Source organism: Curtobacterium sp. MCSS17_006 (assembly GCF_003234215.1).
Taxonomy (GTDB): domain Bacteria; phylum Actinomycetota; class Actinomycetes; order Actinomycetales; family Microbacteriaceae; genus Curtobacterium; species Curtobacterium flaccumfaciens.
Genome location: NZ_QKSO01000003.1, coordinates 1 through 57,671, shown reverse-complemented (window position 1 = coordinate 57,671; position 57,671 = coordinate 1). Strand labels below are relative to the sequence as shown.

Annotated in this window: 48 protein-coding genes and 1 riboswitch (1 of these 49 running past the window's edge); of the genes, 33 read left to right on the top strand and 15 right to left on the bottom strand. The window is 71.5% G+C overall.

All coding sequences use genetic code 11. The features are described 5' to 3' along the window. The 6 genes from DEJ21_RS04130 to DEJ21_RS04105 form a co-directional block, all read left to right on the top strand. On the top strand, positions 1–2,301 hold the 3' portion of the coding sequence (locus DEJ21_RS04130; protein WP_111223802.1) for a transglycosylase domain-containing protein. The gene continues 45 nt to the left of window position 1, outside the view; the window shows 2,301 of its 2,346 coding nt (coding positions 46–2,346); its start codon lies beyond the left edge, outside the window; it ends in the stop codon at positions 2,299–2,301. Positions 2,302–2,438: 137 nt separating this feature from the next. Beyond that, the gene (gatC, locus tag DEJ21_RS04125) at positions 2,439–2,738 is read left to right on the top strand and encodes an Asp-tRNA(Asn)/Glu-tRNA(Gln) amidotransferase subunit GatC (RefSeq protein WP_017887005.1); all 300 of its coding nucleotides are present in this window, start codon (positions 2,439–2,441) and stop codon (positions 2,736–2,738) included. A gap of 11 nt (positions 2,739–2,749) precedes the next feature. After that, on the top strand, positions 2,750–4,297 hold the full coding sequence (gatA, locus tag DEJ21_RS04120; protein ID WP_111223801.1) for an Asp-tRNA(Asn)/Glu-tRNA(Gln) amidotransferase subunit GatA: 1,548 nt from the start codon (positions 2,750–2,752) through the stop codon (positions 4,295–4,297). Then, positions 4,297–5,802, top strand: coding sequence for an Asp-tRNA(Asn)/Glu-tRNA(Gln) amidotransferase subunit GatB (gene gatB, locus DEJ21_RS04115; protein ID WP_035807593.1), 1,506 nt, complete (start codon positions 4,297–4,299; stop codon positions 5,800–5,802). The genes gatA and gatB overlap by 1 nt, the downstream gene beginning before the upstream one ends. Before the next feature lie 123 nt (positions 5,803–5,925). Next, entirely contained in the window at positions 5,926–7,125 is a 1,200-nt protein-coding gene (locus tag DEJ21_RS04110; RefSeq protein WP_111223800.1) for a type III polyketide synthase, read from the top strand. Beyond that, positions 7,122–7,844 carry a methyltransferase domain-containing protein gene (locus tag DEJ21_RS04105; RefSeq protein ID WP_111038782.1) on the top strand — a complete coding sequence of 241 codons (723 nt, stop codon included), beginning with the start codon at positions 7,122–7,124 and terminating at the stop codon, positions 7,842–7,844. Before DEJ21_RS04110 ends, DEJ21_RS04105 begins: the two co-directional genes overlap by 4 nt. A gap of 322 nt (positions 7,845–8,166) precedes the next feature. On the opposite strand, the gene DEJ21_RS18705 is transcribed toward DEJ21_RS04105, so the two are convergent. Continuing rightward, a complete protein-coding gene (locus tag DEJ21_RS18705) occupies positions 8,167–8,337 on the bottom strand; it encodes a hypothetical protein (RefSeq protein WP_375342394.1) in 171 nt (56 codons plus the stop codon). A 146-nt stretch (positions 8,338–8,483) separates the two neighbouring features. On the opposite strand from DEJ21_RS18705, the gene DEJ21_RS04090 reads away from it, so the two are divergent. Genes DEJ21_RS04090 through DEJ21_RS04080 form a run of 3 tightly spaced genes read left to right on the top strand, consistent with a single transcriptional unit; the run spans position 8,484 to position 11,784 of the window. After that, positions 8,484–9,725 carry an isochorismate synthase MenF gene (locus DEJ21_RS04090; RefSeq protein WP_181435776.1) on the top strand — a complete coding sequence of 414 codons (1,242 nt, stop codon included), beginning with the start codon at positions 8,484–8,486 and terminating at the stop codon, positions 9,723–9,725. Further along, positions 9,713–11,209 (top strand): anthranilate synthase component I family protein, encoded by a 1,497-nt coding sequence (locus DEJ21_RS04085; RefSeq protein WP_111223797.1) that lies wholly within the window; start codon positions 9,713–9,715, stop codon positions 11,207–11,209. The genes DEJ21_RS04090 and DEJ21_RS04085 overlap by 13 nt, the downstream gene beginning before the upstream one ends. Continuing rightward, on the top strand, positions 11,206–11,784 hold the full coding sequence (locus tag DEJ21_RS04080) for an aminodeoxychorismate/anthranilate synthase component II (protein WP_111223796.1): 579 nt from the start codon (positions 11,206–11,208) through the stop codon (positions 11,782–11,784). The genes DEJ21_RS04085 and DEJ21_RS04080 overlap by 4 nt, the downstream gene beginning before the upstream one ends. A gap of 11 nt (positions 11,785–11,795) precedes the next feature. Here the strand turns inward: DEJ21_RS04080 and DEJ21_RS04075 are convergent, their stop codons facing one another. Beyond that, complete coding sequence (locus tag DEJ21_RS04075; protein ID WP_111223795.1) at positions 11,796–12,845, bottom strand: zinc-dependent alcohol dehydrogenase family protein; 1,050 nt, start codon at positions 12,843–12,845, stop codon at positions 11,796–11,798. 80 nt (positions 12,846–12,925) lie between these two features. Here DEJ21_RS04075 and DEJ21_RS04070 point away from each other — a divergent pair, with 80 nt between their 5' ends. Together DEJ21_RS04070 and DEJ21_RS04065 are read left to right on the top strand one after the other, a co-directional pair. Continuing rightward, positions 12,926–13,894, top strand: coding sequence for a DUF3097 domain-containing protein (locus DEJ21_RS04070; protein ID WP_111223794.1), 969 nt, complete (start codon positions 12,926–12,928; stop codon positions 13,892–13,894). A gap of 70 nt (positions 13,895–13,964) precedes the next feature. Next, a complete protein-coding gene (locus tag DEJ21_RS04065) occupies positions 13,965–14,618 on the top strand; it encodes a hypothetical protein (protein WP_017886998.1) in 654 nt (217 codons plus the stop codon). A gap of 134 nt (positions 14,619–14,752) precedes the next feature. On the opposite strand, the gene DEJ21_RS04060 is transcribed toward DEJ21_RS04065, so the two are convergent. After that, entirely contained in the window at positions 14,753–15,766 is a 1,014-nt protein-coding gene (locus DEJ21_RS04060) for a LacI family DNA-binding transcriptional regulator (RefSeq protein ID WP_111223793.1), read from the bottom strand. Next, complete coding sequence (locus tag DEJ21_RS04055) at positions 15,763–16,185, bottom strand: DUF3054 domain-containing protein (RefSeq protein WP_258374872.1); 423 nt, start codon at positions 16,183–16,185, stop codon at positions 15,763–15,765. The genes DEJ21_RS04060 and DEJ21_RS04055 overlap by 4 nt, the downstream gene beginning before the upstream one ends. 115 nt (positions 16,186–16,300) lie before the next feature. Here DEJ21_RS04055 and DEJ21_RS04050 point away from each other — a divergent pair, with 115 nt between their 5' ends. The 9 genes from DEJ21_RS04050 to DEJ21_RS04010 all read left to right on the top strand — a co-directional run bounded on the left by DEJ21_RS04050 (position 16,301) and on the right by DEJ21_RS04010 (position 26,436). Continuing rightward, positions 16,301–17,251, top strand: a complete 951-nt coding sequence (locus tag DEJ21_RS04050) for a hypothetical protein (RefSeq protein WP_111223791.1) — start codon at positions 16,301–16,303, stop codon at positions 17,249–17,251. Positions 17,252–17,549: 298 nt separating this feature from the next. Beyond that, positions 17,550–18,704, top strand: a complete 1,155-nt coding sequence (locus tag DEJ21_RS04045; RefSeq protein ID WP_111223790.1) for an extracellular solute-binding protein — start codon at positions 17,550–17,552, stop codon at positions 18,702–18,704. After that, positions 18,701–19,735, top strand: a complete 1,035-nt coding sequence (locus tag DEJ21_RS04040; RefSeq protein WP_111223789.1) for an ABC transporter permease — start codon at positions 18,701–18,703, stop codon at positions 19,733–19,735. Before DEJ21_RS04045 ends, DEJ21_RS04040 begins: the two co-directional genes overlap by 4 nt. Beyond that, positions 19,732–20,544 (top strand): ABC transporter permease, encoded by an 813-nt coding sequence (locus DEJ21_RS04035; protein WP_111223788.1) that lies wholly within the window; start codon positions 19,732–19,734, stop codon positions 20,542–20,544. The genes DEJ21_RS04040 and DEJ21_RS04035 overlap by 4 nt, the downstream gene beginning before the upstream one ends. A gap of 71 nt (positions 20,545–20,615) precedes the next feature. After that, positions 20,616–21,692, top strand: a complete 1,077-nt coding sequence (locus DEJ21_RS04030) for an ABC transporter ATP-binding protein (RefSeq protein ID WP_258374871.1) — start codon at positions 20,616–20,618, stop codon at positions 21,690–21,692. Beyond that, a complete protein-coding gene (locus DEJ21_RS04025) occupies positions 21,689–23,314 on the top strand; it encodes an inositol monophosphatase family protein (protein ID WP_111223786.1) in 1,626 nt (541 codons plus the stop codon). The genes DEJ21_RS04030 and DEJ21_RS04025 overlap by 4 nt, the downstream gene beginning before the upstream one ends. Positions 23,315–23,738: 424 nt before the next feature. Next, a complete protein-coding gene (locus DEJ21_RS04020; protein ID WP_111223785.1) occupies positions 23,739–24,530 on the top strand; it encodes a hypothetical protein in 792 nt (263 codons plus the stop codon). A gap of 59 nt (positions 24,531–24,589) precedes the next feature. Then, positions 24,590–25,591 carry an ATP-binding cassette domain-containing protein gene (locus DEJ21_RS04015; RefSeq protein ID WP_071405483.1) on the top strand — a complete coding sequence of 334 codons (1,002 nt, stop codon included), beginning with the start codon at positions 24,590–24,592 and terminating at the stop codon, positions 25,589–25,591. Further along, positions 25,588–26,436: an ABC transporter permease gene (locus tag DEJ21_RS04010; RefSeq protein WP_051596514.1), complete on the top strand. Its 849-nt coding sequence runs from the start codon at positions 25,588–25,590 to the stop codon at positions 26,434–26,436. The genes DEJ21_RS04015 and DEJ21_RS04010 overlap by 4 nt, the downstream gene beginning before the upstream one ends. A gap of 70 nt (positions 26,437–26,506) precedes the next feature. Here DEJ21_RS04010 and DEJ21_RS04005 read toward each other — a convergent pair whose 3' ends face one another. Together DEJ21_RS04005 and DEJ21_RS04000 are read right to left on the bottom strand one after the other, a co-directional pair. After that, positions 26,507–27,169: a response regulator transcription factor gene (locus tag DEJ21_RS04005; protein ID WP_110864486.1), complete on the bottom strand. Its 663-nt coding sequence runs from the start codon at positions 27,167–27,169 to the stop codon at positions 26,507–26,509. Continuing rightward, on the bottom strand, positions 27,166–28,401 hold the full coding sequence (locus tag DEJ21_RS04000) for an ATP-binding protein (RefSeq protein ID WP_111223784.1): 1,236 nt from the start codon (positions 28,399–28,401) through the stop codon (positions 27,166–27,168). Before DEJ21_RS04000 ends, DEJ21_RS04005 begins: the two co-directional genes overlap by 4 nt. A 114-nt stretch (positions 28,402–28,515) precedes the next feature. On the opposite strand from DEJ21_RS04000, the gene DEJ21_RS03995 reads away from it, so the two are divergent. From DEJ21_RS03995 to DEJ21_RS03980, 4 genes are all read left to right on the top strand, one after another. Next, complete coding sequence (locus DEJ21_RS03995) at positions 28,516–29,916, top strand: PspC domain-containing protein (RefSeq protein WP_181435775.1); 1,401 nt, start codon at positions 28,516–28,518, stop codon at positions 29,914–29,916. Positions 29,917–29,927: 11 nt separating this feature from the next. Next, entirely contained in the window at positions 29,928–30,206 is a 279-nt protein-coding gene (locus DEJ21_RS03990; protein WP_111223782.1) for a hypothetical protein, read from the top strand. 154 nt (positions 30,207–30,360) lie between these two features. Then, positions 30,361–32,262, top strand: coding sequence for an amino acid transporter (locus tag DEJ21_RS03985; protein WP_239001484.1), 1,902 nt, complete (start codon positions 30,361–30,363; stop codon positions 32,260–32,262). Then, positions 32,259–33,266 carry a DMT family transporter gene (locus tag DEJ21_RS03980; RefSeq protein ID WP_111223780.1) on the top strand — a complete coding sequence of 336 codons (1,008 nt, stop codon included), beginning with the start codon at positions 32,259–32,261 and terminating at the stop codon, positions 33,264–33,266. Before DEJ21_RS03985 ends, DEJ21_RS03980 begins: the two co-directional genes overlap by 4 nt. A 27-nt stretch (positions 33,267–33,293) precedes the next feature. Here the strand turns inward: DEJ21_RS03980 and DEJ21_RS03975 are convergent, their stop codons facing one another. After that, complete coding sequence (locus DEJ21_RS03975) at positions 33,294–34,976, bottom strand: long-chain-fatty-acid--CoA ligase (RefSeq protein WP_111223779.1); 1,683 nt, start codon at positions 34,974–34,976, stop codon at positions 33,294–33,296. A gap of 95 nt (positions 34,977–35,071) precedes the next feature. Here DEJ21_RS03975 and DEJ21_RS03970 point away from each other — a divergent pair, with 95 nt between their 5' ends. Further along, positions 35,072–35,998, top strand: coding sequence for an oxygenase MpaB family protein (locus DEJ21_RS03970; protein WP_111088182.1), 927 nt, complete (start codon positions 35,072–35,074; stop codon positions 35,996–35,998). 82 nt (positions 35,999–36,080) lie between these two features. On the opposite strand, the gene DEJ21_RS03965 is transcribed toward DEJ21_RS03970, so the two are convergent. From DEJ21_RS03965 to DEJ21_RS03950, 4 genes are all read right to left on the bottom strand, one after another. Further along, positions 36,081–37,070, bottom strand: coding sequence for an aldo/keto reductase (locus DEJ21_RS03965; protein ID WP_111223778.1), 990 nt, complete (start codon positions 37,068–37,070; stop codon positions 36,081–36,083). After that, positions 37,067–37,633, bottom strand: a complete 567-nt coding sequence (locus tag DEJ21_RS03960) for a TIGR03086 family metal-binding protein (RefSeq protein WP_111223777.1) — start codon at positions 37,631–37,633, stop codon at positions 37,067–37,069. The genes DEJ21_RS03965 and DEJ21_RS03960 overlap by 4 nt, the downstream gene beginning before the upstream one ends. Positions 37,634–38,329: 696 nt before the next feature. After that, entirely contained in the window at positions 38,330–38,890 is a 561-nt protein-coding gene (locus tag DEJ21_RS03955; protein WP_027464630.1) for a YceI family protein, read from the bottom strand. A gap of 109 nt (positions 38,891–38,999) precedes the next feature. After that, positions 39,000–39,557 (bottom strand): hypothetical protein, encoded by a 558-nt coding sequence (locus DEJ21_RS03950; protein WP_111223776.1) that lies wholly within the window; start codon positions 39,555–39,557, stop codon positions 39,000–39,002. Positions 39,558–40,315: 758 nt separating this feature from the next. Between DEJ21_RS03950 and DEJ21_RS03945 the strand changes: the two genes are divergently transcribed. Together DEJ21_RS03945 and DEJ21_RS03940 are read left to right on the top strand one after the other, a co-directional pair. Next, on the top strand, positions 40,316–41,320 hold the full coding sequence (locus DEJ21_RS03945; RefSeq protein WP_071405490.1) for an aldo/keto reductase family protein: 1,005 nt from the start codon (positions 40,316–40,318) through the stop codon (positions 41,318–41,320). 183 nt (positions 41,321–41,503) lie between these two features. Next, positions 41,504–42,298, top strand: a complete 795-nt coding sequence (locus DEJ21_RS03940) for a polyprenol monophosphomannose synthase (protein WP_071405494.1) — start codon at positions 41,504–41,506, stop codon at positions 42,296–42,298. Between the two features lie 105 nt (positions 42,299–42,403). On the opposite strand, the gene treZ is transcribed toward DEJ21_RS03940, so the two are convergent. The 3 genes from treZ to glgX are packed head-to-tail and all read right to left on the bottom strand — an operon-like array spanning position 42,404 to position 48,884. Then, positions 42,404–44,158, bottom strand: a complete 1,755-nt coding sequence (treZ, locus tag DEJ21_RS03935) for a malto-oligosyltrehalose trehalohydrolase (RefSeq protein ID WP_111223775.1) — start codon at positions 44,156–44,158, stop codon at positions 42,404–42,406. Beyond that, positions 44,155–46,656, bottom strand: a complete 2,502-nt coding sequence (gene treY, locus DEJ21_RS03930; protein ID WP_111223774.1) for a malto-oligosyltrehalose synthase — start codon at positions 46,654–46,656, stop codon at positions 44,155–44,157. Before treY ends, treZ begins: the two co-directional genes overlap by 4 nt. Then, positions 46,653–48,884: a glycogen debranching protein GlgX gene (glgX, locus tag DEJ21_RS03925; protein WP_111223773.1), complete on the bottom strand. Its 2,232-nt coding sequence runs from the start codon at positions 48,882–48,884 to the stop codon at positions 46,653–46,655. Before glgX ends, treY begins: the two co-directional genes overlap by 4 nt. 128 nt (positions 48,885–49,012) lie before the next feature. On the opposite strand from glgX, the gene DEJ21_RS03920 reads away from it, so the two are divergent. The 4 genes from DEJ21_RS03920 to DEJ21_RS03905 all read left to right on the top strand — a co-directional run bounded on the left by DEJ21_RS03920 (position 49,013) and on the right by DEJ21_RS03905 (position 53,444). Further along, entirely contained in the window at positions 49,013–49,333 is a 321-nt protein-coding gene (locus DEJ21_RS03920) for a hypothetical protein (RefSeq protein ID WP_027464636.1), read from the top strand. An 81-nt stretch (positions 49,334–49,414) separates the two neighbouring features. Then, positions 49,415–49,526: riboswitch (TPP riboswitch) on the top strand. After that, on the top strand, positions 49,521–50,159 hold the full coding sequence (locus DEJ21_RS03915; protein WP_111223923.1) for an ECF transporter S component: 639 nt from the start codon (positions 49,521–49,523) through the stop codon (positions 50,157–50,159). (Overlaps the previous riboswitch by 6 nt.) A gap of 2 nt (positions 50,160–50,161) precedes the next feature. Then, a complete protein-coding gene (locus DEJ21_RS03910; RefSeq protein ID WP_111223772.1) occupies positions 50,162–52,831 on the top strand; it encodes an ATP-binding cassette domain-containing protein in 2,670 nt (889 codons plus the stop codon). After that, the gene (locus DEJ21_RS03905) at positions 52,824–53,444 is read left to right on the top strand and encodes an ATP-binding protein (protein WP_258374870.1); all 621 of its coding nucleotides are present in this window, start codon (positions 52,824–52,826) and stop codon (positions 53,442–53,444) included. Before DEJ21_RS03910 ends, DEJ21_RS03905 begins: the two co-directional genes overlap by 8 nt. 129 nt (positions 53,445–53,573) lie before the next feature. Here the strand turns inward: DEJ21_RS03905 and DEJ21_RS03900 are convergent, their stop codons facing one another. Beyond that, positions 53,574–54,914 (bottom strand): MFS transporter, encoded by a 1,341-nt coding sequence (locus tag DEJ21_RS03900; protein WP_111223771.1) that lies wholly within the window; start codon positions 54,912–54,914, stop codon positions 53,574–53,576. Between the two features lie 102 nt (positions 54,915–55,016). Here DEJ21_RS03900 and DEJ21_RS03895 point away from each other — a divergent pair, with 102 nt between their 5' ends. Both DEJ21_RS03895 and DEJ21_RS03890 read left to right on the top strand, forming a co-directional pair. Further along, positions 55,017–56,450 carry an LLM class flavin-dependent oxidoreductase gene (locus DEJ21_RS03895; protein ID WP_111223770.1) on the top strand — a complete coding sequence of 478 codons (1,434 nt, stop codon included), beginning with the start codon at positions 55,017–55,019 and terminating at the stop codon, positions 56,448–56,450. After that, positions 56,447–57,671 (top strand): acyl-CoA dehydrogenase family protein (locus tag DEJ21_RS03890; protein ID WP_111223769.1); only part of this gene is annotated, 1,225 nt, incomplete at its 3' end. The genes DEJ21_RS03895 and DEJ21_RS03890, both read left to right, overlap by 4 nt.

Here is a 57,671-nt window from a genome sequence, read left to right as displayed (position 1 = left end):
ATGTCCGTGCTCGCCGGCATGCTCGTCGCCGTCGCGGTGACCCCGGCGGTCGCCGTCGCGGGCGAGGGGACCTCCGGAGCGGTCTCGTTCTTCGAGGACCTGCCGACCTACCTCGACGTGCAGACCCCGCAGCAGGTGTCGTCCGTGTACGCGGAGCAGGGCGGGAAGCAAGTCAAGATCGCCTCGTTCTACGCCGAGAACCGCACGAACGTGACGGCGGACCAGATGGCGGACTCGCTCAAGCAGGCGGCGATCGACACCGAGGACCCGCGCTACTACGACGAGGGCGGCATCGACGTGCTCGGGACGCTCCGCGGGGTCGCCGCGACCGTCGTCGGCGGGGACGTGCAGGGCGGCTCGAGCATCACGCAGCAGTACGTCAAGAACGTCCTGGTGCAGCAGTGCGAACAGCTCACCGGCAAGGACCAGGCCGCGACCAAGAAGAAGATCGACGCGTGCTACCTGGACGTCGCCGGCGTCACCCCGCAGCGCAAGCTGCAGGAGATGCGGTACGCCATCGCCGTCAACAAGAAGTACTCCAAGGACGAGATCCTGACCGGGTACCTGAACCTCGTCGGGCTCGGCGGCCGGGTCTACGGTGCCGAGGCGGGGGCCGAGTACTACTTCGGCGTGCACGCCAAGGACCTGTCGCTCGTGCAGTCCGCCACGCTCGTCGCGATCCTCAACAACCCGTCGAACCTGCGCATCGACGTACCGGGCGACAAGGAGAACGGCAAGGCGAACGGGTACGCGCTGACGAAGGAACGCCGCGACTACGTGCTCCGCCGGATGCAGGTGCACGGCTCCATCACGAAGGCCGAGATGACGAAGGCGATCGCGACGCCCGTGACGCCGAAGATCACCGAGACCGCCAACGGGTGCTCGGCGGCCGCGACGAACCACGACGCCGGGTACTTCTGCGACTACGTCCGCGACCAGGTGCTGCAGGACCCGGCGTTCGGCAAGACCGCCGCGGCACGCATCGCCACGCTCGACACCAAGGGCCTGCAGATCCACACCTCGCTCGACCTCGACCTGCAGGGCCAGGCGCAGAACGCCCTGTCGACCTACGTGCCGGCGACCATGGCCGGCGTCGACGTCGGTGGCTCGAACGTCACCGTCGAGCCGGGGACCGGGCGAATCATGTCGATGGTGCAGAACACCACGTACACGCAGGGGGACAACGCCGGCGCCGGTGCCACCGCGGTCAACTACAGCGCCGACTCCGGGTACGGCAACTCCGGCGGGTTCCAGACCGGGTCGACCTACAAGGTGTTCACCCTGGCCGAGTGGCTCGCCAGCGGGCACACCCTGTCCGACTCGGTCACCACCTCGGAGCACCAGTTCGAGAACGCCGAGTTCACCAACACCTGCCAGAACGTCGCGGGCGGCACCTGGAACGTCGCCAACGCCGAGAGCGTGCCGTCGTCGATGTCGGTCGAGGCGGCAACGGTCGAGTCGATCAACACCGCGTACGCCCAGATGGGGAAGCAGCTCGACCTGTGCAAGATCGCCCAGCTCGCGCAGTCGATGGGCATCCACCGCGCCGACGGCGGTGACCTGACGCAGACGCCGTCCTCGATCCTCGGCGTGAACGAGCTGTCGCCGATCGACCTGGCCGAGGCCTACGCGGGCTTCGCCAACGGCGGCATCGTGTGCACGCCCACCGCGATCGACTCGGTGACCGAGGCGGACGGCACGAAGATCACCCCGACGCCGTCGTCCTGCACGCAGGGCGTCTCGGCGGACGTCGCGGGCACGGTCGACTACGCGCTGCAGGGCGTGCTGTCCGGGTCGGGGACGGCCGCGAGCGCGAACCCCGGGGACAGCGTGGCGAAGTTCGCGAAGACCGGCACCACCGACGGTGACGTGCAGAACTGGCTGGTCGCGTCGTCGACGAAGTACACGAACGCCACCTGGGTCGGCAACGTGCAGGGGAGCGTGAGCCTGGCGAACTGGCCGTTCCTGCAGGGCACCACCGGGTACAGCGCGAAGTTCGGGGTCGGGAAGTCGATGATGGCCTACCTCGACCAGACCGTCGGCGGGGGAGCGCTGCCCGCGCCGAGCCAGGCGATGATCGGGCAGGCGAGCAAGTCGTCGTCATCGTCTTCTTCTTCGTCGTCGTCGGGCTCGTCGGGGTCCTCGTCCGGGCAGGGGACGGCGCAGGACGACCAGACGACGCCGACGGCTGCTCCGGCTGCTCCGGCTGCGCCTGCTGCACCCGCTGCTCCGGCTGCGCCAGCGCCCGCCGCGACGGTGGCCCCGGCGGCACCGGCTGCGAGGGGCCATAGCGGGAAGTGACCCTCGACCCCCTGGAGGCCCGGTGCCGGTCCGGCGGACCGGCACCGGGCCTCCGGGGGGTTGTCCACAGCCGCGCCTGCGCGCCCGACGCAGCCAATAGACTGTGGGGCATTCCACGAACCGATCGACGGAGCACCATGCCTGACATCACGAGCGAGCAGGTCGCACACCTGGCGAACCTCGCACGTATCGCACTCACGCCCGACGAGATCGAGAAGCTGACCGGGGAGCTGTCGCACATCGTCGAGAGCGTCGCCAAGGTCGCCGAGGTCGCGACCGACGACGTCCCGGCGACGAGCCACCCCGTGCCGCTCGGCAACGTCACCCGACCCGACGTGGTCGGCACGACGCTGACGCAGGAGCAGGCGCTCTCCGGGGCGCCCGACTCCGACGGCGAACGGTTCCGCGTGACCGCCATCCTCGGCGAAGAACAGTAGGGCGAAGAACAGTGACTGACGACATCACGAAGCTGAGCGCCGCGGCGCTCGCCGACGCCCTCGTGGCGCGCGACCTCTCGAGCGTCGAGGCCACCCAGGCCCACCTCGACCGGATCGCCGCCGTCGACGGCGACGTGCACGCGTTCCTGCACGTCAACCAGAACGCCCTGGCGGTGGCGAAGTCGATCGACTCCCGCCGTGCCGCGGGCGACGACCTCGGGCCGCTCGCCGGTGTGCCGATCGCCGTCAAGGACGTCCTGTGCACGCAGGACATGCCCACGACCGCCGGGTCCAGGATCCTCGAGGGCTGGGTGCCGCCGTACGACGCCACCCCCGTCGCGAAGCTCCGCGCCGCCGGCCTCGTGCCGCTCGGCAAGACCAACATGGACGAGTTCGCGATGGGCTCGACCACCGAGTTCTCGGCCTACGGGCCGACCCGCAACCCGTGGGACCTCGACCGGATCCCCGGCGGGTCCGGCGGTGGTTCGGCTGCTGCGGTCGCCGCGCACGAAGCCCCCTTCGCCCTCGGTTCGGACACGGGTGGCTCCATCCGTCAGCCGGGTGCCGTGACGGGCACGGTCGGTGTGAAGCCGACCTACGGCGGGGTGAGCCGCTACGGCGCCATCGCCCTGGCGTCCAGCCTCGACCAGATCGGCCCGGTGTCCCGCACCGTCCTCGACGCCGCGCTCCTGCACGACGTCATCGGCGGGCACGACCCGAAGGACTCCACGTCCATCCCGGACGCCTGGCCCTCGATGGCCGCCGCCGCACGCGAAGGGCTGCAGGCGGACACGCTCCGCGGCCTGCGCGTCGGCGTGGTGAAGGAACTCGCCGGGGGCGACGGGTTCCAGGCCGGGGTCACCCAGCGCTTCCAGGAGACGGTCGCGCTGCTCGAGTCGGCCGGTGCGGTCGTCGTCGAGATCGACGCCCCGTCGTTCGCGTACGCGATCAGCGCGTACTACCTGATCCTCCCGGCCGAGGCGTCGTCGAACCTCGCCAAGTTCGACTCGGTGCGCTTCGGCCTCCGGGTCACACCCGAGAACGGTGCCACCGTCGAGGATGTCATGGCCGCCACGCGTGAAGCCGGCTTCGGCCCCGAGGTCAAGCGGCGCATCATCCTCGGCACCTACGCCCTGAGCGCCGGCTACTACGACGCCTACTACGGCTCGGCGCAGAAGGTCCGCACGCTCGTGCAGCGGGACTTCCAGGCCGCCTTCGAGCAGGTCGACCTCCTCGTCAGCCCGTCGGCGCCGACGACCGCGTTCCCGATCGGTGAGCGCATCGACGATCCGCTGGCGATGTACCTCAACGACCTCACGACGATCCCGGCGAACCTCGCCGGTGTCCCCGGTATGAGCATCCCGAACGGCCTCGCGCCCGAGGACGGCCTGCCCGTCGGCGTGCAGCTGATGGCGCCCCAGCGTGAGGACGCCCGGCTGTACCGCTACGGTGCCGCCCTCGAGCGTCTGCTCGAACAGCAGTGGGGCGCGCCGCTCATCGCGTCCGTCCCGGACCTCGACCAGAGTCAGCAGTCCGCTGCGCAGGAAGGTGTGATCTGATGGCGCAGAAGGACGCGCTGATGGACTTCGACGAGGCGCTCGAGCGCTACGAGCCGGTGCTCGGCTTCGAGGTCCACGTCGAACTCGCGACGAAGACCAAGATGTTCTCGGACGCCCCGAACTTCTTCGGCGGCGAGCCCAACACGAACGTCACCCCGGTCGACCTCGGGCTGCCCGGGTCGCTGCCGGTCGTGAACGCACAGGCCGTGCGGTACTCGATCCAGCTCGGGCTCGCGCTCGGCTGCTCGATCGCCGAGTCCTCGCGGTTCGCCCGGAAGAACTACTTCTACCCGGACAACCCGAAGAACTACCAGGTCTCGCAGTACGACGAGCCCATCGCCTACGAGGGCGAGGTCGAGGTCGAGCTCGCCGACGGCACGATCTACAACATCCCGATCGAGCGCGCCCACATGGAAGAGGACGCCGGCAAGCTGACGCACGTCGGTGGTGCCACCGGTCGCATCCAGGGTGCCGAGTACTCGCTCGTCGACTACAACCGTGCCGGTGTGCCCCTGGTCGAGATCGTCACGAAGCCGATCTTCGGCGCCGAGCACCGTGCCCCCGAGCTCGGAGCCGCCTACGTGCAGGTCATCCGCGACCTCGTCCGGGCGCTCGGTGTCTCCGAGGCGCGCATGGAGCGCGGCAACCTGCGGTGCGACGCGAACATCTCGCTGCGCCCCCGCGGGCAGGAGAAGCTCGGCACCCGCACCGAGACGAAGAACGTCAACTCGTTCCGCGCCGTCGAGCGTGCGATCCGCTACGAGATCCAGCGCCAGGCCGCGATCCTCGCCGCCGGTGGCACGATCACGCAGGAGACCCGGCACTGGCACGAGGACACCGGCCGCACCTCGGCCGGTCGCCCGAAGTCGGACGCCGACGACTACCGGTACTTCCCGGAGCCCGACCTGCTGCCCGTCGTGCCGGACCCGGCCGTCATCGCGGAGCTCCGTGCCTCGCTGCCCGAGGCCCCCGTCGCACGTCGCCGTCGTCTGAAGGGTGACTGGGGCTTCGCCGACCTGGAGTTCCAGGACGTCGTGAACGGCGGGCTGCTCGACGAGGTCGAGGGCACCGTCGCCGCCGGCGCCGCACCGCAGGCCGCCCGCAAGTGGTGGACCGGTGAGATCAGCCGCGTCGCCAACGCACAGGACGCCGCCCCCGGTGACCTGGTGTCGCCGAAGCACGTCGCCGAGGTCATCGCGCTCGTCGAGTCCGGCGACCTGACCGACCGCCTGGCACGCCAGGTGCTCGAGGGCGTCATCGCGGGCGAGGGCTCGCCGGCGCAGGTCGTCGAGGCCCGTGGGCTCAAGGTCGTCTCGGACGACTCCGCCCTGACAGCCGCGGTCGACGAAGCACTCGCGGCGCAGCCCGACGTGCTGGCGAAGATCCAGGACGGCAAGGTCCAGGCGGCCGGCGCGATCATCGGCGCGGTCATGAAGGCCATGAAGGGCCAGGCCGACGCCGCACGCGTGCGGGAACTCGTGCTGGAGCGCGCGCAGCAGTCCTAAGCGGTCCCACCACTGAGGGCACGGCACTGATCGGTGCCGTGCCCTCCGTGCGTCCCGTCGCCGTGCGCCCCGTTGCCGTGCGCATCCTGGGGACGCGTCAGCGATCCGGTGACAGGATGAGTCGTGTCCGCAACGATCCGCGCCATCGGAACCGCCGTCCCCGAGACGACCCTCGACCAGCCCCGGGTGCGTGACCTGTTCTCCGCCCAACCCGACCTCGGGCGGCTCGGCAAACGGCTCGTCCCCGCCGCCTTCGACGGGTCGGCGGTCGACCAGCGGCACACCGTCCTCGAGGAACTCGACTCCGCGCGTGCCGGTGGGGCCTTCCGTGACGACGACGGCACCCTGCGCTCGCCGTCCACCGGCTCACGCAACGACCGGTACCGCGAACTCGCCCCGCCGCTGTTCGTCGCCGCCGCCCGCGACGCCGTCGAACGTGCCGGCATCGCACCGGAGGCCGTCACGCACCTGGTGACCGTGTCCTGCACCGGGTTCACCCAGCCTGGGCCAGACATCGACGTCGTCGAGCAGCTCGGGCTCCCCGGGGGCGTCTTCCGGCACCACATCGGCTTCATGGGCTGCTGCGCCGCGTTCCCCGCGCTGCGGATCGCCGCGGCGTTCGTCGACCAGGACCCGGACGCCGTCGTGCTCGTGGTCTGCGGCGAACTCTGCACCCTGCACGTCCGCGCCTCGAACGACCCCGACCAGATCGTCGCGAACAGCGTCTTCGGCGACGGTGCGGCCGCTGCGGTCGTTGCCCGCGACGGTGCCGGTCTGCGCTTCGACGACTTCACGACGGCCGTGGTGCCCGAGGGGGCGTCCGAGATGGCGTGGAACATCGGGGACGAGGGCTTCGAGATGGTCCTGTCCACCGCCGTGCCGAAGCTCGTCGGCCTGCACGTCCCGAGCGCCGTGCAACCGCTGCTCGACGGCGGGCCGGCGTCGGACGTGCCGGTGTGGGCGGTGCACCCGGGCGGCCGGGCCATCCTCGACCGCACCCAGGAGTCGCTCGGCCTGCCCGACAGCGCGATGGAGTCGAGCCGGCGGGTGCTGCGGGAACACGGCAACATGTCGAGCGCCACCGTGCTCTTCGTGCTGCGGGACGCCGTCGACGCCGGCCTCGAGGACGGCAGTGCCGTCGTCGCGCTCGCCTTCGGCCCCGGCCTCACCGTCGAGAGCGCGCGGCTCACCGCGGTGCGGACCGAGGCGTCGCCCGCGGCCGAACCCGCGAGGTCGCCCGCGGCGGAACCCGCGAAGTCGCCCGCGGCGGAACCCGCTGTCGCACCCGCCCGCGTGCCCGTCGCGACCACGGGCGCGGCGTGAGCCGTCAGGACGGCGGCACCACGGGCCTCCCGGCCGTCGACCTGCGCACCCGCGCGCTCGACCTGACCGAGCTGATGGACGACCCGGACTGCGACCCGCGCGCCCTCGCGCGCACGTTCCGGCGCTTCGCCGTCGTGAACGCGCTCGTGAGCGGCTGGCGTGCGGCCTGGCGGTCCCACGTCGTGCCGGCCCTGCCCGCCAGCGGCCGCGGCCGGGTGCTCGACCTGGGGTGCGGCGGCGGCGACCTGGCCCGCTCGCTGGTGCGGTGGGCGGCGAGCGACGGTTTCGACCTCGAGGTCGTCGGGGTCGATCCGGACGAACGAGCCATCGCCGCGGCACGGCGGTCGTCCCCGACCGGCGTGACGTTCCGGCAGCAGTCGAGCGGTGACCTGGTCGCGGCGGGTGAGCGGTTCGACGTCGTCGTGTCGAACCACGTGCTGCACCACCTGGGCGACGAGGAGCGTCGGGGGTTCCTCGCCGACTCCGAACTGCTCGCGAGCGGGCGCAGCCTGCACTCCGACATCCGGCGGTCGCCCGCGGCCTACCGGGCGTACGCGCTGGCGTCACCGCTCGTGGCGGCGGGGACCTTCATCCGCGTCGACGGCCTGCGGTCGATCCGCCGGAGCTTCACGGTGCCCGAACTCCGCGACGTGCTGCCCGGCGGGTGGCGGGCCGAGGCGGCTGCGCCGCACCGGGTGCTGGCGATCCGCGACGCCTGAGCGGGCGTCGGAGGTGCGAGCCGCGGGCCGCCGGGCCACGTTTCGGGCTCAGCGACAGATCACGGGCGTGCGAGTGCGTGAACCGTCGCTGAGCGCGAACGACCGGCCGGTGACCCGGAGCGCCGCCGCGGGCGCAGCAGCACCTTGATGGCCCTGCGCTCGTCCATCGCGCGGTAGGCCTCACTGCTCGCGAGCGGGCGCAGCCTGCACTCCGACACCCGGCGGTCGCCCGCGGCCTACCGGGCGTACGCGCTGGCGTCACCGCTCGTGGCGGCGGGGACGTTCATCCGCGTCGACGGCCTGCGGTCGATCCGTCGAAGCTTCACCGTGCCCGAACTCCGCGACGTGCTGCCCGGTGAGTGGCGGGCCGAGGCGGCTGCGCCGCACCGGGCTCGAGCGGCGCGCGGGTGAATATGCCGACCGGGTTCGTGAAGTCGACTATCCATGCGTGGGGCTTGGCGTGCTTCCGTATGAGTTCGACGTACTCGAGCACGACGGGCACGGTCGGGAGCACCTCGGCGAACCCACCAGGGCCGGTGGGCTGCTGCCCGGCGTTTGCCAATATGAAACACGCGTTCCGCGGCACGAAAGGCGTGCACGGGCACTGATACGTTAACGCTGATGTTTCAACGGACCAGCGTGGCCGACCGTCTCATTTCTCGTATGCGTAGTGCCGGGGTGGGTGAGGTCTTCGGCGTTCCTGGAGACTTGCTGACGCGGGTTTCGGGGCCGGTGTTCCGATGGGGTCGACGTCCCTCGCCGTTCGAGGTCGTCAATGGAGTGGCGATCCGGCCTGGTGCTTCAGCTCACGTCCAGATCGGCGCGGCGCGGGACATGCTCAGAGCTGCGCCAAGCGGATCGCTGATCGTCGGTGCGCTGCCGTTCGACCTCTCATCGCCGGGAAGATTGTGGATCGGCAGACCTCGCTCGATGTCGCTTCCCAACTTCCGATCTCTTCGGCATCGGACCGAACCATCGAGGACGGACGACTCCGAGCATCGATCTGCCTTCACGTCTTCGGTCCGAAGCGTCCTGCGTGGTATCTCTGACGGCACCCTTCAGAAGGTCGTCCTCGCCCGGACGGACGTGATCACGCGACCGGAGGACTTCGACGAGGCCGAAGTGTTCGCGCGGCTGAGTTCCGACCGGTCCTCCGTGGCGTTTCAGGTTCACGGTTCCGAGTCGCAAGGCGACTTCCTCGGGGCGAGTCCAGAAGTCCTCGTGCGGGTCAACGGTGCACGTCTGGTGTCGACACCGTTCGCCGGCTCGGTGCCGAGGGGCGGAGTGTCGCGCACTCGTGCTCGAAACGAACTCATCCGATCCGCGAAGGTCGGCACGGAACACGGCCTGGTGATCGACGACATCGTTGGTCGGCTTCGCGGAGTGGCGATGGCCGATGTCGATGTGGTTGGCCCAGAACTGCGGTCTACAGAACGCGTCTGGCATCTCGCATCCGCCATCACGACGACTGTCGATCGGGCGCACATCGACTCGCTTGCTGCGGTGGAGCTGTTGCATCCGACGCCTGCAGTCTGTGGCGTGCCGCGAACGGCTGCTCTTCGGGTCATCAGTGAGAGCGAGCCGTTCGAACGAGGACTGTTCGGCGGAGTGGTGGGCTGGCAGTCGCGCGATGGCGATGGCGATGGCGAGTGGCGGGTGTCGATCCGTTGCGGACTCGTCTCCGGGCCGTCCGCCCGCCTTTTCGCGGGCGCTGGCATCGTCCGGGGTTCCGACGCTGATGCCGAATATGACGAGACAACGGCGAAGATGCGGACGATGAACGATGCACTGGCTGCTGCCGGAAAAACGGGCGCAATGGCTCCGTTGATGCAAACAGACGAAACACGGACACAAGAAGGCGATGCCAGATGGACAACGTGAGCGCGGAGGATGTTCGGAACGACTGTGACATTGTGCGCCGACCCGTGCCGTTGATGCCGGCGATGGATGCGTATCGAGGGCTCCGGGCGACGTACGGACCGGATCGTGCGTTCCTACTCGAGTCGCAGGGCGGGCCGCAGGAAGACAACCGGGTCTCGATGTGTGGCCTTGCGGGGCGGACGTCGCTCATCATCCGGAACGGTTCCGTGGTGATCGACGGCGAACGAGAGACAGTTCGAGTCATCGCTGGGGTCCTCGTCGAAGCGGGAGCGATCATCCCCGACGGAAGCGCGTACCGCTTGGCGGCTGACGATTCGCTCTGGGCGATTCCACGGATCTTGGATGCGGCCATGCGGACGTCCGACGATCGCGACGATCTCGCGTTGTCCTTCCTGGTCTTCTTCGGGTACGACGCAGTGCACTACATCGAGCGGCTCCCACGTTTGATTCCCGATCAAGATGATGCCCCGCCTGACGCTGTCATCAGTTTCGTCGACGCCATCGTGACCTTCGAGGAGCACCGCGGTGAACTTGCCGTCGTTCGCTCCTCCGTTTGGGGTGGCGAAGACCCAGACCGCGTCGAGGGCTCGTTGACCGCGTGGTCGGAGGAGAACACTTCGCCGGAGGCCGTCAGCGGAATGCCGACGGTGCCCCGTCCGAGCCGGATCCGCGACGACGTGACGCGCGAGGAGTACCTGAGACGCGGCGAGGTCTGTCTCGAACACATCCGCCAAGGAGACGCCTACCAGGTGCAACTCGGACACTCCGTGACCATCGAGACAGAGGCCGATCCCTTGGCAGTCTACGAACGTCTCCGACGGCGAAACCCGTCGCCCTACATGGCCTTGTTCACCGTCGCGGGCCACGTCGTGGTCTGTGCGAGTCCGGAATTGTTCGTCCGGCTGGAGAAGGGCTCTGCGACGATGCGACCGATCGCTGGCACCATTGCGCGAGGTGCTGACGATGCAGCGCAGCGGGCCCAGCTCGTTGACGACCCGAAAGAGCGAGCCGAACACCTCATGCTCGTCGATCTCTGTCGGAACGATCTCGGACGTGTCGCAAGGCCCGGGACGCTCGACGTCGAGGTCATGATGGCTGTCGAGACGTACTCGCACGTACTGCACCTCGTGTCCCAGGTCGTCTGCGAGCTGGAGGCCGGGCACGACGTGTGGGACATCATCCGTGCGGGCTTCCCAGCCGGCACGATGTCCGGAGCCCCGAAGGTGCGCGCTATGGAGATCATCGAGTCCTTGGAATCGACTCGACGCGGTCTCTATGCGGGCGCCTTCGGATTGGTCGGCCTCGGGAGCAGGCCAGCTGTCCTCGGTCTCGCCATCCGCATGGCCGTCGTTCGCTGCGGGACGTACGTGCTCCGCGCCTCCGCGGGTTTCGTCGCGGACTCAACGGGAGACAGCGAATGGGAGGAGACCCTCCAGAAGATGGCTGCTCCCTACTGGGCGGTCTGCGGGGAGGAGATCCGATGAGTGTCGTCCTCATCGACGCGTTCGACAGTTTCGTGTACATCATCGAGCAGTACCTCGCCGATGTGGACGACGAGCGGACTGTGCTCCGGGCGGCTCCAGACGCGATCCAGACTGTCGAGTTGCTGCGACCAGACTTCATCGTCCTCGGTCCGGGCCCAGGCCACCCGGACGTGTCCGGCCACGTCGAGCTCGTCCGCCACTTTGCCGGAAGGATCCCCATCTTGGGTGTTTGTCTCGGCCATCAGGCGATCGGGGCAGCGTTCGGCGCCGCTGTCGTCCGTGCCGACCGCATCCGCCACGGGAAGACCAGCACCATCAAGCACGATGGTCGAGGGCTGTACGGGCTGGGTTCGCAGGGTCCGCGCAAAGTCACGCGGTACCACTCACTGGTCATCGACGAGTCCACATTGCCCGCCGATCTCGTCGTCACGGCACGTTCGGAAGACGACGGTCTTGTGATGGGGGTTCGCCATCGGACACTTCCCGTCGAAGGCGTCCAGTTTCATCCGGAGAGCATCGGCACGGTCGACGGGGCGGCCTACTTCCGCGGGTTCCACCAGGCGTACGTGGCGTGAGCGACCGGCGCCTACGGGCGCAGCAGCACCTTGATGGCCCGGCGCTCGTCCATCGCGCGGTAGGCCTCGGCGGCCTCGTCGAGCGGCAGCTCGAGGTCGAAGACGCGACCGGGGTCGATCGCGCCGGACAGCACGTCGTGGAGCAGCTCGGGAATGTACTTCCGGGCAGGGGCCATGCCGCCCGCGATGGCGATGTTCGTGTCGAACAGGTAGCGCGTGCCGATGGTCGGCACCCCGTGCGGGACCCCGACGAAGCCGACGTTGCCGCCGGGCCGGACGGAGTGCAGCGCCTGGTCCATGCTCTCCTCGGTGCCGACGGCCTCGACCGCGCAGTCGGCCAAGTCGCCGCCGAGCAGCGCGCGGACCGCCGCGACGCCCTCGTCGCCGCGCTCCGCCACGATGTCGGTGGCACCGAACTCGCGGGCGAGCGCCTGACGGTCGGCGTGCCGGCTCATCGCGATGATGCGGTCCGCACCGAGCCGCTTCGAGGCGAGCACGGCGGACAGGCCGACCGCGCCGTCGCCGACCACGACGACGGTCTTGCCGGGGCCGACCGCTGCCGACACGGCGGCGTGGTGCCCCGTCGAGAAGACGTCGGACAGGGTGAGCAGCGACGGCACCAGGGCTGGATCGATCGGGCCGGGGACGACGACGAGCGTGGCGTCGGCGTCCGGGATCCGCACGAAGTCGGCCTGTGCGCCACCGACGGGGTCGCCGTACGCGTCCGTGCTGCCGAAGCCGGACAGGTGGTCGCAGCCGGTGGTCATGCCGTTGCGGCAGGCCTGGCAGGTGCCGTCGTTCATGGTGAAGGGGGAGATGACGAAGTCGCCCTCGTGCAGGCCGGTGACGTCGTCACCGACCGCGACGACCTCGCCGACGAGCTCGTGCCCGATGGGCCGGGGCTGCTTCGTCTCGGTGACGCCGCGGTAGGGCCAGAGGTCCGATCCGCAGACACAGGCCGCGAGGACCTTGACGACGACGTCCTTGCCGGACAGGAGCCCGGGGCGGTCGCGCTCCTCGACGCGGATGTCGTTCGGGGCGTGGATGATCGCTGCGCGCACGGGCGGGCCTTCCGTCGAGATGATGGGGAACCGGCGCGGTCGACGTCGTCCGGGCCGTCGTCGACAGTACCCTCGTGCGGGTGGACGACGACCGGTACGGCGGCGATGTGCTCTCGGGGGACTGGCGCTCGCGCGGGGTGAAGAAGGTGCGGCAGGTGCCGCTCGAACGGGACATGGTGCTCGAGGACCCGGACTCCGGGTGGGCCGGTGCCGTGGTGGGACTCGAGGCGGGCAACATCGCGCTCGAGGACTGGAAGGGCCGCACGCGCTCCTTCCCCTTCACCGGGCAGTTCCTGCTCGAGGGTGAGCTGGTGACACTGGGGCGGCCGTCGGCGCCGGTCGGGCGGTCGGCCGGGGGTGCTGTTGGGGCTGGTTCCGCTGGCCGTGCGGGTGCCGCGGGTTCCGTCGGTTCCGTCCATGCGGACTGGAGGCCCGGGGGCGCGCCCGCCGTGCGGCAGGCGTCCAGCGGTGGTCGTCTCCGCACCGCGTCCGGATCGTTCGCCGTGGAGTCGCAGCGAGCTCGGGTGGCGCTCCCCAGCCGCATCATGGTCGAGGGCAAGCACGACGCGGAACTCGTCGAGAAGGTCTGGGGTGCCGACCTGCGCGTCGAGGGCGTCGTGGTCGAGGAGCTCTCCGGCGTCGACAACCTGGCCGCCGTGCTCGACGAGTTCCAGCCGACGCGGGAGCGCCGGGTCGGGGTCCTGGTCGACCACCTGGTGCCCGGGTCGAAGGAGTCCCGCTTCGCCGACGCCGTGATGCGTGGCAGGTGGGGCGCGCACGTGCTCGTCGTCGGGCACCCGTTCGTCGACGTCTGGCAGTCGGTCAAGCCGGCGCGGGTCGGGCTGCGGGCGTGGCCGACGATCCCGCGCTCGATCGAGTGGAAAGCGGGCATCTGCCAGGCACTCGGCTGGCCGCACGCCGAGCAGGCCGACATCGCCCGGGCATGGCAGCGGATCCTCGGGCAGGTGCGCACCTTCGCCGACCTCGAGCCGGAGCTGCTCGGCCGTGTCGAGGAGCTGATCGACTTCGTGACGGAACCACAGGCCTGAGAACCGGCGGATTGCCCGACCGGCGCGGTGTGCCGGGGGTGATCCGCGCCTCCAGGCCTACTGTTGAGGGATGGACGGCATCGACGGTCGCGTGCGGGGCGCGGTCGACCTGTGGCTGCGCTGGCTGCCGCGCTGGCAGATCGGTACCGCCCGCCCGCGCACGCGCATCTGCCGGAAGTGCACCGGGTCCCCGATCGCCGCGGCCGCGGGGTTCGGACCCGACGTGCCGCACGCCGTCCAGCACGCGCTGATCGGCCGGATCTCGACCATCGTCGAGGACGCCGTCGACGACTACACGGCGAAGAACCTGCCGCTGCTGCAGCGCGAACTCGAGCGGGCGGCGGCGCGGAAGCGGCATGCCGGGTACCAGCCGGCCGAGGGGTTGTCGCCGGAGTTCCAGGGCCTCGACGTGGACCCCGAGCCGTCGCCGGGGTCGCCGTTCCTGTTCACCCTCGGCGAGCTGGCCGGCACCGGTGCGGGGGAGCAGACGCCGCGCGAGCCGTTGTCCGACGAGGCCAAGGCTGCGCTCCGGCACGAGATCGCGCTGTCCGACGAGTGTGCGCGGTCGACCGGCACCGCGGTGTGCCTGGCGCTCATCGACCACCGGCCGCGGATCGCCGAGGCCGTCGAACGCCTGGTGGAGCCGCAGATCGAGGCGCTGGTGTCGGACATGTTCCGCGGGTTCGACGGGCCGGAGGACGGGCCGCGCAGCGGGTTGTTCTAGGCGCGGGTGCGGGTGCGTTCGGTGCGAGGTTCCGTACTCGGTGCGAGCGTCGTCCGTCCGCACCGAGCACGGAACCTCGCACCGTTCGCACGGCCCCTCGCACCGTGCGAGGTCAGCGGGCCAGCGGGCCGGCGTCAGCGGGGGAGCAGGGTGCGGCCGGGGATCACGGTGCCGCGCAGTGAGCGGTGCTCGACCGGGCGCGTGGGGTCGTCGATGCGGCCGATGACGAGGTCGATGGCCTCGCGGCCGATGCGTTCGATCGGTTGCTGGAGCGTCGTGAAGCCGATCCAGTCGCTCGCCAGCGGGTAGACGCCGTCGAACCCGGTGACGGAGAGGTCGCGCGGGACCTCGACACCGCGGCGGGCGAGCGCCTCGCACACGTCGAGCATCAGCCGGTCGGTCGGACACATCACGGCGGTCACGCCCGATTCCTGCACGGCGTCCACCAGGTCGGCAGCCAGGTCGTCCGGCGGCCGCACGAAGCTCGCGTCGATGTCGATCACCCGGACGCCACGTGCTCGGAGTCGCTCGAGCATCGCCGACGACCGCGCGTGCTGCGTGATCGCGTTGTCGAGCGGGACGGTGAACACCACGGCCGTGGTGTGGCCGGCATCGGCGACGGCGTCCGCGATGGAAGCCCCGCCGTCGGCCTCGTCGCAGTAGACGCTCGAGAGCGCCGGGTGCAGCTCCGGCCGACCCGCGACGACGGTGGCGATGCGGGGCGCGAACTCGGCGATGTCGGCGGACGGCATCAGCCCGCTGCACACGACCAGGCCGTCGACGCGCATCGACACGAGTGCGGCGAGGGCGGACTTCTCGTCCTCGACCCGACCGACGCCCGTCGTGGTGACGACCCGGTACCCGAGTTCCGATGCGCGGCGCTCCATCACGGCGTGCAGTGCGGTGTAGACCATCGACGAGGCGTCTCGGACGAGCATCCCGATCGTGTTCGTCCGCCCGCTGACCAGCCCGCGAGCCATCGCGTTCGCGACGTACCCGAGCTCGGCTGCCGCTCGTTCGACGCGCTCGCGGGTCTCGTCCGAGAACCGTCCGGTCCCGGAGAGCACGCGGCTCACCGCCGACTTCGAGACCCCCGCACGTGCGGCGACGTCGAGGATGGTCGGCTGGGAACCGCGGCTGCCGTTCACGCGTCGGACGCTGCGGTGTCCCGTCGCGACCGCGACGCGGTGAACCGGAGCACACCGCGGGCGATCGCGCGCCAGCCGAGCAGGAACACCCCGAGCACGATGGTCGCGACGATGACGAACGAGATCGGCAGCGGGTTGCCGTCGACGTCACCCTGGCCCGTGGCGACGCGGATGGCCAGGCCGACGAAGACCGTGAGGACCCAGACCACGACACCGGTCGGCCAGAAACGCAGCGGTCGAGCCCAGGCACCGCTGGTCACGTACCCGATCGCCCAACCGGCCAGGAACGGGTACGCGGTGGTCCAGAGCGCCAGTGCCGTGTTGGCCTCACCGTGCGACGAGCGCCCGATGAGTGCGAAGACGACGATGAGGACGACGTCGATGACGGCTGCGAGCCAACCCCAGGTGCGTGCGTTCACCCGCTCATTCTCGCAGCTGCTGATTCATCCGCTTGCGACTGTGGACGGATGCGGCTGTCCACAGTCTGATCCGGCTGCACTCGCACCGTGCGAGGTGTCCGCCAGCATCCGGTGCATGGCTGCTCATCCCCGTTTCCCCGCCGTCCCCGACTGCACGGTCCTCGTCGCGCACGAGTCACGGCCGGATGAGGCCGCGGCGATCCGGGTCCGGGCCCGCGCCGGGGAACTGGTCCGCATCGCGCACGGCCGGTACGCGGACGCCGAGCGGTGGAAGGGCCTCCGCCCCGAGCAGCGGCACCACGTGCTCGTGCGATCACTCGTCGACCGGATCAGACCCCGCTTCGTCGTGTCGCACCTGTCGGCGGCGGCGGTCATCGGTGTGCCGCACGTGGGTCGGTGGCCGGAACGAGTCCACCTGACCAGCCCCGGGCGCGATGCGCGGACGACCAACGCGACGTTCGTCGTGCACGCCGACTTCGACTCGTCAATGGCGGGCACGTGGCGGTTCCGCGCGGACGACCTGACCCTGACGGGGTTCGACCGGACGGCCGTGGACCTCGCCATGACCTTGCCGACGACGGAAGCGGTGGTGGCCCTCGACCGGCTCCTCGCCCTCGGCGCGGACCGCGACGCCGTTCTGGACGGGGTCGCGCGGCGGGGACGGAAGGGCCGGCGCCGTGCCCTGCGGTCCGTCGGTTTCGCGGACCCAGCCGCTGACTCGGTGGGGGAGTCGCTGGTCCGGGTCCGCCTGGACGAGTACGGCGCTCCCACCCCGGTGCTGCAACGACGCTTCACCACCCCGGGCGAGTCGGACATCGTCGTGGACTTCTGGCTCCCGGACCAGGGCGTGGTGATCGAGTTCGACGGTGAGGTGAAGTACCGCGATCCAGGGCTCCGCGGAGGGCGGTCGGCGGAGGACGTCGTCATCGCGGAGAAGTACCGCGAGGACCGCTTGCGCTCCTTCCCGGAGGTACGCGGTGTGATCCGGTACGGCTGGAAGGACGTGTGGGACGAGTCCGCGTTCCGCGCCAAGCTCCGGAATGCCCGGGTACCGATGTCGCGGTGACCTCGCACGGTGCGAGGGGCGGCGCGAACGGTGCGAGGTTCCGTACTCGGTGCAGGGCTCAAGGGCGGGCACGGAGTACGGAACCTCGCACCAGACGCGCACAGCACCGCGCCCGCGCCCGCCGCCCGCACCGCACCGCACCCGGAGTTCACCCGGCGGCGACGCCGGCGGCACCCGGAGTTCACCCGGCAGCGCCACACTCGACCCCGGCGCGGGAACGTTCCCACACGGCCCGCCCGCACGCCCGCACGCCCGTAAGCCCGCACACCCCACGCACCACGGAACAGGGAGAACCCACGTGAAGACCCGAGTCCTCGCCGGCCTCGCCATCGCGGCAGCCGCGACCGTCGCACTCTCCGGCTGCGTCCAGAGCGCCAACGCCTCGAACGCCTCCGACACCGACGGCACCACCGACCTCACCGTGTTCATCAGCGGCGACACCAACGTCCAGGACCTCTGGGACAAGTCGCTCATCCCCGCCTTCGAGAAGGCGAACCCGAAGATCCACGTCAGCACGAGCATCGACCTGCACGGCGAGCACGACGCCCAGACCCAGGCGAACCTCGCCACCGCGGTCAAGGCCGGCAAGTCCGTCGCGTACGACCTCGTCGACGCCGGCTTCGTCACCACCGCCGGCAAGGCCGGGCTGATGGCACCGGTCAGCGACAGCACGATCCCGAACCTGAAGGACGTCCCGGACGCCACGAAGCAGCAGGGCGGCGACAGTGCCATCCCGTACCGCGCCTCGAGCGTGCTGCTGGCGTACGACGCGAAGAAGGTCACGGACCCGCCGAAGACCCTCGACGACCTGCTCGCCTGGATCAAGGCCAACCCGGGCGAGTTCGCCTACAACTCCCCGTCGTCCGGCGGCTCGGGTGGCTCGTTCGTGGCCACGGTGCTCGCGAAGTACCTGACGCCCGCCGAGCAGGAGACGATGCAGACGAAGTACGACAAGTCGCTCGAGTCGAAGTGGGACAAGGGCTTCGCGGCCCTGAAGGACCTCGGCCCGTCGACGTACCAGAAGGGTGTCTACCCGAACGGCAACGACCAGGTCGTGCAGCTGCTCGGCAGTGGCCAGATCGCGATGGCCCCGGTCTGGAGCGACCAGTTCATCACCTCGCAGAAGACCGGCATCATCCCGAAGACCACCAAGGCCGTGCAGATCGACGACCCGTCGTTCACCGGCAGCGCGAGCTTCCTCGGCATCCCCAAGACCGAGCCGAAGGCCAAGAAGGCGGCAGCCGAGAAGCTCGCCGACTTCGTGCTCAGCGCGAAGGGGCAGCAGCTCGTCGCGAGCGCCGTCTCCGGCTACCCGGTGATCCCGCTCGACAGCCTGCCGGCGTCGGTCGCCGAGCAGTTCGCCGACGCGAACCCCTCGCAGCTCCGCCTCGGGTTCCAGAGCGACTTCGCCGCCGACATGAACGCGGCGTGGGACGCGAAGGTCCCGCAGTGACCCAGACCGTCCAGGACGGCCCGGCAACCGGCCGGGAGGCCCGTGGCGACTCCGCCACGGGCCTCCCGCCCGTCCCGCCCCACGCCCAGGGCCCGGCGCACCCCGCCAGCGGGCGCACGGCGCAGGAGCGGCTGGCCCGCCGCCGGCGCTGGCAGGGCCTCGCCCTCGTCGCCGCCCCGGTGCTGGTCGTCGTCCTGTTCGTCGGCGTCCCGGTGGTGAACGCCGCGCTGTTCAGCCTCGGGTTCACCGGCGGCCTGAACCAGGCGCTCGCCGACATCGGCGGCGACACCGTGCGCGGCTTCTCGTTCGGGGTCTACGCGACCCTGCTCGGCAACGCCACGTTCCTGCGTGACCTGGTCGCGACGCTCGGGGTCACCGCACTGTCGACCGGCCTGACCGTGGGGCTCGCCGTCGTCGTCGCGGTGATCCTGCGGCTCCGCGGCGGCTTCCTCGGCAAGACCCTCAGCGTCCTGGCCGTGGTGCCGATCTTCGTGCCGGTGGTCATCGCGAGCTGGTCGATCCTGACCTTCACCGACGCGCAGGGGTTCCTCCGCAGCCTCGGTGCGCAGTTCGGCCTGGACGTCCCGGTGTGGGGCTACACCCTCGTCGCCGTGGTGTTCGGCAGCGTCTGGACCAGCCTGCCGTTCGCGGTGCTCATGATCGCCGGGGCGCTGCAGGGCACCCCGGACGCCCTGGTCGAGGCCGCGAAGGACGCCGGGGCGAGCACCTGGCGCGTCGTCTGGCAGGTGCTCCTGCCGATGGCCGCGACCCCGCTCGTCATCGCGACGACGTTCACCGTGATCGGGGTGCTCGGTTCGTTCACCGTGCCGTACTTCACCGGTCCGAACGCGCCGACGATGCTCGGCGTCGACATCTCGAAGTACTTCCAGGCCTACAACCGTCCGCAGCAGTCGACGGCGATGGCGTTCATCGTGTTCGCGTTCGCCGCGGCCGCGAGCGTCTTCTACCTCCGCTCGACGGTCCGCTCGAACGCGGGCGAACTCGACAAGAAGCGTCAGGAGCAGCAGTGATCAAGCGTCTGACCGGCAACGCCCTCGTCTGGGCGACCGCGATCGTGCTGGCCGTGTTCATCCTCGGGCCGCTCGTCTGGCTGGCCGCCCGGGCCTTCGCCACGACGTGGACCTACCCGAACCTGCTGCCCGACGGCTGGACCCTGCAGTGGTGGGGCACCGTGTTCGAGGACCGCAGCCTGGCCGTCGCGGTGCAGAACTCGCTCGTCCTCGCCCCGCTCACGGTCCTCATCGCCGCCGTGGTCTGCCTGCCCGCCGCGTGGGCGATCAGCCGCATCGAGTTCCCGGGGCGGCGGCTCGTGCTCGTCGGACTGTTCGCCACGAACGCGTTCCCGAAGATGGGCCTCTTCGTCACGATGTCGGCGATGTTCACCGCGCTGAACCTCATGAACACGGTCACCGGGATCCTGATCGTGCACGTCCTGGGCTGCGTCGTCTTCATGACGTGGCTGCCCGCCGCGGCGTTCTCGGCCGTGCCGCGGTCCCTCGAGGAAGCCGCCCGCGACGCCGGGGCCAGCCGCTGGCGCACCTTCTGGAACGTGACGTTCCCGATCGCCTGGCCCGGGATCCTCGTCGCGATGGTGATGTCGTTCCTGGCGTCCTTCGACGAGGCGCAGGGCACGTACCTGGTCGGCGCCCCGACCTACATGACGATGCCGACGGCGATGTACTCGCTCGTCCTGAACTCCCCGCGCCAGGTCTCGGCGGTGTTCGCGATCGCGCTGAGCATCCCGTCCGTGGTCCTGCTGCTGCTCGCCCGGAAGCACATCATGGGCGGCCGCCTGGCGGACGGCTTCCAGATCCGATGACCCGGCCGCGACCGACCGGGCCGACACCCGGACCGACACCGATGACCCACACCAGCACGAAAGGCGACCAGATGACGGACGCAACGCTCGTCGCGGAACGCGCACCGGGCCTCCAGGCCGACGGCGGCACGACGGACCGGACCCGATCCGGCGGCCTCACCATCCGCGGACTGCGCAAGACGCTCGGCGGACGCGACGTCGTCGCCGGCATCGACCTCGACGTCGCGAAGGGCGAGCTCGTCTCGCTCCTCGGGCCGTCCGGCTGCGGCAAGACCACGACGCTCCGGATGGTGGCGGGGTTCCTGCCCGCCGACGGCGGCGTCGTGACCATGGGGGACCGCGACGTCACGTCACTCGGTCCGGAGCGCCGACCGAGCGCGATGGTGTTCCAGAACTACGCGCTCTGGCCGCACATGACGGTGACGCAGAACGTCGCGTTCCCGCTGCGGACCCGACGGGTGCCGAAGCAGCGGGTCGCCGAGCGGGTGCGCGACGCGCTCGAGCTCGTCGGCCTCAGCCACCACGCCGGCTCGAAGCCGACCGCGATCTCGGGCGGTGAGCAGCAGCGCGTGGCCCTGGCCCGCGCCATCGTGCAGGAGCCGGACGTCCTGCTCCTCGACGAGCCGCTGTCGAACCTCGACGCGAAGCTCCGCGTGAGCGTCCGCGACGAGATCCGCCGCATCCAGCAGCGGCTCGGCATCACGACCGTGATCGTGACCCACGACCAGGACGAAGCGCTCAGCATCTCCGACCGGATCGCCGTGATGCACGACGGCCGCATCGAGCAGATCGCGACCCCGACCGAGCTCTACGCCCGCCCCGCCACGAGCTTCGTCGCGTCGTTCATCGGGTCGACGAGCGTCGTCACCGGCCGGTTCCTCGCCGGCACGTCGGTCAGCCCGACGGCGGCCGACACGGTGCTGGTCCGCCCGGAGCAGGTCGTGCTCACCGACGACTCGCCGATCCGTGCGACGGTCGCGCGGGTGCTCATGCGGGGGCACTTCGCCGAGGTCGTGCTCAGCACCGATGGCGCGGAGCTCCGCGCCTACGTCACCGGGCCACCGCCGGCGGTCGGCACCGAGACCGGGGTGCGCCTGGGCGAGGTGCTCGTCCACCGCGACGGCGTGCTGCTCGAGGTCGCCCGATGAGCGCGGGGGTTCCGACGTCGACCGTCTCCGCTGCGGCTGCGGCTGCGGCTGCGGCTGCGGTCGACCGTGTGGTCGCCACCAGCCCGGACGGGAGGCCCGGCGTGCGTCCGCCACGCCTCGTCGCCCACCGCGGTGCGCCGCGCGTCCGGCGCGAGAACACCCTGCCCGCCATCGCGGTCGCCGAGGCGCTCGGCGCCGAGGTGATCGAGGTCGACGTCCGTCGCACCGCCGACGGCGTCGCCGTCCTGCTGCACGACGAGACCCTCGGCCGGATGTGGGGCGACGCCCGCCGGGTGTCCGACGTCGACTGGTGCGACGTCGCCCGGCTCGGCAACGGCCTCGACCGGATCCCGCGGCTCGACGGTGCGCTCGAACGGCTCGACGGCTGCCGGTCCACCCTGCTCGTCGACCTGACCGACGCCGAGGACGCCCTGGTCGCCGCCCGCACCGTCGCGGGCTTCACCGGCTCCACCGCGGTGGCCTGGTGCGGGGCGCCGGCGGCGATGGCGGCCGTCCGCTCCGTGCTGCCCGATGCCGACGTCTGGCTGGCGTGGGAGTCGCTCGAACCGCCCGTGTCGGCGGACCTCGAGGCGCTCGACCCCTCGACGCTCAACCTCGACGTCGCGTTCCTCACCCCGCGCACCGTCGAGGTCGCGCACGCCCTGGGCCTGCGCGTCGCCGTCTGGACCATCGACGACGTCGAGCCCGCGATCTGGGCAGCCCGGCTCGGTGTCGACTCGATCACCACCAACGACGTCGGGTCCATCGGAGCGGCCCTGTCGGCGGCCGAGCGGGACGGCTGGCCCGAGCGCGACCGGGAGCCCACCGAGACCGAGGTCGCCTCGCGCGCCCAGGCCCTGGCCCACCGCATCGCCCACGAGGTGATCGCCTACACGCGTGAGCACCCGGTCAGCGAGGTCCACACCAAGGCGAACGCCGCCGACCTGGTCACCGACGTCGACCGCCTGGTGGAGCAGCACGTCCGCTCCCGCGTGCGGATGGTGTTCCCGACGCACGGGTTCACCGGCGAGGAGTACGGCGAGGCCCCCGGCGACCGGCACCGCTGGTTCCTCGACCCTGTCGACGGCACCACCAACCTGGCCAACGGCGTGCCCTGGACGTCGATGTCGCTCTGCCTGACCCGTGGCGGCCGTCCGCTCGTCGGCGTCGTCGCGGACCCCTGGCGCGGCGAGGTGCTCGAGGCCCGACGCGGCCGCGGCGCCACCCTGCGCGACCGCCAGCTCCGACTCGACGACACACCCCGTCCGCTCGCCGGTGCCGTCGTCGGCACCGAGCTCGACGGGCACCGCCCGTGGCCGGGGTTCGGGGCGTTCCTCGACGCCCTGGCCGACCGGTCTTGCACGCTCCGGGTGCAGGGATCGGGGACCTTGACGATCGCCCAGGTCGCGGCCGGGCGGGGGATCGGCGGCTGCGTCTCGGCGTTCAACCCGGTCGACCACGGTGCCGCTGTGCTGCTCGTGCACGAGGCGGGGGGCGTCGTACTGACGCCGTCCGGCCCCGTCGAGGGCTTCCCGCCCGTGGGGGAGCCGTTCCTGGTGGCGCACCCGGGGGCCGCGGACGAACTGCACGCGGTGTGGACGGCGGCGCTCGCCGCGGGGTGAGCCACGCGGCGCACGGTGCGGGGTCTGCGATCCGGTGCGGGGTTGGCTGGCGGGTGCAGTGCTGCAAGTGCGCACGGGCCTGGGAACCGCGCACGGGGTGTGCAGGTGCGCACGGTGCGGACTGGAGGCACGGTGCCAGCCCGGCACGCGCCTCCCCGCCGGTGGGTGGTGCGCACGGTGCGGGGTCTGCGATCCGGTGCGGGGTCGGCTGCTGGGTGCGGTGCTGCAAGCGCGCACGGGGCTGGGAACCGCGCACGGGGTGCGGAAGTGCGCACGGTGCGGACTGGAGGCGCGGTGCCAGCCCGGCACGCGCCTCCCGGCCGACTCTGAGCGGGCGCTCAGTCAGCCGACGCCGGGGGTTCGTAGTGTTGCAGTCCACGACGGGTCCGACCGGGCCCACCGTGCACCCGAAGGAGCATCGACCATGGGATTCCTCGACCGCCTGCTCGGACGTCCGGAGCGTGACCGATCCGCTGACGCACAGCAGAACCAGTGGGGGCAGCCGCCGCAGCAGCAGGGCTACCGGTACGGCCAGCAGTCCTACCAGCAGCCGGCACCGGCCGCACCGCAGGGCGGCCAGTACGGCGTCCCGCAGTGGGGCGGTGCACCGACGCAGCAGCAGGGCGCGACGACCGACGACGAGCGTGCGGTCGAGCGTTACCGCTACCTGCTCCGCACGGCACCGCCGGAGCGCATCGAGGAGGTGCACGCCGAGGCCTTCGCCAAGCTGACCGACGAGCAGCGGCGCATGGTCTACGACGAGTTCACCCGGACCGCGCCTCCCGGTGAGGCGCCCCGCGGTGACGACCCCCGCTCGCTGGCCCAGTCGGCGACCCGCTCCGAGATCCGCCAGCCGGGCTTCATGGAGCGCTCGCTCGGCGGCGTCGGCGGTGGCGGCGGACGCTTCGGCGGCCAGCGAGGCGGTCCGTCGTTCGGCAGCATGATCGGCGCCTCGATCCTCGGGACCGTGGCCGGCTACGTCATCGGTTCGGCGATCATGAGCGCGTTCCTGCCCGACCCCGGTTCGTTCGATGGCGGTACCGACGCTGCGGGTGACGGTGGTTCGGAGGACACTGGTGCTGAATCCGGTGATGCCGGGGCGTCCGACGGCGGCGCATCCGACGGCGGCGGCTTCGACAATGCGGGCTGGGGCGACAGCGGATCCGACTTCGGCGGTGGCTTCAGCGACTTCGGTGGTGGTGACTTCGACGTCTGAGTGACGTCCGTCGCTCCACCGGACCCCCGGGTACCCACCGTGTCCGACGAAGGAGCGACATGGCCATCATCGAAGCCTCCGGGCTGACCAAGACCTACAAGTCGAAGTCCGGGCCGGTGCACGCGCTGGCCGGACTCGACCTGTCGGTGCCGCAGGGCACCGTGAAGGCGCTGCTCGGGCCGAACGGCGCCGGCAAGACCACGGTGGTGAAGGTGCTGACCACCCTCATCACGCCCGACTCGGGCACCGCGACGATCGACGGTATCGACGTGATCGCCGACCCGCAGGCCACCCGGCGGTCCATCGGGGTGTCCGGGCAGTACGCGGCGGTCGACGAGAACCTGACCGGGTTCGAGAACCTCGAGATGATCGGGCGGCTCTACCACCTGGGCCGCCGGACAGCGCGCGATCGTGCCCGGGAGCTCATCGACGTTTTCGACCTGTCCGAGGCGGGGGACCGTCCGGTGAAGGGCTTCTCCGGCGGCATGCGGCGACGCATCGACCTCGCCGGGGCGCTGGTGATGAACCCGCGCGTGCTGTTCCTCGACGAACCGACGACGGGCCTCGACCCCCGGAGCCGTCTGGCGCTCTGGGGGATCATCGAGGACCTCGTGGCCGAGGGTGCGACGGTGCTCCTCACCACCCAGTACCTGGAAGAAGCCGACCGGCTCGCCGACGACATCGCGGTCATCGACGACGGGGCCGTCATCGCGGAGGGCACCGCGGACCAGCTCAAGGCGCAGGTCGGCGGCCACCGCGTGGTCGTGACCCTGGTCGACGAGGCCGACGGCGACGCGGCGACGACGGTGCTGCGCCGGTACGGGGTCGGCGAGGTCGAGACCTCGGGCGACGGCCGAACCCGTGCCATCGCGGTGGAGGCCGGTCCGGCAGCCCTGCAGCGCGTGCTCGCCGACCTCGGCGAGGCCGGCATCGAACTCCACGACGCCGGCATGCGACGCCCGACCCTCGACGACGTCTTCCTCCGCCTGACCGGGCACGCCGCGACGGACGACGACGCCGGCGAACCCGCGGCCACCAAGCAGAAGGAGACGGCACGATGACCACCACGTCCCTCGCGCCGGGCCGCCAGCTGCCCGTCGTCGTCACCTCACCGCTCGCCGTCTGGGTCGAGGACGGCTGGACCGTCACCAAGCGGAACCTCATCAAGCTCAAGCGGTCGCCGGACATGCTCGTGTTCGCCGTGCTGCAGCCGATCATGTTCGTCCTGCTGTTCAGCCAGGTGTACGGCGGCGCCATCCAGGTGCAGGGGACCGACTACACGCAGTTCCTGATGGCGGGGATCTTCGCGCAGACCGTGGTGTTCGGTGCGACGTTCTCCGGGTCGGCGATGGCGCAGGACCTGAAGGAGGGGCTGATCGACCGGTTCCGGACGCTGCCGATGTCGGCGTCCGCGGTCCTTGTCGGGCGCACCAACTCCGACCTCGTGCTGAACTCGATCTCGATGGCGATCATGATGCTCACCGGGCTCGCGGTCGGGTGGCGGGTGAACTCGTCGCCGCTCGAGTTCCTGGCCGGCATCGCCCTGCTGCTGCTGTTCAGCTACGCGTTCAGCTGGGTCATGGCGCTGCTCGGCATGAGCGTCAAGACGCCCGAGGTCATCAACAACGCCTCGTTCATGATCCTGTTCCCGCTGACGTTCATCTCGAACGCGTTCGTGCCGAGCGACACCCTGCCGCTGGTGCTGCGGGTGTTCGCGGAGTGGAACCCGGTGTCGTCGCTCGTGCAGGCCGCGCGGGAGCTGTTCGGGAACGTCGGGTCCGCCCCGGTGCCGGACATCTGGACGATGCAGCACCCCGTGCTGACGGTGCTGATCGGGATCGCCGTGATGCTCGTGGTGTTCGTGCCGTGGGCGGTGAACAAGTACACCCGCATCAGCGCGAAGTGAGGCCATGGGCGGTCAACAAGGCTGCGCCATCCACCCCAGGATCAGCGCGAAGTGACGCCGGCGTGGGCGCTCAGAGCAGCTTGCGCTGCAGCGCCCACGCCGTCAGCTCGTGCCGGTTCGACAGCTGGAGCTTCCGCAGGACCTTGGACACGTGTGTCTCGACGGTCTTCACCGAGATGAACAGCTCCGTCGCGACCTCCTTGTAGGCGTACCCCCGCGCGATGAGCCGCATGACCTCCTGCTCGCGCGCGGACAGGCGGTCCAGCTCGGCGTCGTGCTGCGCCGTCTCGCCGCTGACCGCTCCGAACGCGTCGAGCACGAAGCCGGCCAGGCGCGGCGAGAACACCGCGTCCCCGTCCGCCACACGGGTCACAGCCTCGGCGACCTCGGCACTCGACGAGCTCTTCGTGATGTACCCGCGGGCGCCGGCGCGGATGACCCGCACCACGTCGTCGGCGGCGTCCGACACGCTCAGCGCGAGGAACCGGGTGTCCGGGTTCTCCGGCGCAGAGCGCGTGATGACCTCCGCACCGCCGCCGCCGGCGCCGCCCGGCAGGTGCACGTCGAGCAGGACGACGCGTGGGCGGGTGGCCGCGACGAGCGTCACGGCTTCGTCGACGGTCGCCGCCTCACCCACGACCTGGAGGCCCGGTGGCAGTCCGGCGCGCACGCCGGCTCGGAAGATGGAGTGGTCGTCGACGATCGCGACGGTCAACGGGGCGGGTTCGGTCATGCGTGCTCCTCGTCGTGGGCCGCGGGTGCGAGCGGCAGGGTCAGCCGCACCTCGGTGCCGGTGCGGCCGGGCCCCGGCACGATGGTCGCGTGGCCGCCGAGGCGCTGCATCCGGCCGACGATCGACTCGCGGACGCCGTACCGGCCCGCGGGCACCGCGTCGACGTCGAAGCCCGGGCCGCGGTCGCGGATGCTGAGCTCGACCCGGTCGCCGGCGGTCTCGGCGTACACGCTCACGGCCCCACCGGCGTGCCGGGCGGCGTTGAGCATCGCCTCGCGGGCGGCGGCGACGAGCCCGTCCGGCAGGTCGCTGCGGGCGGGTCCGACCGCGATGACGTCGATGCGGGCAGGGTACTCGGCCTCGATGTCCACGGCCGCGTCCCGCAGCTGCGCACCGAGGTCGCGTGCCGGTTCCGCCTGCTCGGTGAAGAGCCAGGACCGCAGCTCGCGTTCCTGCGCCCGGGCCAACCGCGCCGCGTCCGAACCCGGTTCGGCCTTCTGCTGGATGAGGGCGAGGGTCTGCAGCACCGAGTCGTGCAGGTGCGCCGCGAACTCGGCCCGCTCGAGGTCGCGGACGCGGGCGGCGCGTTCCTCGGCGAGGTCGCGGACGAGCCGGACCACCCACGGGGCGACCACGACGGCGACCCCGACCAGGACGGCCACCGCGGCGGTGAGCACGGTCCAGACGTTCGGGCGGCTGCTCGTCGTGAAGAACAGCAGGATGCCGAGCACGACGAGCACCAGGGCTCCGAGCGCCCGGACGACGAGGGCGGATGACCCGGCCGTGCGGACGTTGCGGAGCGCGTCGAACTGCCGCCAGGCGAGTGCGGCACCGGTGACGACCACGACGCCGGGGACGATGACCTCGAGGGGGACGGCCACCCCCATCCGCGCTGCGACCACCGCGCCAGCGGCGGCGAGCAGGGCCACGCCGAGCAGGATCTCGACGACCGGGGCATGCCGGGCGGACGCGGTGGTCTCGTCCTGGTCGACGACGGCGGCCGGGGTCAGCACGGACTTGAGTGGTGCGCTGCCGGCGGCTGCCCCGACGGCCGCGCTCGGCACGGTCGCCCAGAGCCAGGCGTAGAGCAGCAGCCCGGCGCCACCGCAGACCACCAGGACCGCGGTGGCGAGCCGGACGGCCCCGACCGGCAATCCGGTGTGCGCCGCGAACCCGCTGCAGACCCCGCCGACGACCCTGGGGGTCGGGCGCGTCATCGTCGCGGTGGCCATGGGGCAATCCTGGCACCCGGACGGCCCCCGCAACAGTGTTCGGGGCCGGGATCAGGGACCGGTCAGGGGGAACCCCGATGGTGTCGGCGCAGCACTGCCGGGATGCTGGTGGCCATGACCGATCACCAGCACGACTCCGCTCCCGGCACCGCCGCCGGCAGCGCCGACTCGACGACCCGGTTCTTCGACTGGGTCCGTGGCCTCGGCATCGCGCGCACCGACGACCGCTGGCTCGCCGGCGTGTGCGGTGCCGTCGCCCGCCGCACCGGGCTCGACCCGCTCGTGGTCCGCGGCGTGACGATCGTCGTCGCGCTGCTGGGCGGGCCGGTCTTCCTCGCCTACGCCGTTGGCTGGGCGCTGCTGCCCGACACCGCCGGACGTATCCACGTCGAACGGATGATCCGCGGGGTCCTCGACCCGGCACTCATCGCGATCGGCGCCTTCGTGGCACTCACCTTCGTGCCCGCCGCCCGCGGCCTCTGGTGGCAGGGGGTCCCGGACGCCTGGGGGATGCCCGGCTGGCTCGAGGCGACCCTGGCCACCGCGTGGAGCATCGTGCTCGTCGGCGGGATCGTCTGGCTCATCGTGGTCCTGGCCCGACGCGGGGTGGACGGCGAGCGGACCGCGAGCACGGGCACCGGCACCGGCACCGACCCGACCGCTGCCCCGCGGGGCGACTTCTGGACCAGCCCCGAGGAACCGCACCCGGCCCGGAACGCGTGGACCGCGGAGGCGACCGGCGCGACGGACGCGGGACGGGCCTCCTGGCAGTGGGGTGCACCCGCGAGCCCCGAGGACCGGCGACGGCAGCACGAGGAGCGGATGCGCGCCGAACGCGAGCGGGCGGCCGAACGGCGGGCCGAGCGGGTGGAGCGGCGACCCGGGGCGGCGTACGTCGCCGTGTCCCTCGGACTCGCGCTCGTCGCCGGAGCCGGGGTCGCGTTCTGGGCGCAGCAGGCCGGGTGGTCCGTCCCGGTCCTCGGGATCGCCGCGGCGCTCGCGGTGCTGGCGATCGCCACGATCGTCGCCGGGATCCGTGGCCGTGACGACGACGTGCTCGGACTGTTCTCGACGGTCGCCGCGGTGGCCCTCGTGGTCACCGGGGTCCTGCCCGCCGGCACCCAGGTCTCGCTCATCGGTGGCACCACGTGGCAGGTGGAACGGGCTGCGTCGGGGACCGAACGGAACTTCGCGATGCTGGCCGGCGGTCCGACGCTGGACCTCCGCGAGCTCGAACCGTCGGCGGTCGGGGGCGACGTGAGCCTCTGGCTGGGCGCCGGCGGAGCCGAGGTGCTGCTGCCGACCGACCTGCCGGTGCGGGTCGAGGTGAGCGGCGTCGGCTACGGGGTCGACACCGGCGGAGGCGACGACGACGGCACCGGTGGGGTGCTCCGGACCACCACGCTCGAGAACCGTGCGGCACGCACGGCCGATGCGGACGAGACGACGACGGTGCACCTGTGGATCCTCGGCGGCGGCGTCGAGGTGCCTCGGGCGATCACGGTCGGCGAGTGAGGAACGGGACGATGACGAACGACGGAACGACCAACGACGAGGCGACTGCACCGATGGCTCCACCGGCGGCTCCCGACGGGCCCGTCCGGCGGCCCGCACGCCGTGGCGCACGCTTCGGCACGATCCTGTGGGGCGTCCTGATGCTCGTGTTCGCCGGGGCGATGGCCGTGAGTGCGCTGCCGATGTTCTCAGTGGACACCACGACCCTGCTGCTCGCCGCCTGCATCGCCGCCGGCGTGCTGCTGGTCGTGGCCGGGATCGTGGCGACACTGTCCCGCACACGGCGGTAGTGGGAGCGCCCCGTCCACAGGACCGTCCGGGTGTGCACGGGGGTCACCCGGACGGCTTAGCATCATCCACGTGACCGCGACAGACGCCGAGCGGGCCGCCCAGCGCGACGCCACCGAGCAGCCCCTCGACCGCAGCACCCGCCTGCGCCGGTGGATGCTGCACGGGGCCGACCAGGGAGCCTCCCACCAGGGCCCGCACCAGGTCGAGGTCGAGAAGACCCACCCGTGGTGGCGGGTCATGTGCCTGACCGGCGTCGACTACTTCTCCACCCTCGGGTACCAGCCCGCCATCGCCGCGCTCGCCGCGGGGCTGCTGTCGCCGATCGCGACGATCGTCCTCGTGCTCGTCACGCTGTTCGGGGCGCTGCCGGTCTACCGCCGGATCGCGCACGACAGCTTCCGGGGCGCCGGGTCGATCATGATGCTCGAGAAGCTCCTGCCGTGGTGGGCGGGCAAGCTGCTCGTGCTGGTGCTGCTCGGGTTCGCCGTGACGGACTTCATGATCACGATGACCCTGTCGGCGGCCGACGCCACGGCGCACATCGCCGAGAACCCGTACACGCCCCACTGGTTCACCGAGATCCCGGTGCCGCTCACCCTGGCACTGCTGCTCCTGCTCGGCATCGTGTTCCTGCGCGGGTTCAAGGAGGCCATCGGCATCGCGGTCGGCCTCGTCGCGGTGTTCCTCGCCCTGAACGCCGTCGTCATCATCGTCGCCCTCTGGCACGTGTTCGAGAACCCGATGGTGGCGAGCGACTGGTGGTCCGGGCTGACGGCGCAGCACAGCAACCCGCTCGTGATGGTCGGCATCGCCCTGATCGTGTTCCCGAAGCTCGCGCTCGGGCTCTCCGGGTTCGAGACCGGTGTCGCGGTGATGCCGCAGGTCCGCGGCGACGCCACCGACGACACCAGCGACCGACCCGAGGGCCGGATCCGTGGCACCAAGCGCCTGCTGACCGTCGCGGCGCTCATCATGAGCTCGTTCCTCATCACGTCGTCGATCGTGACGACGTTCCTCATCCCGCAGCACGAGTTCCAGCCGGGCGGCGGTGCGAACGGGCGCGCCCTGGCGTACCTGGCGCACGAGTACATGGGCGGCGTGTTCGGGTCGATCTACGACTTCTCGACCGTCGCCATCCTGTGGTTCGCCGGCGCGAGTGCGATGGCGGGGCTCCTCAACCTGGTGCCGCGGTTCCTGCCGCGCTACGGCATGGCACCGCAGTGGGCGCGTGCGGTGCGTCCCCTCGTGATCATCTTCACGCTCATCGCGTTCGTCATCACGATCATCTTCCAGGCCGACGTTGACGCGCAGGGCGGCGCCTACGCCACCGGCGTGCTCGTGCTCATCACGAGCGCCGCGGTCGCCGTGACGCTGTCCGCGCGCCGCAAGCAGCAGCGCAAGCGCACCATCGCGTTCGGCGTCATCTCGGTCGTGTTCGTCTACACCACCGTCGCCAACGTCATCGAGCGGCCCGACGGCGTGCGGATCGCGGCGATCTTCATCATCGCGATCGTCGTGGTCTCGCTCATCTCGCGCGTGCGGCGTTCGTTCGAGCTCCGGGCGTCGTCGATCGAGCTCGACGCGACCGCCCGCCAGTTCGTCGAGGCCGACGCCGACCAGTTCAGCTCGGTCTGCATCATCGCGAACGAACCCGGTGCCGGCACGGCCGAGGCGTACCGGGCGAAGGGGCGCGAGGAACGCCGCGACTCCGGCATCCCCGCCCGCGTGCCGACGATGTTCCTCGAGGTCCTGCCCGCCGACTCCTCCGACTTCGAAGAGGACCTGGTGGTCGAAGGCCACGTCATCCACGGGTTCCGCGTGCTCAAGGTCCGCTCCGGCAACGTCCCGAACACCATCGCGTCGACGCTCCTCGCCATCCGCGACCTCGCCGGGGTGGTGCCGAGCATCTACTTCGAGTGGAACGAGGGCAGCCCGATCCGCAACGCCCTGCGCTTCGTGTTCACCGGTGCCGGCGACGTCGCCCCCGTCACGCGCGAGGTCCTGCGCGAAGCGGAACCCGAAGTGAACCGACGGCCGAGCGTCCACGTCTCGTGAGCCACGGACCGGGCGCGGGGCGTGCCTCCAGGCCCGTCGGCGGCCTGGCGGCGATCGCGGTCGCCGCAGCGGTCTGGGGCACCACCGGGACCGCGACGCACTTCGCGCCCGGTGTGCCGGCGTTCGTGTTCGGTGCGGTCACCTTCGGGCTCGGCGGCCTCGTGCTCGCCGCGACCGCGGGCCGGGGCACGCTGCGTGCCGTCGCCCAGCGCCGGACCCGCGGCTGGGCACTGCTCGGCGCCGCGTCGCTCGTGGTCTACGCGGTCGCGTTCTACGCGGCCCTCGCCGACGCCGGGGTCGCGCTCGGCACGACCCTGGCCATCGGCTCGTCGCCCGTCTTCGCCGGCCTGGTCGAGTGGGTCATCGACCGCAGAGGCGTCACCCGGCGGTGGGTCGTCGCCACCCTGGTGAGCGTGGTCGGCATGGTCGTCGTCACCCTCGCGCGCTCCGAGCACGACGGCGGCGGGCGGTCACTCGCGGTCGGCGTCGGCAGCGCCCTGGTCGCCGGTCTGACGTACGCGCTGTACTCGTGGGCGGTGGCGCGGGGGATGCACGCCGCGACGAGCCGCATGCCGATCGCCGTCGGTCGCGCGGAGTCCGACACCATGCCGGTCGGCGGGGACGTCGGGGTCGCGGCCGCACGGGCTGCCCGCGGGCCGAACGAACGCGGGCTCGTCGGCGCGGTGTTCGGGGTGGCCGCGGTGCCGCTCGTCGTGCTCGCCGTGGTGGCGGGCGGGCCGTCCCTGACCGACGCCGGCAACTGGCCGGTGTTCCTGTACCTGGCGCTGGTGCCGACGGTGATCGGGCACTCGCTGTACGCGCTCGGCCTCCGGACGGTGACCGCGTCGGTCGCGACGCTGCTGTCGCTGCTCGAGCCCGTCGTGGCCGCGGTGCTCGCGGTGCTCGTGGTGGGGGAGCGCCTGGGCGTCGGCGGATGGGCCGGCATCGTGCTGGTGGTCGCCGGGCTGTCCGTGCTGGCGCTGCCCGCGCGGCGCGCCCGCTGATCAGCGGCGGCGCCCGGCGCCCGCGCGTCAGCCGTCCAGGATCTGGTCCCGCACCTTCCGCCGCAGCACCTTGCCGATCATCGAGCGCGGCAGGTCCTCGACCACGACGACCCGGCGCGGCACCTTGTACGCCGCCAGGTGCTCGCGTGACCAGGCCCGGAGCGCGGCCGCGTCGAACGTCGAGGGGTCCTTCGGCACGACCGCCGCGACGACCTGCTCGTTGCCGCCCTGCGTGATGCCGACGACCGCGACCTCCTTGACGCTGGGGTGCTTGAGCAGGGTGTCCTCGACCTCGGACGGTGACACGTTGAAGCCGCCGGTGATGATGAGTTCCTTGAGGCGGTCGACGATCCGGACGTACCCGTCGGCGTCGATGGCCACGATGTCACCGGTGCGGAACCAGCCGTCGGGCGTGAAGACCTCGTCGGTGGCCTCGGCCTTGCCCCAGTAGCCGCGGAACACCTGCGGGCCACGGACCTGCAGCTCGCCGGGCTCGTCGATGCCGAGCACCTTCGTGTCGTCGTCGGGGTCGACCACGCGCGCCTCGGTGGAGGACAGCGGCAGGCCGATCGACCCGAGTCGACGCTCGGGGGAGACCGGGTTGGCCATCAGGACCGGGGAGCACTCGGACAGGCCGTAGCCCTCGACCAGGTAGCCGTCGGTCCGGGTCTCCCACGGTTCGACGATGTCCTGCGACAGCGGCATGGCGCCGGAGATGCCGATCTCGATGCCCTTGAGCGACACCTTCGCCGAGTCGGCCGCGTGCTGCAGCCGCGCGTAGATCGGCGGCACGGCCGGCAGGAACGTCGGCGGGTGGCGCTTGATCGCCGTCAGGACGAGGGCGGGGTCGAACGCGGGGAAGAGCACGAGCCGCGAGGCCATGCTCATCGCGAAGGTCAGGCAGAGCGTCAGGCCGTAGGCGTGGAACATCGGCAGCACCGCGTACACGACGTTGTCGCCGCGGCGGATCTGCGGCACCCACGCCCGGGCCTGCGCGGCGTTCGCCAGCAGGTTCCGGTGGCTCAGCACCGCGCCCTTCGGCGTCCCGGTGGTGCCGGACGTGTACTGGATCAGCGCGACGTCGTCGGTGGCCGGCCGCGGGTGCCGCTTCGACAGCTTGCGGGTGTCGGCGAGGTCGTCCCACTTGACCGTGCCGCGCACCTTCGCCGTCAGCTTCGCGCGGGACTCGCGGGCCTTCGCGACCGGCAGCGCCAGGGCGAGCCGGGTGCTCCGGGGCATGGCGCGGGTGATGTCGACCGAGACGATCGCGTCCAGGTGCACGTCGGCCGGGAAGTCCTGTAGCGTCGCGACGGACTTGTCCCACGCGATGGCGACCTTGGCGCCGTGGTCCTCGAACTGGTGGCGGAGCTCCCGCGGCGTGTACAGCGGGTTGTGCTCGACCACGATCGCACCGAGCCGCAGCACCGCGTAGAACGCCACGATGTGCTGCGGGCAGTTCGGCAGGACGATGGCGACGCGGTCACCCGCGCCCACGCCGAGCTTCCGCAGGCCGTTCGCCGCGCGGAGGATCTGCTCCTCGAGGTCGGCGTAGCTCGTGGTGCGCTTGAAGAACTCGAGGGCGACCTGCCTGGGGAACTTCCGGGCCGACTGCTCGACCAGGTCGTACAGGGAACCACTCTGTTCCTCGATGTCGTGCGGGACCCCCGGGGCGTACGAGGCAAGCCAGGGACGAGGCGTGTCGATGCTCACCCGACCCAACCTAGTGGGCCACCCCCGTGCACGCTGGGAGGGCCACTTTGCGCGATGCCACCCCCGCGCCCAGGTGACGGACGGAACATGACGACATGTCCACTGTCTCCGACGTCTTCCGGTCCCGCCTCAACCGGACGTTCACGGGTGGTTCGACCGGCACGGAAGCCTGGATGGACGACCTGGAACACGGCACCGACGCGGGCTTCTTCGGTCCGGGCTCGGCCACGTGGGCGGTGCACGGTGGGAGCCACGGCATCGTCGCCGGCGTGCGGGCACTGCTCGTCCAGGCGCTGCACCCCGGCGCGCTCGCCGGTGTCGCCGACCACTCCCGGTACCGCGAGGACCCGTTCGGTCGCCTGGCGGGCACCAGCCGGTGGATCGCCACCGTCACGTACGGCGACCGGCAGACCGCCCGCAGCGGCAGCGACTGGGTGCTCCGGCTGCACGAGCGGGTCCGCGGGCAGTACGTCGACGCGCACGGCACCGCCCGCCCCTACGCGGCGAACGACCCGGACCTGGCGCGGTGGGTGCACCTCGCCTTCACGGATGCGTTCCTCCGCGCCGCCCAGCGCTGGGGAGGCCCGATCCCCGGAGGCGCCGACGCCTACGTCCGCGAGTGGGCCGAGGCCGGGCGGCTCATGCGCATCGTCGACCCGCCCGAGTCCGAGGCGGAGCTCCGTGCCCAGATGAACGGATACCTCGACCGCGGTGAACTCCTGGTCGACTCGCGCACCCGCGACGTCGTCCGGTTCATCAAGGACCCGCCGCTCTCCCGCCTGCTGCGACCCGGCTACCGCGCGGTGTTCCAGGGCGCCGTGTCCACGCTCGACCCGCGGCACCGGTCGCTCCTCGGCCTCCGTGCGCCGATCGTCGGCCCGGTGGAGCTGCCGGTGGTCCGCACCACGAAGCTCGTGCTCGACGGGATCGGTGCGGTGCTCGACGACCAGACCGGTTCCGAACGGGCCGCGCGGCGGCGCATCGCGCGCCTGCAGCGCGCCGACGGCAGCGCGGTCGCCTGACCACGGCGGTCACCGCGACCACGTGACGGACGGGAGGCACGGTGCCAGCTGGCACCGTGCCTCCCGTCCGCTCGTGGGGGCGTCAGAAACCCGACGGCACCCGGGGCGTGTAGGCGGACTCGAGTCGCGTGACCTCGTCGTCGGTGAGCGTCAGCGAGGCGGCTGCGACCGCATCGTCGATGTGGTGCTCCTTCGTCGCGCCGACGATGGGCGCGGAGACCGCGGGCTTGCCGGCGACCCAGGCCAGGGCGACCTGCGCCATCGGGACGCCGCGCTCGGTGGCGACGGCCTCGACCGCGTCGACGATCGCACGGTTGGCGTCCTCGTCCTGCTTGTAGAGGGTCTTGCCGAACTCGTCGGTCTGCGCGCGCGAGCCCGACCCGGAGGCGTCCCAGGGGCGGGTGACGCGACCGCGGGCGAGGGGGCTCCACGGGATGACGCCGACGCCGGTGTGCTCGCAGAAGGGGAGCATCTCGCGCTCCTCCTCGCGTTCGAGCAGGTTGTACTGGTCCTGCATGCTCACGAACTTCGTCCAGCCGTGGCGCTCGGCGGTGTGCTGCATCTCGGCGAACTGCCACGTCCACATGCTGCTCGCGCCGATGTAGCGCGCCTTGCCGGCCTTGACGACGTCGTGGAGGGCCTCCATGGTCTCCTCGATCGGCGTCACCGGGTCGAAGCGGTGGATCTGGTACAGGTCGACGTAGTCCGTGCCGAGCCGGGTCAGGGAGGCGTCGATCTCGTGCATGATCGCCGCGCGGGACAGCCCGGCGCCGTTCCGGCCGGGACGCATCCGGTTGAAGACCTTCGTGAAGACCTGGACGTCCTCGCGCGGAGCCAGCTCGGCGAGGAGCGTGCCGGTGATCTCCTCGCTGCTGCCGTCCGAGTAGACGTTCGCGGTGTCGAAGGTCGTGATGCCGGCCTCGAACGCGCGACGGACGAACGGGCGGGCCTCGTCGATGCCGACGCTCCAGGCGTGCGAGCCGCGGTCCGGGTCGCCGTACGACATCATGCCGAGGACGACGTTGCTGATCTCGAGCCCCGAGTTGCCGAGGCGCTTCGTGTCGGTGGTCATGCAGTCACTCTGGCATCACGGCCTGTGACGGCGAGCAGGCGGACCTGGAGCGGGGAGTCCTCGGTGACGTCGACCGGGGGTGCGTACAGGCCGGTGGCGGCGAGGTCCTCGATCTGCGGCTCGAAGTACTCCCACACGGCGCGGACGAGCTCGTCGGGCAGGGACTCCTCGGTGCCGGTCGCACGGGCGAGGTCCCACGTGTGGATCGTGATGTCGCTCGTCTGCTCGGTGAGGTACTGCGAGGCGGGCACGACGTCGGTGCTGAGGTGCACGGGGGTGTCCTGCGGGGCGTTCCGCCAGGCGTCGGTGGCCGCCGTGGCGAACCGGTGCCACTCGGCCACCAGGTCGTCGCCGATCGGCTCGAGGTCGGACTGGGCCTGGGCGTAGTCGCACCCGGTCAGGAGCTTCGGGATCCAGCGCTGCTCGTCGACGACGTGGGCGACGAGGTCGCGGGTGGTCCACTCGGAGTCGGGGGTGGGGGCGTCCCAGTCGGCGACGGCGGCGACGCGGCGGCCGAACTCGGCTGCCGCGAGGGCCTGCATCGCGATCCAGTCGGTGGCCATGGTGGTGCTCCTGTTCGTCGTGCGGGCGTGCTCGTGGTTGGTGCGTTCCGTGCAACTCGGGGTCCGGCGTGCGGATTCCCTCGGTGTCGTCGCACGTGCCAACGTTACGCGGGGGCGGGGGCCGGACGGGGGCCGGTCGGCGCTCGGTCGCTCGGTCGCTCGTGCCCGCTGGTGCGCGCTCGTGCGCGCGCCCTTGCCCTTGCTCGCGCCTTCGTGCTGCTCCGTGGGACCCCTTGCGCGAGCGGGCGAAATGCCGCACTTCGTCTCCGTTGTGTCCCGGGCATTCCGCCCGCTCGGCCGCGCTTCCGATCTCCGCCGGGGTCGCTCGCCCACCTCCCGCCCGGGTCCTTGCGCGAGCGGGCGAAATGTCCGGCGTGCTACGGGGATCGTCATGGTGTTTCGCCCGCTCGTAAGCATGTGCGTGTGCGTTCGGCGTGGGGGTCGGGGTTTGCGTGGGCACGGGCTCCGGCGTGGGCGTGATCGCGGGGATCGGCGTCGACTTCGGCGCCCGGCATCTTCGAGCGGGCGGAATGCCTGACGAGACAGGACGAGGCTCCGGGGTGTTTCGCCCGCTCGTGGTCGGGGGGAGCGGCGGGCAATGAAGAACGCCCCGACTCCGTGCGGAGTCGGGGCGTTCTTCTCGGGTTCGGGGAGTGCTGCTCGGTGCCCTCAGTCGGGCGTTGAGTCAGAGGTGGCTCAGGCCGCCTGGAGGACGAACTGGACGTCGAGGTTGATCGTGACGTCGTTGCCGAGCGTGAAGCCGCCGGCCTCGAGCGCCGCGTTCCAGTTCACACCGAACTCGGTGCGGTCGATCTTCGTGGTCGCCTCGGCACCGAACTTGACCTGGCCGTAGCCGTCCGTGGTGAAGCCGCCCAGCTCGGCCTTGAGGACGACCGGCTTGGTGACGCCGCGCAGGGTCAGGTCGCCCGCGATGTGCAGGTCGTCGCCCTTCGCCTCGATGCTCGTCGAGCGGAAGGTCAGCTGCGGGTGCTCCTCGGTGAGGAAGAAGTCGCTCGTCTTGAGGTGCTGGTCGCGCTGCTCCTGGCCGGTGTTGATCGACGCGACGTCGATGTTGGCCTCGACGGTCGACTCGAGCGGGTTCTCGGCGGTGACGACGGTGGCGTCGAACGTCTCGAACTTGCCCTTGACCTTGCTGATGGCGAGGTGGCGGACCGAGAACGTGACCTCGGAGTGGGTCGGGTCGATCTTCCAGGTGCCGGTCTTGTAGCCGGGAACGGTGTCAGCGGTGAGCGTCATGGTGGTCCTTCTTCCGAACGAGAGTCTGCGGTGCGACGCGTTCCATGCGCCTGCATCGAGTTGATACTACGACAGTGTGCACCGTTTTGGTTGAAGCGTCAACCATTGTTCACCCAAGTGTCGCAAACCGCGTGTCGTGGGCTCCTCTGGCGCCGACCTCGAGCAGCCGACGGATGCGGTCCACGAAACGGTCGACGCCGTGCGCGACGTCGTCTGCTGTTGCTCTGACGAGCCACCAGTCGACGTCCTTGAGGTGCTCTCCGCGCGTCAGGTCCTTCCGGAAGGTGGCTGGATCGGTCCGGTGCAGATCGCTCTCGTACTCGATCGCGACCCTGGCCTCGGGGTAGGCGAGGTCCACACATGCGACCCACTGCCCGTCGACGACGACATCGTGGTTGAGTGCCGGTTCCGGGAGTCCGCGGCGGACGAGTGCCAGCCGTGTCCGGGTCTCTCCGGGAGACCGAGATCCCCTCCGGACCTCGTCGAGCGCGAGGCGGAGCTTCACGATCCCGCGGATGCCCCGTCGTCGTCGGACGGCCTGGACGAGTTCGTCGAGCGTCGCCCAGCCGAGCCACCCCACGAGCGCATCGCCCGCGACGATGAGTTCGTCGAGCGTCAGCATCGAGCCCAGTGCGACGAACGTGTCGGCCGGAGTGGTCAGTGGCACTCCTCGTGCGATCGTCGCGCGGACAGATCCGTACCGGGCTCGGTGGCCAACCGTGGCGCGGACCCGGAGCGCTTGGTCGGTCCCGATCGTCGTGACGTGCAACCGCTGATCGCGTTCGAGACGACGGGGGAGCGGAACGCCGATGATCGCTGCCGCAGTGACGTGACTGAAGACCTGATCGGGGCGGAGTCGAGGAGCGAGCGCCCTTGCGCGTTCATCCACGGACTCCGGTGGGAACGCTGATCGGATGCCGTGGAACGGGCGGACGAGATCTCGAGCCTCGAGTCGGCCCCGCGAAACGCCTCTGTGCAGCGCGTCCCGTACCCGGAACGAAGCGTCGCGGAGTGCCATCGGGAGTCGGCGTCTTGCGGTCATCTCCACAGCGTGACGGCGAGCCGACCCCGAGGACGGGAGTCGGGCCTCCTCTGTGGACGACTTGCCCGCCCTCGCCCATGTGGAGGGACAGTTGCCCCCGCGAGCGGGCGAAACACCGTGCCGGCTGCCGACCGCACCGCGGTGTTTCGCCCGCTCGCGGGGGTGGAGGCGATCGCAGGGAGCGCGGAAGTCGCAGCCCGGGGTCATCCAGGCGAGCGGGCGAAATGTGTGGGTCGGCTGGCAAGAGCACCGTGGCATTTCGCCCGCTCGCGGGTCCCGACCCCGACCCGACCCGACCACCGCACACGCCCCACACGCCCGCCACCCCGACAGGCACTCGCGGGACCCCTCACGTGCGCGCTCACTCCAGTAGCGTCGGGAACATGGAATTCAGGTACCTGGGCAACTCCGGACTCAAGATCTCCGAGATCACCTACGGCAACTGGCTGACGCACGGCTCGCAGGTCGAGAACGACGTCGCCACCCAGTGCGTGCGGGCAGCGCTCGACGCCGGCATCACCACGTTCGACACCGCGGACACGTACGCCAACACCGCCGCCGAGACCGTCCTCGGCGAGGCGCTCAAGGGCGAGCGACGCCAGTCCCTCGAGGTCTTCACGAAGGTCTACTGGCCGACCGGCCCGAAGGGGCACAACGACGTCGGCCTCAGCCGCAAGCACATCATGGAGTCGATCGACGGCTCGCTCGAGCGACTGCAGACCGACTACGTCGACCTCTACCAGGCGCACCGCTACGACTACGAGACCCCCCTCGAAGAGACGATGCAGGCCTTCGCCGACGTCGTCCGCCAGGGCAAGGCGCTCTACATCGGCGTCAGCGAGTGGTCTGCCGAGCAGATCCGCGCCGGTGCCGCACTGGCCAAGGAACTCGGCTTCCAGCTCATCTCGAACCAGCCGCAGTACTCGATGCTGTGGCGGGTCATCGAGGGCGAGGTCGTCCCCGCGTCGAAGCAGCTCGGCCTGTCGCAGATCGTCTGGTCGCCCATCGCGCAGGGCGTCCTGACCGGCAAGTACAAGCCGGGTCAGCCCCTGCCCGAGGGCTCGCGTGCCACGGACGAGAAGGGCGGCGCGGACATGATCAAGCGGTTCATGCGCGACGAGGTCCTCGAAGCCGTGCAGCGCCTGCAGCCCGTCGCCGACCAGGCCGGCCTCACGCTCGCGCAGCTCGCGATCGCGTGGACCCTGCAGAACGAGAACGTCGCGAGCGCCATCGTCGGTGCCTCGCGTCCGCAGCAGGTCACCGACAACGTCAAGGCCGCCGGCGTCAAGCTCGACGCGGACGCCCTCGCGGCGATCGACGAGGCACTCGGCGACATCCCGGAACGGGACGCGTCCAAGAACGTGTCCCCGTCGTCGCGCCCCGCGTAGACGCAACCGACCGACGGACGGGAGGGCCGGTGCCAGCTGGCACCGGGCCTCCCGTCCGTCTCGGTGCGTGTCCAACCCGCCCACGTCCAGGCGAGGACCGGTCACGCTGACCGTGTTCGCAGCGCGCTCCGCGGAGGAGCGCAGCCTCCGTTCGGTACATTCGGGTGGAGCACGAGGAGCACCATGAGCGAGACCCTGGTCATCATCCCGACCTACGACGAAGCCGAGAACGTCCGGCCGATCGTCGAGCGCACGTTGGCCGCGACCGACGACTCCGTGCACGTGCTCGTCGTCGACGACAACTCACCCGACGGCACCGGCGACATCGCGGACGCCATCGCCCGCGAGACCGACCGGGTGCACGTCATGCACCGCACCGTCAAGGACGGCCTGGGCGGCGCGTACCTGTCCGGCTTCGCGTGGGGCCTGGAACACGGCTACGCCAAGCTCGTCGAGATGGACGCCGACGGCTCCCACCACCCCGAGTACCTGCCCTGGATGCTCGAGCTCGCCGACTCGAACGACCTGGTGCTCGGCTCCCGGTGGATCAAGGGCGGCAAGGTCGAGAACTGGCCCTGGTACCGCCTCCTGCTCTCCCGCGGCGGCAACCTGTACACGCGGCTCGCCCTGGGCATCGCGGTGCGCGACGCGACCGGCGGGTTCCGGGTGTTCACCTCGCGGGCGTTCGAGCGGATCGACCTCGCCGGGGTCGCGTCGAAGGGGTACTGCTTCCAGGTGGACCTGTGCTGGCGTGCCCTCGAGGCGGGTCTCCGGGTCGTGGAGACCCCGATCACGTTCACCGAGCGGGAGTTCGGCGTCTCGAAGATGAGCGGCAACATCGTGCGCGAGAGCCTGGCACTCGTGACGAAGTGGGGCATCGACCGCCGGATCCGCGAGACCCGCTCCCTGGTGAAGGACCACCGCAAGCTGCCGTCCGTGCGGAAGAACGCGCACGCGGTCGCCGACCACGCGGGCTGACGCCGGGGACACGCGAGCGCCTGCACGCACGAACGGCGACGGACCCGGGGGGTTCGTCGCCGTTCGTGTGTGCTGCCAGCGGTGGCTCGCGCAGCCCGCGGTCGGCTAGCGCAGCACGACCACGCCGCGGCCGCGGAACCGGACGACGCCGGCATCGACCTCGGTCGCGCCGAAGCCGTAGAGCTCTTCGCCCACGGCGTCAGGCACCGGCACCTCGGCTGCGTCGTCGGCGAAGTTCACCACGACGTGCACCGGCGCCACGTCGGGGCCGAGCAGCCCGCGCGTGAGCACGAGCCAGCGGCGGTCCTCGCTGAAGCGGACGGCGTTCGCCTCGTAGCGGTGGTCGACGAACGCCTGGTCGGTGCGCCGCAGGGCGATGAGCACCCGGTAGGCCCGCAGGATCGCCGCACCGCGCTCGGAGCTGACGTCGGCCCAGTCGAGCTTGGAGTTGGTGAACGTCGTCGGGTCCTGCGGGTCCGGCACCGCTGACTCGTCCCAGCCGTGCTCGGCGAACTCGGCGATGCGCCCCTCGGCGGTGGCCTTGCCGAGCTCGGGCTCCGGGTGCGAGGTGAAGAACTGCCACGGCGTCGAGGCCGCGAACTCCTCGCCCATGAACAGCATCGGCGTGAACGGCCCGAGCAGCGTCAGGGCCGCGGCGATCACGAGCCCCTCGTCGTCGAGCGTCGCGGCGAGCCGATCGCCGGCGGCGCGGTTCCCGATCTGGTCGTGGTTCTGGTTCGCGACGACCAGGGCCGTTGCGGGGGAGGTCCCGCGGTCGATCGGCCGGCCGTGCCGCTTGCCGCGGAACGACGACCACGTGCCGTCGTGGAAGAAGCCGTCCTCGAGCACCTTCGCCAGCGCCGACAGCGGGGCGAAGTCGGCGTAGTAGCCGTTCGTCTCGCCGGTGAGCGCCACGTGCACGGCGTGGTGGAAGTCGTCCGACCACTGCCCGGCGAGGCCGTACCCGGCGGCTTCACGCGGCCGGAACATCACCGGGTCGTTGAGGTCGGACTCCGCGATGAGCGACAGCGGACGGCCGATGAAGGACGAGTAGGCGTCGGTCTCGTCGGCCATCGACGCCAGCACGTGCGGGCGGGTGGTGTCGCGGATCGCGTGCACGGCGTCGAGCCGCAGCCCGTCGACGTGGTGGTCGCGGAACCACATGCGCACGTTGTCGAGCACGTACCGACGGACCTCGGGGTGCTCGACGTTCACCGAGTCGCCCCAGGTGTTGCCGAGCCCGGCCAGCAGGTACGGGCCGTACAGCGGCAGGTAGTTGCCGCTCGGTCCGAGGTGGTTGTAGACGACGTCCTGGATGACGCCGAGCCCCAGCGCGTGCGCCGTGTCGACGAACCGGTCGTAGGCGTCCGGGCCGCCGTACGGGGCGTGCACGGAGAACCAGCCGACACCGTCGTAGCCCCAGTTCCACTCGCCGTTGACGGCGTTGACGGGGAGCAGCTCGACGAACTCGACCCCGAGCTCGACCAGGTGGTCCAGCTTCTGGGCGGCGGCGTCGAGCGTGCCCTCGGGCGTGTAGGTACCGATGTGCATCTCGTAGATCACGGCACCGCGGGCCGGACGTCCGGTCCACGACTCGTCGGTCCACGCGAACCGTGCGGGGTCGACGACCTCGGACGCGCCGTGCACGCCCTCGGGCTGGTACCGGCTGCGCGGGTCCGGTCGGATCGCGTCGTCGTCGCCGATGCGGAAGCCGTACCGGGCACCGACGACCGGCATCACGGCGTCGGTGGACCACCAGTCGTCGTCGCCCTTGGTGAGCGGGTACTCGACGTCGTCGACGACGAGCCGGACCCGGTCCGGCTCGGGCGCCCAGACGGCGTAACGGTCGGGTGCGGTCATGCGTGACCCTCCAGGATGTCGATCTCGGCCTGCGCGTCGGTCTCGGTGGCGTCCGTCGTGCGGTCGGCGGCGGGCCGGGAGGCACCGCTCGCGTCGGACACGGCGGTCACCGCGTCGGCGTGGTCGGCTGCACCGATCGCGTCGGCGGGCACGAGGAGCGCGACCGGGTAGGTGGTGAGCAGGTCGGCCAGCGGGATCCCGCGGTCGGCGGGGACGTGTCGGCCGGTGAGCAGGTCGATGCGCTCGACGGGGACGGCGTGCACCAGCGTGTCGCCCCAGCCGCCGACCCGGTCGAGGCCGATCGGCAGACGCGTCGCGATCGTCACGGCACCGCCGCGGTCGAACGCGATGACGTGGTCGGCCGCGCTGCCGGTGGCTTCGAGCTCCAGGTACCGGGTGAACAGCTCCGGGTGGTCCCGACGGATGCGCAGTGCGCGGGTCGTGACCAGGAGCTTCGCGGCACCGTCGATGCCGATGGCCGGCAGGTCCTCGGGGCCGTCGTCGTCCGGGCCGTCGAGCTCGGCGAGCACGTGACGCCGCTCGGCGTAGTCGACCGGACGACGGTTGTCGGGGTCGACGAGCGAGCGGTCCCAGAACTCGGTGCCCTGGTAGACGTCGGGAACGCCCGGGGCGGTGAGCTGGACGAGTTTCTGGGCGAGACCGTTCGACCACCCCGCGGCGTCGATCTGCTCGTCGAGGGCGTCGAGCACGGCGACCACGTCCGGGTTGTCGAACGCGGCGTCGACGATCGCGTGCATCTGCTGCTCGAACGCTTCGTCGGGCTCGGTCCAGGTGGTGCTGTCACCGGCTTCGCGGGAGGCCTTCTCGGCGTACGCGTGCAGACGCTCACGGCTGGCGGGCCGGGCACCGACGATCGCCTGCCAGAGCAGGTCGGCGAACACGCGGTCCTGCAACGGCACGAGCGACTGCAAACGCTCGAGGGTGGCAGCCCACTCGTCGCCGAGCTCGGCCAGCACGGCGATGCGGGCGCGGGTGTCCTCGCTGCGCTTGGTGTCGTGGGTGGTGAGCGTCGTCATGGTGTGCGGCCAGCTGCCGAGCCGTTCGCGCTGTGCCTGGTGGAAGTCCGCCACCGAGACCGCGAAGACGCTCGGGTCGCCGCCGACCTCGCTCAGGGACGACAGGCGTGAGGTGCGGTAGAACGCCGTGTCCTCGACGCCCTTCGCCATCACCATGCCGCTGGTCTGCTGCAGTCGGACCGCCGCGGCGTTCGTCGGGTCGACGAGTGCCGGTGCGATCCGGTCGATGACGTCGTCGAGGTCCGGGCGGGCCTCGGCGGCGCGCTCGAGCGCGGTGATGAGGTGGTGGGCGCCCTCGGGCAGGTACGTGCGGTACACGTCGAACGAGGCCACGATCTCGGCGACCGCGTCGACGATCCGCTCGTGCGTGATCGTCTCCGTCGCGGCGCTCGGCGCGAGCAGGCGTGCGAGCCGCTCGACCTCGCTGCCGAGGATGCCGTCGGCGATGCCCCGTCGGGTGTCGTGCGTGAGCTGCTGCCAGTCGGTCGGTTCGGCGCCCGACGCCGCGGTCAGCGCCTGTTCACCCGCGGGGTCGACGAACACGCGGTCGAGCACCCCGAGGGCGTCGTACCCGGTGGTGCCGTCGACCGGCCACGAGCTCGGCAGCTGCTCGCCGGGCTCGAGGATCTTCTCGACGAGGGTGTACGCCCCACCGGTCAGGTCCGCCAGGTCCTGCAAGTAGCCCGCCGGGTCGTACAGCCCGTCCGGGTGGTCGATGCGCAGGCCGTCGACGAGCCCGTCGCGGAACCAGCCGCCGATGACCCCGTGCGAGGCCGCGAAGACCTCGGGCTCCTCGACGCGGATCGCCGCGAGGGTGTTCACCGCGAAGAACCGGCGGTAGTTCAGGTCGTGGTCGGCGCGCTTCCAGTGCACGAACGCGTAGTGCTGGCGGTCGTGGACGGTCTCGACGGTGTCGCCGTCGTGCACCGTTCCGGGGGCGGTGGGGTAGGCGGTCTCGCCGACGCGGAGCACCGGACGCTCGGCGTCGGACGTGTCGAGCGTGACCGCCTCGAGCAGCCGGTCGTCGAGCACGGGGACCCGGAGCTTGCCGTCGCCGGCCTCCCAGTCCACGTCGAAGGCCCACGCCACGGGGGAGCTCTGCCCGAGTTCGAGCAGGGACCACCACCACGGGTTCGACTCGGGGGTCGCGACGCCGACGTGGTTCGGCACCACGTCGACGATGACCCCGAGCCCGACGGCGTGCGCGGCCTCGGCCAACGCTCGCATCGCCTGGTCGCCGCCGCGGTCGGTGTCGACCCGCGTGTGGTCGACCACGTCGTAGCCGTGGTTCGACCCGGACTCGGCCTGCAGCACCGGCGACAGGTACAGCCAGTCGGCGCCGAGGTCGTGCACGTAGTCGACCAGGTCGCGGGCAGCGTCGAGGTCGAAGTCGGCCGAGACCTGCAGCCGGTACGTCGACGCGGGGACGCGGTTCGCGGCGCCGGGCGTTCCGGCGGTCATCGGGCGGTTCCGCTCGGTGCGGTGGAACCGGCCGGGTTCACCGGGGTGACGGCGTCCTGCGGGGCGTCCGGTGCGGGGGCGCCGTTCTGCTCGGCGTCGACCGGGGTGCTGGTGACCTCGTGGTCGGGCTCGGCACGCAGCACGATCATCGACCGGGCGGGGACGTCGAGCGGGGTGCCCGCGTCGAGCACCTCGTCGCGGGCGCCGGGGTCGGCGGTGTCGATCCGGACGGTCCAGCCGGGGGAGTACTCCTCGGGCGGGAGCGTGAACGTCACGACGTCGTCGTGGGCGTTGAAGTACGTGATGAAGCCGACGTCGGTGACGCGCTCACCACGGGCGTCGCGTCCGCGGATGCCCTCGCCGTTCAGGTACATGCCGACGCTCTTGCCGAAGCCGGAGTCCCAGTCCTCGGGGTCCATCGCTTCGCCCGAGGGGGTCAGCCAGACCACGTCGGGCAGTGGCTCGCCCTCGCCACGACGGACCGGACGGCCGTTGAAGTACCGGGTCCGGCGGAACGTGGGGTGGTCGTGCCGCAGCTTCACCACGTCGGCGGTGAACTGGATGAGGTCTTCGTCCGCGCTGTCCCAGTCGATCCAGCTGAGCTCGGAGTCCTGCGCGTAGACGTTGTTGTTGCCGGACTGCGACCGGCCGAGCTCGTCGCCGTGCGCGATCATCGGGACACCCTGGCTCAGGAGCAGGGTCGCCAGGAAGTTCCGGCGACGCTGCAGCCGCAGGGCGTTCACGGACTCGTCGTCGGTCGGGCCCTCGGCGCCGGAGTTCCACGACCGGTTGTGGCTCTCGCCGTCGTTGTTGTCCTCGCCGTTGGCCTCGTTGTGCTTCTCGTTGTAGGCCACCAGGTCGTACAGCGTGAAGCCGTCGTGCGCGGTGATGAAGTTGATGCTCGCCTTGGGCGTGCGGCCGTCGTGCTCGTACAGGTCGGCCGAGCCGGAGATCCGGGAGGCGAACTCGCCGAGCGTCGACGACTCACCGCGCCAGAAGTCACGGACGGTGTCGCGGTACTTGCCGTTCCACTCGGACCACTGGGGCGGGAAGTTGCCGACCTGGTAGCCACCGGGGCCGACGTCCCACGGCTCGGCGATGAGCTTGACCTGCGACACGATCGGGTCCTGCTGCACCAGTTCGAAGAAGGCCGACAGCCGGTCGACCTCGTAGAACTCGCGGGCGAGTGCCGAGGCGAGGTCGAAGCGGAACCCGTCGACGTGCATCTCGGTCACCCAGTAGCGGAGCGAGTCGAGGATGAGCTGCAGCGAGTGCGGGTGCCCGACGTTGAGCGAGTTCCCCGTGCCCGTGTAGTCCATGTAGAACTTCTTGTCGTCGTCGACCAGGCGGTAGTAGGCCGCGTTGTCGATGCCGCGGAACGACAGCGTCGGGCCGAGGTGGTTGCCCTCGGCGGTGTGGTTGTAGACGACGTCGAGGACGACCTCGATGCCGGCGCGGTGCAGCTCGCGCACCATCGTCTTGAACTCCTGGACCTGTTGGCCCTGGTCGCCCGACGACGAGTACGCCGAGTGCGGCGCGAAGAAACCGATGGTGTTGTAGCCCCAGTAGTTCGACAGCCCCTTGTCCTGCAGGGTCGAGTCGTTCACGAACTGGTGCACCGGCATGAGCTCGAGCGTGGTGATGCCGAGGCGCTGCAGGTGCTCGATGACCGCGGGGTGGGCGACGCCGGCGTAGGTGCCGCGCTGCTCTTCCGGCACGTCCGGGTGGGTCTCCGTGAGCCCCTTGACGTGCGCTTCGTAGATGACGGTCTCGCCGTACGGCGTGCGCGGCGGGCGATCACCCTGCCAGTCGAAGAAGGGGTTGATCACGACGCCCTTCATCATGTGCGACGCGGAGTCCTCGTCGTTGGTCGAGTCCGGGTCGCCGAACGTGTACGAGAAGAGCGACTGGTCCCAGTCGATCTCGCCGCTCGTCGCCTTGGCGTACGGGTCGAGCAGGAGCTTCGACGGGTTGCAGCGCGCGCCGGAGTCCGGGTCGTACGGGCCGTGCACGCGGAAGCCGTACTCCTGCCCGGGGCCGATGTTGGGGAGGTACGCGTGCCAGACGTAGGCATCCACCTCGAGCAGGCGGACGCATTCTTCGTTGCCGTCGGAATCGAACAGACAGAGTTCGACGCGCTCGGCGACCTCGGAGAACAGCGCAAAGTTCGTGCCGCTCCCGTCGTAGGTCGCCCCGAGCGGGTACGGGTTTCCGGGCCAGGTGTGCAAACGGTCCTCCAGGTGTGGGTGCGGCCAACATATCGGCGGCGCTCGTCCGCGTCCGCAGACAAGCCCCAGCTGTGGATGCGTGATGCGCCCCGCGGCCTGTGGAGGAACGGACGAGTAGCGTCGCGCGCATGGCCAACATCGTCTCGAAGATCGCAGACCAGGTCCGCCCGCTCGGGGTCTCCACGAACTACGGAGAACCCGTCGAGGTCGGCGACCAGACCCTCATCCCCGTGTCCGTCAGCTGGTTCGGCTTCGGTGGCGGCGGGGACGACGAGAACGGTGGCGGCGGTGGCGGCGGCCTGTCGGCCCCCGTCGGCGCCTACGTGCGCCGTCCGGGCAAGGACCTCGTGTTCGAGCCGAACCCGATCTCGCTGATCGTCGTGGGCATCCCCTTCGTGTGGGTGGCCGGGCGTGTCCTCCGCAAGCTGGTGCGCGCGCTCAAGAAGTGACCACCTGACGGACTGGAGGCCCGTGGCGACGCCGCCACGGGCCTCCAGTCCGTCACGCGGTCGCGACCGCGTCTAGACTGCTGGCACACACACGGGAGTCCGGGACCGCCGGGCTGAGAGGGAGCGATCGGCGCTCCGACCGTCGAACCTGATCCGGATCATGCCGGCGCAGGGAGGAGTCAGCAGCATGCCTTCAGGCACGTCCACAACCGTCACCACCGCTCCGCGGCGATCGCTGCGTTGGCGGGTCGTCGACATCGTCGTCGCGAGTGTCCTCGCGGTGGCCCTCGGAGTCGTCTTCCGGCTCTGGGAGTTCGGCTACGAGCCCATCAGCGCCGTCATGGACCTCGTGCTCCCCGGCACGAAGGCCCTGTTCGGCGGGGTCTGGCTGCTCGCCGGACCGATCGTCGCGATCGTCGTCCGCAAGCCCGGCGCCGCGCTCTACGGCGAGATGGTCGCCGCCTCGGTCGAGGCGTTGTTCGGCACCCAGTGGGGATGGCTCACGCTCGAGGCCGGGCTCGTCCAAGGCCTCGGCGCCGAGATCGTCCTCGCGCTGTTCCTGTACCGCGTCTACCGCCTGCCGGTCGTCGTGCTCGCCGGTGCCGCGGCCGGACTCGCGCTCGGCATCAACGACACCGTCCTCTGGTACCCGGGGCTCGACGTCGCCTTCAAGGTCGTCTACGTGATCTGTGCGGTCATCTCCGGTGCCGTGATCGCGGGGGCGGGATCGTGGCTCATCGTCCGGGCTCTCGCCCGCACCGGGGTGCTGTCGTCCTTCGCGGCCGGCCGCGAGCACAGCCGTCGCGAACCCCGCGCAATGGTGTGACCGTGCCCGCTCCGTCGGCGACGTCCCCTTCCACCGGCGGCGACGCCGGCGCAGGTGCCGGCGTCCGCGGGGCGCGCATCGCGTTCCGTGGCTGGGGCTGGCGGTACCCGGAGCGCGACGCCTGGGCCGTCCGTGACGTCGACCTGACCGTCCAGCCGGGGGAGCGGGTCGCCGTCGTCGGGCCGTCCGGTGCCGGCAAGTCGACGCTCCTGCGAGCGGTCGCCGGCGTGCTGCCCGACGAGCCCGACGCCACCGACGACACCGCCGCTTCGGTGCAGGGGACACTCCTGGTCGACGAGGCCGACCCCCGCGCGGTCCGCGGGCGTGTCGGTCTCGTCATGCAGGACCCCGAGGCGCACACGGTGATGTCCCGGGTCGGCGACGACGTGGCCTTCGGCTGCGAGAACGCCGGCGTCCCCCGCGACGAGACCTGGGACCGGGTGCGGACGGCGCTCGACGTCGTCGGCCTCGACCTGCCGCTCGACCGCTCCACCGCGCAGCTGTCCGGTGGGCAGCGGCAGCGGTTGGCGCTCGCGGGCGTGCTCGCGATGCGGCCGGGTGCGCTCGTGCTCGACGAACCCTGCGCGAACCTCGACCCGGACGGCGTGGCGCAGGTGCACGACGCCGTCCGGGCACTGCTCGACGAGACCGGCGCGACGCTGCTCGTGGTGGAGCACCGGATCGGCACCTGGCTGGACCTGGTCGATCGGCTCGTGCTGCTCGAACCGGGCGGCGGCGTGGTCGCGGACGGTCCGCCGGCCCGGGTGCTGGCGGACCACGGCGAGGCACTCACGGCGGCCGGGGTCTGGGTGCCCGGTGCCGAACCGGAGCGTGGTTCTGCGCGGCGGCTGCAGCGTGCGCGCGGACGAGCGGGCGAAATGCCCGGGGCGTCCGGCGGAGCGACCGCGGCATTCCGCCCGCTCGGTGAGGGGGAGCCCGGCGAGGGGGCGCGGGAGATGACGTCGGCTGGACGAGCGGGCGAAATGCCCGGGGCGTCCGGCGGGGCGACCGCGGCATTCCGCCCGCTCGGCGAGGGGGAGCCCGGTGAGGGGGTCGACGCGGGGGAGCGTGACCTGGGGACAGCGGTGCTGCTCGCGGCCCGGGGGCTCGGCACGGCTCGGGGGAAGCAGTCGGTCGGGAACGGCATCGACCTCGGGCTCCGGGCAGGGCAGGTCCTCGCCGTCACCGGACCGAACGGCGTGGGCAAGTCCACGCTCGGGCTGACCCTCGCGGGCTTGCTCCCACCGGCAGCCGGTGAGCTCCGCGCCACGGACGCCCTCGCCGACGGCATCGGCACAGCGCCCCACGCCTGGACGAGCCGGGAACTCGCCGCCCGGATCGGCACGGTGTTCCAGGACCCCGAGCACCAGTTCGTCGCCCGCTCCGTCCGCGAGGAGATCGAGGCCGGCCCCCGAGCACTCGACGCGCCGGACGCCGCCGAACGAGCCACCGCGCTGCTCGACGAGTTCGGGCTCGCACACCTGGCCGACGCCAACCCCTTCACGCTGTCCGGGGGCGAACAACGACGACTCGCGATCGCCTCGGTCATCGCGGCCCGGCCGCCGGTCGTCGTGCTCGACGAGCCGACCTCCGGGCAGGACCGTGCCACGTGGCAGGCCGTCGTCGGGCGGCTCGGAGCCCTGGCCGACGCCGGCACCACGGTGGTGGCGGTCACCCACGACCGCGATCTCGTCCGGGCACTCGACGCCGACGAGGTCGTGCTCGGGCCGGACGGCGCCCGGACCGTCGGGCGCGACCCGGGGCCGTCGGACGCGACCACCCCGAAGACGGGACCGACAGCCGGAAGCCGCCCCGGGCCTCCAGACCGGATCGACACGGCCGACCGCACGGACGCGCCGGACGCGGCGGACGCGGCGGACCGAACCGACCGCACGAACCCCCTGCGACGACCGCTGCCGGCCCGCGCGACCGGCATCCCCGGCGTCCAGCCGGTCGCCTCGCTGATCGGTGTGCTCGCCCTCGGCGTCTGCCTGGTGCTCAGCCTCGACGTCGTCTCCGCCGCCGTCGCCCTGGCGCTCGAACTCGCACTCCTGCCGCTCCTGCGCCTGCCGGTCCGGACCCTGCTGCTCCGACTCGCACCGGTGCTCCTCGCGGTCCCGCTGACGGCGGTGAGCATCGCGCTGTACGGCAGGCCCTCGGGTCGGGAGTGGTTCGACCTCGGGTTCGCGCACGTCACCGACGGGTCACTCACGCTGGCGTTGGCGACCGCGCTCCGGGTCCTCGCGGTGGGGGTGCCGGCCATCGCGCTGTTCGTGCGGGTCGACCCGACCGACCTGGCCGACGGGCTCGCGCAGGTGCTCCGGCTGCCCGCGCGCTTCGTGCTCGGGGCGCTCGCCGCCGTCCGGATGATGACCTTGCTCGTCGACGACTGGCGACAGCTCGCGATGGCGCGGCGTGCCCGAGGGCTGGCCGACTCCGGACGGCTCCGCCGCGGGGCGACGATGGCGTTCGCGCTGCTCGTGCTCGCGCTGCGCCGGGCGACGACGTTGGCGGTGGCGATGGAGTCACGGGGGTTCGGTGCTCCCGGACGGCGGACCTGGGCGCGGGTCGCGCGGTTCGCCGGGCCGGAGTGGGCGATGGTGGCGGCGCTGGTCGGCATCGGCGCGGTGTCGATCGCGGTCGCGGTGAGCGTGGGGACGTGGCGTGCCTGACGCGGAGCCTGCAGCCGGCACGACGGGCACCGACCGGCCGACGCAGACGTCGGCCGGCGACGGCGCGACGGCCGCGACGCGCACCGCCGCCGGTGACCTCGCCCCCGGCCTGGCCGCTGCTGCCGCCGGTGTCGCCGCTGCCACGGGTCGGCGCGCCGTCGTGCTCATCGACGGCCGGTCCGGCACGGGCAAGACCACCCTCGGAGCACAGGTCGCGGAGCAGCTCGGTGCGCAGCTCGTGCACCTGGACGACCTGTACCCGGGGTGGGACGGCCTGCGTGCGGCTGCCGACGCCGTGGTGACGGACGTCCTCGGAGCACCGAGCGGGTACCGGCGCTGGGACTGGGCGGCCGATGCAGCCGCGGACTGGGCGTCGGTGGACCCCGACCTGCCGATCGTCGTCGAGGGGTGCGGGGCGTTGTCGCGGGCGTCGGCACCGCTGGCGTCCTTGCGGGTGTGGCTCGAGGCCGACGACGCCGTGCGCTGGGACCGGGCGATCGGACGCGACGGCGAGGTCTTCGCACGCGAGTGGGACCGCTGGGCCGCGCAGGAACAGGCCTTCATCGCCGCCGAGGACCCGGCCGCCCTGGCCGACGTGGTCCTGCGGACGTAGCGCGCGGGCCCGCGCCGCACCGCGGCGGCCGACGGCCCGCGGCGCAGGCCGGCGGCGAGCATCGAGGTTTCGCGCTCAGCGACACCTCACGGCCTCCGGAAGGCGAGAACTGTCGCCCAGCGCGAAACCTCAGCCCGCCTCCCGCCGCGCCACCGCCCGCGGATCCACCGCGAACACCGCCGCCACGATCGTCAGCACCGCGTACACCCCGAGGTACCCGCAGAGGATCCACGGCGACCCGCCCCCGAGCTGCACGAACACCGCGGCCAGCAGCGGCGTCAGCCCCACCGAGAAGATCGACCCGATCTGGTACCCGAGCGACATGCCCGAGTACCGCCGCCCGGTCGGGAACTGCTCCGCGAACCACGCCGCCTGCGGCCCGTAGATGCTGTCGTGGAACACGCACATCCCGATCAGCGCCACGAGGGGCAGCAGCACGAGTGGCCCGGCGTCGAGGAACGCGAAGAACGGCCAGATGAGCACCGCGATGCCCACCGCCGACCAGATCGTGAGCACCCGCCGCCCGACCCGGTCGGACAGCCACCCCCAGAACGGCGTGGACACGAGCGACACGGCCGAGATCACGAGCACGGCCTGCAGCCCCGCGTCCGAGCCCGATGGCCCCCGGACGTTGCCGAGGTAGGTCAGCGAGTACGTCGTCAGGATCGAGTACAGCGCCGGCTGCACGAGGCGCAGGCCCGCCGTCACCAGGATCGACCGCGGGTGCTGCCGGATCGCCTGCCACACCGGGAACCGCTCGACCCCACCCGAGGCGCGCAGCTCCTGGAACACCGGGGCGTCCTGCACACCGAGCCGGATGACGAGCCCGACCGCCACGATCACCGCCGAGAACAGGAACGGCAGCCGCCAGCCCCAGGCCAGGAACGCCTCGGTGCCGAGCAGGGACCGCACGAGCGTGAAGACCCCGGTCGCCAGGAGCATCCCACCGGCCGACCCCATCTGCGTGAACGCCCCGAACAGCCCCCGGTGCCGCTCCGGCGCGTGCTCGACGGACAGCAGCGCCGAGCCGCCCCACTCCGCACCGGCCGCGACGCCCTGCAGCAGCCGCAGGAACACGAGCGCCACGACGGCACCGACACCGATGGTCGCGGCGGACGGGATGACCCCGATCAGCGTGGACGCGATGCCCATCAGCACCAGCGACGCGACGAGCAGCTTCTTCCGCCCGATCCGGTCACCCAGGTGGCCGGCGATCACCCCGCCGAGCGGCCGCGCCACGAACCCGACGCCGTAGGTCGCGAACGACGCGATGACCCCGACAGCCGGTGTCACGGACGGGAAGAACGTCGGCGCGAACACCAGCGCCGAGGCCGTCGCGTAGAGGTAGAAGTCGTAGTACTCGACGGTCGTGCCGACGAACGACGCGAGGGCGACCCGACGACGGGTCGCGCTGGTCGACGGTGCAGCGGGACGGCCTGGAGGCGCGGTGAGGGTGGTCTGGCTCGGCATGCCTCAGGAGCATGGTCGCGTCCAGGGCCGCGGGGAACACCGCGCGTAACGGGAGGTCACTTCGCTGTCGTCGGGCGGTGCCCGCCGACCACGATGGGACACATGAGCGATGCACCGAACCGCCCGCTGCGCTTCGCGGCCTTCGTCATGAACACGACCTCGCACATCCAGCACGGCCTGTGGCGGCACCCCGACGCCCGGCAGGCGGACTTCGACGACGTGACGCTGTGGACCGACCTGGCGAGGACCCTCGAGCGCGGCAAGTTCGACGCGATGTTCTTCGCCGACGTCGTCGGGACCTACGGCCCCGGTCGCGGCGACTACTCGACCAACCTGCGCGAGGGGCTGCAGATCCCCTCGAACGACCCCTCCGTGCTGCTCTCGGCGCTCGCCGTGTCGACCGAGCACCTCGGGCTCGCGTTCACCTCGAGCGTCATCCAGGCGCACCCGTTCGACTTCGCCCGCAAGGTCTCCACGCTCGACCACATCAGCCGGGGCCGCATCGGCTGGAACGTCGTCACGAGCGCCCTCGACAGCGCCGCCCGGAACTTCGGGGCCGACCGGCTCGAGGAGCACGACGAGCGCTACGTCTGGGCCGAGGAGTACCTCGAGGTCTGCGCGAAGCTCTGGGAGGGCTCGTGGGAGGACGGCGCCGTGCTGAAGGACCCCGTCCGTGGCTACGCCGACCCCGACAGGGTGCACCGCATCGACCACCACGGCAAGCGCTACGACGTGCAGGGCCCGCACCTGTCGGCACCGTCGCCGCAGCGGACCCCGGTGCTGTTCCAGGCCGGGTCGTCGCCGGCCGGCCGTGCCTTCGCCGCCCGGAACGCCGAGGCCCAGTTCATCCTCACCTCGAACCGGGACGCCACCGAACAGCTCATCCGCGAGACCCGTGACCTGGCCGAGGCCGCCGGCCGGCAGCGGGACGACATCGCGTTCTTCCTCGGCCTGACCTTCGTCACCGGCTCCACCGAGGCCGAGGCGAAGGCGAAGGAAGCGGAGATCGACGAGTACCTGGCGGCCGACGGGTTCCTGGTGCACTCGAACCTCGGCTTCGACCCGGACACCGGCGAGCCCCTCGACCCGGACACCCCGCTGTCCGAGGTCCGCACCCACGCCGGACAGTCGCACCTGCAGTGGCTCCGCGAGGCCGCCGGGGACCGCGAACCGACCATCGCCGACCTCGCTCGACTGTCCGCGAAGCTCCGCGCCCGGGTCGTCGGGACGCCGGAGCAGATCGCCGACGAGCTCGCCGACTGGCAGCGGGCGGGCGTCGACGGCGTCAACGTCATCAACTGGACGCTGCCCGGATCGTACGAGGAGTTCGTCGACCACATCGCGCCGACCCTGCAGGAGCGCGGACTGATGCAGTCCGAGTACCGCGAGGGCACCCTGCGCGAGAAGCTCTTCGGCCACGCACAGCTGCCGGACTCGCACCCCGCCCGGCAGTGGCGTGGAGCGTTCACGGGCGGCGCCGGCGCGACCGCAGCCCACGCGGACGACGCGAGCCGCGCGGTGGAGGTGCCCGCGTGACGGCCGCGACGACGACCGACGGACGTGTGGCGGGCCTCCCGGCCGACCGTCTGGCGACCCTGCGCGAACGCTTCGCGCCCGTGTTCGCGACCATCCGCGACGGCGCGGTCGAGCGTGAGCTCGCGTCCGGGAAGCCCGGTGACCGGCCGCTGCCGCACGCCGAGGTCCGGGCGCTCGCCGACGCGGGGTTCGGGCGGCTGCGGGTGCCGGAGGACCGCGGCGGCTTCGGCGTGACGCTGGTCGAACTCGCGCACCTGGTGGCGGACCTGGCGGCGGCGGACTCGAACATCGCGCACCTGTGGCGGGGACACTTCGGGTACACCGAGCTCGTGCTGCTGCGGCCGTCGTCCGCCGGCCGGGACGAGTGGCTCCAACGCATCGTCGACGGAGCGATCATCGGGAACGCGACCTCGGAGCGGACCGGGACGACCCTGGCCGACATCTCGACGACGGTGACGCCGTCCGGGCCCGGGGCGGCGCGACTCGACGGCACGAAGTACTACTCGACCGGCACGCTCTACGCGGACTGGATCTACCTGGCGGCGGACCGTGACGGGGAGCGCGTGACGTTCGCCGTCGATGCCTCCGCGCCGGGCGTGACGAGCATCGACGACTGGGACGGCTTCGGGCAGCGGTTGACGGCGTCCGGCACGACCGTGTTCGACGGGGTGTCGGTCGACCCGTCGACGGTGTCGGCGTACCGGGACGCCCCGCTGTCGCACATCCAGGCCTTCTACCAGCTGTACCTGCTGGCGGTCCTCGCCGGGATCGGGCAGGCCGTGTCGGACGATGCCGTGGCCTTCGTGCGACCACGGACCCGCACGTACATCCACGCCAAGGCGGCCGTGCCGGGGGAGGACCCGCAGGTGCTCTCGGTGCTCGGGCGGCTGTCGGCCGGGGCGTTCACCGCCCGGTCACTCGTCGTCGCCGCCGCGGGGCTGCTCGACGGGGTCGTCGCGACGAACGAGCCCGGCGTCGGCGTCGACCGCGTGCTGCTCGACGCCGCCGAGAACGCCGTGTACCAGGCGCAGGTCGAGATCGGGCCGCGGGTGCTGCGGTCGGCGTCCGAGTTGTTCGAGGTCGGCGGGGCGTCCGCGGCCGACCGGACGCGTGGGCTGGACCGGCACTGGCGGAACGCCCGGGTGGTGGCGTCGCACAACCCGGCCGTCTACAAGGAGCGGATGGTGGGGGAGTACGCGCTGCACGGGCGGGGGCCGGTGG

Excerpts from the sequence above, each read along its gene's own strand:
- gatC (WP_017887005.1), top strand. The coding sequence starts at position 2,439 with ATGCCTGACATCACGAGCGAGCAGGTCGCACACCTGGCGAACCTCGCA.
- gatB (WP_035807593.1), top strand. The coding sequence starts at position 4,297 with ATGGCGCAGAAGGACGCGCTGATGGACTTCGACGAGGCGCTCGAGCGC.
- DEJ21_RS04085 (WP_111223797.1), top strand. The coding sequence starts at position 9,713 with ATGGACAACGTGAGCGCGGAGGATGTTCGGAACGACTGTGACATTGTG.
- DEJ21_RS04080 (WP_111223796.1), top strand. The coding sequence starts at position 11,206 with ATGAGTGTCGTCCTCATCGACGCGTTCGACAGTTTCGTGTACATCATC.
- DEJ21_RS04065 (WP_017886998.1), top strand. The coding sequence starts at position 13,965 with ATGGACGGCATCGACGGTCGCGTGCGGGGCGCGGTCGACCTGTGGCTG.
- DEJ21_RS04050 (WP_111223791.1), top strand. The coding sequence starts at position 16,301 with ATGGCTGCTCATCCCCGTTTCCCCGCCGTCCCCGACTGCACGGTCCTC.
- DEJ21_RS04030 (WP_258374871.1), top strand. The coding sequence starts at position 20,616 with ATGACGGACGCAACGCTCGTCGCGGAACGCGCACCGGGCCTCCAGGCC.
- DEJ21_RS04025 (WP_111223786.1), top strand. The coding sequence starts at position 21,689 with ATGAGCGCGGGGGTTCCGACGTCGACCGTCTCCGCTGCGGCTGCGGCT.
- DEJ21_RS04020 (WP_111223785.1), top strand. The coding sequence starts at position 23,739 with ATGGGATTCCTCGACCGCCTGCTCGGACGTCCGGAGCGTGACCGATCC.
- DEJ21_RS04015 (WP_071405483.1), top strand. The coding sequence starts at position 24,590 with ATGGCCATCATCGAAGCCTCCGGGCTGACCAAGACCTACAAGTCGAAG.
- DEJ21_RS04010 (WP_051596514.1), top strand. The coding sequence starts at position 25,588 with ATGACCACCACGTCCCTCGCGCCGGGCCGCCAGCTGCCCGTCGTCGTC.
- DEJ21_RS04005 (WP_110864486.1), bottom strand. The coding sequence starts at position 27,169 with ATGACCGAACCCGCCCCGTTGACCGTCGCGATCGTCGACGACCACTCC.
- DEJ21_RS04000 (WP_111223784.1), bottom strand. The coding sequence starts at position 28,401 with ATGGCCACCGCGACGATGACGCGCCCGACCCCCAGGGTCGTCGGCGGG.
- DEJ21_RS03995 (WP_181435775.1), top strand. The coding sequence starts at position 28,516 with ATGACCGATCACCAGCACGACTCCGCTCCCGGCACCGCCGCCGGCAGC.
- DEJ21_RS03990 (WP_111223782.1), top strand. The coding sequence starts at position 29,928 with ATGACGAACGACGGAACGACCAACGACGAGGCGACTGCACCGATGGCT.
- DEJ21_RS03985 (WP_239001484.1), top strand. The coding sequence starts at position 30,361 with ATGCTGCACGGGGCCGACCAGGGAGCCTCCCACCAGGGCCCGCACCAG.
- DEJ21_RS03970 (WP_111088182.1), top strand. The coding sequence starts at position 35,072 with ATGTCCACTGTCTCCGACGTCTTCCGGTCCCGCCTCAACCGGACGTTC.
- DEJ21_RS03965 (WP_111223778.1), bottom strand. The coding sequence starts at position 37,070 with ATGACCACCGACACGAAGCGCCTCGGCAACTCGGGGCTCGAGATCAGC.
- DEJ21_RS03960 (WP_111223777.1), bottom strand. The coding sequence starts at position 37,633 with ATGGCCACCGACTGGATCGCGATGCAGGCCCTCGCGGCAGCCGAGTTC.
- DEJ21_RS03955 (WP_027464630.1), bottom strand. The coding sequence starts at position 38,890 with ATGACGCTCACCGCTGACACCGTTCCCGGCTACAAGACCGGCACCTGG.
- DEJ21_RS03945 (WP_071405490.1), top strand. The coding sequence starts at position 40,316 with ATGGAATTCAGGTACCTGGGCAACTCCGGACTCAAGATCTCCGAGATC.
- DEJ21_RS03940 (WP_071405494.1), top strand. The coding sequence starts at position 41,504 with ATGAGCGAGACCCTGGTCATCATCCCGACCTACGACGAAGCCGAGAAC.
- treZ (WP_111223775.1), bottom strand. The coding sequence starts at position 44,158 with ATGACCGCACCCGACCGTTACGCCGTCTGGGCGCCCGAGCCGGACCGG.
- treY (WP_111223774.1), bottom strand. The coding sequence starts at position 46,656 with ATGACCGCCGGAACGCCCGGCGCCGCGAACCGCGTCCCCGCGTCGACG.
- DEJ21_RS03920 (WP_027464636.1), top strand. The coding sequence starts at position 49,013 with ATGGCCAACATCGTCTCGAAGATCGCAGACCAGGTCCGCCCGCTCGGG.
- DEJ21_RS03915 (WP_111223923.1), top strand. The coding sequence starts at position 49,521 with ATGCCTTCAGGCACGTCCACAACCGTCACCACCGCTCCGCGGCGATCG.
- DEJ21_RS03900 (WP_111223771.1), bottom strand. The coding sequence starts at position 54,914 with ATGCCGAGCCAGACCACCCTCACCGCGCCTCCAGGCCGTCCCGCTGCA.
- DEJ21_RS03895 (WP_111223770.1), top strand. The coding sequence starts at position 55,017 with ATGAGCGATGCACCGAACCGCCCGCTGCGCTTCGCGGCCTTCGTCATG.